Origin of the sequence: Streptomyces sp. Rer75 (genome assembly GCF_013414305.1) — a bacterium.
GTDB classification, from domain to species: domain Bacteria; phylum Actinomycetota; class Actinomycetes; order Streptomycetales; family Streptomycetaceae; genus Streptomyces; species Streptomyces himastatinicus.
On sequence record NZ_CP058693.1, the window covers coordinates 403,700 to 461,370 of the forward strand.

Sequence of the window (57,671 nt, forward strand, 5' to 3'; positions counted from 1 at the left end):
GTCTCCCGGACGTGCCGGACCCAGTACTCCGGCGAGCACAGCTCATCGGCGGTGGCGAGCGTGCCGGTCACGTTGGACACCACCGCCAGCCGCGGCTCGTGGAACTCCAGCTCCCCGGCCACCCGCCGGAACTCGTCCAGCATCGGGTCCATCAACGGCGAGTGGAACGCGTGCGACACCCGCAGCCGCGTAGCCCGCCTGCCCCGCTCCGAGAAGCGGGCCCCGATCGCCAGGACGACGTCCTCCTCCCCGGACACCACCACCGAACCCGGACCGTTCACCGCCGCGACCGACACCCGTTCACTCAGCAGCGGCACCACCTCATCCTCCGCCGCCTCAACCGCCACCATCGCCCCACCGACCGGCAGCGCATCCATCAACCGCGCCCGAGCCGCCACCAGACGGCAGGCATCCCCCAGCGAGAACACCCCCGCCACATACGCCGCCGCGACCTCACCGATCGAATGACCGGCCACATAATCCGGCACCACACCCCACGACTCGACCAGCCGGAACAGCGCCACCTCCACCGCGAACAACGCGGGCTGCGCAAACCCGGTCCGATCCAACACCTCCGGCTCCCCGCCCCACATCACCTCCCGCAGTGAGGGGTCGAATCGTGCCAATACGGCGTCCAGCGCCTCCGCGAACACCGGGAACCGCCCGTACAACTCCCGACCCATACCCAGCCGCTGGCTCCCCTGCCCGGAGAACAGAAACGCCAGCTTCCCGGGGCGTGGCGCGTCCGCGCGGAGGATGTGCGGGCCGTCTTCGCCGTCGGCGAGGGCGGCCAGCGCGGCCAGCAGCTCGCTCCGGTCGGTGGCCAGCAGCGCGGCCCGGTGCTCGAACAGCGAGCGGGTGGTGGCCAGCGAGTACGCCACGTCGGCGAACCCGAGCTCGGGCCGCGCGTCGGCGTGGGCGAGCAGGCGTCGTGCCTGCGCCCGCAGGGCATCCGGCGTCCTGGCGGACAGCAGGACCGGAACGGTCTCACCGTCGGCGAGAGACGGTCGCGCAGGGTCCTCGGCCGGCGGTGCCTGCTCCAGGATCACGTGCGCGTTCGTTCCGCTGGCGCCGAAGGAGGAGATGCCCACCCGGCGCGGGCGGCCGGAGTCCGGCCACTGGGCCGGTTCGGTCAGCAGCCGGACCGCACCGGAGCTCCAGTCCACATGAGACGAAGGCGTGTCCGCGTGGAGGGTCTTCGGCAGCAGGCCGTGCCGCATCGCCTGCACCATCTTGATCACCCCCGCCGCGCCCGAGGCGGCCTGGGTGTGCCCGATGTTGGACTTCAGGGAACCGAGCAGCAGCGGATGCTCCCGGTCCTGCCCGTAGGTCGCCAGCAGCGCCTGCGCCTCGATCGGATCGCCCAGCGAGGTGCCCGTGCCGTGCGCCTCCACCGCGTCGATGTCGGTGGGCGAGAGTCCGGCGCCGGCCAGCGCCCCCTGGATCACCCGCTGCTGCGACGGCCCGTTCGGCGCGGTGAGGCCGTTGGACGCACCGTCCTGGTTGATCGCCGAGCCGCGGAGTACGGCGAGCACGGGGTGACCGCTTCGGCGCGCGTCCGAGAGGCGTTCGATCACCAGCATGCCCACGCCCTCGGCCCAGCCCGTACCGTCGGCGTCCTCGGAGAACGCCTTGCAGCGGCCGTCCGGCGAGAGCGCACCCTGTGCGCTGAACTCCACGAAACCGACTGGGGTCGCCATCACGGTCACGCCGCCGGCCAAAGCCACCGAGCACTCCCCCGAGCGCAGCGCCTGCGCGGCCAGGTGGAGGGCGACCAGCGACGACGAGCAGGCGGTATCCACCGAGACGGTGGGGCCCTGCAGCCCGAAGGTGTACGCCAGCCTGCCGGAGAGGAGGCTCGCGGACTGGGCGGTCTCCCACCGGCCGAGGTGCTCGGGCAGGCGGTAGTCGCCGCTGCCGCCGCCGACAAACGCTCCGGCGTCGGTCCCGCGCAGCGCGGCCGGGTCGATCCCCGCCCGCTCCAGGGCTTCCCAGGCCGATTCGAGTACGAGGCGCTGCTGCGGGTCCATCACCAGGGCCTCATGCGGAGAGATCCCGAAGAAGCCGGGGTCGAAGTCGGCCGCGTCGTGCAGGAAGCCGCCGCTGCGGGTGACGCTTCCGCCGTTGCCTCCCGTGCCGCCGTTCAGAAGGGCGTCGAAGTCCCAGCCTCGGTCCACCGGCATGTCACCGACGGCGTCGGTGCCGGCCATGACGAGTTCCCAGAGGTCTTCCGGCGACCGCACCCCACCGGGGAAGCGGCAGCTCATGCCGACGATCGCGATCGGGTCGTCGGCCGTACGGGCGGACAGCGCCGCCGGGGCCGCCGGGACGGTCCGCTCGCCGAGCAGGGTGGCCAGCAGGTGTTCGGCCAGTTCGTTCGGGGTCGGGAAGTCGAATACGGCGGTGGCGGGCACGCTCAGTCCGGTCGCCCTGGCGAGCTGGCCGCGCAGGTCGACGGCGGTCAGCGAGTCGAACCCGAGGTCCCGGAACGGCAGATCGGCCTCGACGGCACCGGCGTCGGCGTGCCCCAGCACCAGGGCGCTCTTCTCCCGCACCACGGCGAGCAGTTCGCCGAATCGCTCGGTTTCGGGCAGGCCGAGCAGCCTGCCCCGAAGCTCGGGCGCGGCGGAGCCATCGGTGCCCGCGGTCCCTGTGATCCCTGCGGTCTCGCGGTCCCGTAGCGCGGCGTCGAGCGCCGCGCGGGCCTCCGGCAGGTCGGCCAGGAGCGCGCCGGGCCGAGCCGCGGTGAAAGCGGGCGCGAAGCTGTCCCACTCCACGTCGGCCACGGTCAGCGATGCCTCGCCGCCCGCGACCGCACGGCCGAGGGCCGTGAGCGCCACCTCCGTGTCCAGCACGGGCAGCCCGCTCGCCCGGAGGTGGCCGGTCATCGGCCGCTCGGTGACCTCCGCCCACGCGCCCCACGCGACGCACAGCGCGGCCATGCCACGGTCGCGGCGCCGCTGCGCCATGGCTTCCAGAACGGCCCCCGTCGCCGCCTCGGCGCCTCGGCCTCGTACACCCCATACTCCGGCGACCGAGCTGAACAGTACGAACGCGTCCAACTCCTGGTCGGCGAGCAGATCGTCGAGGTTCGTCACCCCGACGAGCGCTTCGGAGAGCGTGGCGCCGACGGGTTCTTCGGCGTGCACGACGGCGGTCAGCTCACCGGACGGGAGGGCGCCGAGTACGGCCTCCAGCTCGTCGCGATCGGCGGTGTCGCAGGTCAGTACGGTGACCGGGGTTCCCCACTCGGCAGCGAGATCCGCATCCGTCAGGCCGGCTGTGTCGCGCCCGATGAGGACGAGATGCCCGGCGCCCTCCCGGGCCAGCCAGCGGGCGACCCGGACGCCCATCGGTCCGGTGCCGACGACGAGCGCGGTGCCGGACGGGGTCCAGCTCCCGACGGGCGCCGCGGCCCGGACGAGGCGCCGCGCGAACACCCCGGAGGGCCGCACCGCGAGCTCGTCCTCGGGGGCGGGCAGCGGAAGAGGCCGACCGGAGACGTAGCCGAGCAGCGCGGCGAACCGCGCATCCGGCGCCTCGACCAAGTCGATCACGCCACCCCACCGTTCGGGCCGCTCCAGCGCGGCCACCCGTCCCGCACCCCACACCGCCGCCTGGCGGGCGTCATCGACACGGTCATCGGGCCCCGTCTTCACGGCGCCCCGCGTAACGCACCACAGCGGCGCGGCGATCCCGGCCTCCGCCAGCGCCTCCAGCAGCTCCAGCGGACCGGGTTCGGACGAAAGCAGCGAGACCACGCCGGTGAAGTCCGTACGGTCGGTGTCGGACACCCGGCGGACCACGCAGACGGCCTCAGCATCCGGCGCGTCACCACCCAGGGCATTGACGGCGGCGGACGCCCAAGGGTCGCCCGCCTCCGCGAGCACGAGCCACCGACCCGGCTGATCGGCCACCACGTCCGGCACCGGCACCGGCACCCAGCTCACCCGATACTGCCAGCCATCCGCGACTGCGACCTCGCGCCTGCGGCGGTTCCACGACGAGAGCGCCGACAGCGCCGGGGCCATCGTCGTCGCCGCGTCGCCGTCGAGGCCGAGCATCGCGGCCAGAGCCTCCGGGTCCTCGCTCTCCACCGCCGACCAGAACTCGGCGTCCACCGGGTCGGCCGACGCGCTCGGCGTCGCCGGTTCGGGCCAGAAATGCCGATGCTGGAAGGCGTACGTCGGCAGGCCGACGCATCCCGCACCCGTCCCGGCGAAGAAGGCGCGCCAGTCGATGGAAGTGCCGTGCACATGCAGCCGGGACAGCGCGGTCACCAGCGCGGTTTCCTCACCGTGGTCGCGGCGCAGCACCGGCACCACCAGCGGGCCTTCGACCAGCTGCCCCGTCGCGGCGGACAGCCCCCCGTCGGGGCCGAGTTCGACGTAGGCGCCCACGCCCGCGTCGCGCAGGGCCCGGACGCCGTCGGCGAAGCGGACCGTCTCCCGGACGTGCCGGACCCAGTACTCCGGCGAGCACAGCTCATCGGCGGTGGCGAGCGTGCCGGTCAGGTTCGACACCACCGCCAGCCGCGGCTCGTGGAACTCCAGCTCCCCGGCCACCCGCCGGAACTCGTCCAGCATCGGGTCCATCAACGGCGAGTGGAACGCGTGCGACACCCGCAGCCGCGCAGCCCGCCTGCCCCGCTCCGAGAAGCGGGCCCCGATCGCCAGGACGACGTCCTCCTCCCCGGACACCACCACCGAACCCGGACCGTTCACCGCCGCGACCGACACCCGTTCACTCAGCAGCGGCACCACCTCATCCTCCGCCGCCTCAACCGCCACCATCGCCCCACCGACCGGCAGCACATCCATCAACCGCGCCCGAGCCGCCACCAGACGGCAGGCATCCCCCAGCGAGAACACCCCCGCCACATACGCCGCCGCGACCTCACCGATCGAATGACCGGCCACATAATCCGGCACCACACCCCACGACTCGACCAGCCGGAACAGCGCCACCTCCACCGCGAACAACGCGGGCTGCGCAAACCCGGTCCGATCCAACACCTCCGGCTCCCCGCCCCACATCACCTCCCGCAGTGAGGGGTCGAATCGTGCCAATACGGCGTCCAGCGCCTCCGCGAACACCGGGAACCGCCCGTACAACTCCCGACCCATACCCAGCCGCTGGCTCCCCTGCCCGGAGAACAGGAAGGCGACCGGTCCACGAGCGCCGCGTGCCACGCCGCGCTCGACCTCCGTCACTCCGTCCTCGGTGGCGAGCAGCACCGTGCGGTGCGCGAAGGCGGAGCGGGCCGTTGCCAGCGAGTAGGCCACGTCGACGGCGGGCAGCTCGGGGTGGTGCTCGGTGAAGGACGTGAGCCGCGTGAGCTGGGCGCGCAGCGCCTCCGCGGTCTTGCCGGAGACGAGCCACGGCACTACCGCGGGTACGGTCCGGGCGGGCTCGGTTTCCGGTCGCCGCGTGTCCGCCGGCGCCTGTTCGATGATGACGTGGGCGTTCGTGCCGCTCATGCCGAACGCCGACACGCCCGCCCGGCGCGGCCCGCCGGTCTCGGGCCAGGCGGCGGGCCGGCTGAGCAGCGCGAGTTCGCCGGAGGCCCAGGCGATGTGCGGGGACGGGGCGTCCGCGTGCAGTGTTTTGGGCAGCGTGCCCCGCTGCATCGCCAGGACCATCTTGATCACACCCGCGACACCGGCCGCGGCCTGGGTGTGACCGAGGTTCGACTTGACCGTGCCCAGCAGCAGCGGGCGCTCGCGGTCCTGGCCGTAGGTCGCCAGCAGCGCCTGCGCCTCGATCGGATCGCCCAGCGTGGTGCCCGTGCCGTGCGCGTCGACGGCGTCGATGTCGGTGTATGCCAGCCCCGCGTCGGCCAGCGCCTGCCGGATGACGCGCTGCTGGGAGGGGCCGTTGGGGGCGGTGAGGCCGTTGGACGCACCGTCCTGGTTGACGGCGGTGCCGCGCACGATGCCGCGGACCTCGTGCCCGTTGCGTATCGCGTCGGAGAGCCGTTCCAGTACGAGCACGCCGACGCCCTCCGACCAGGAGGTGCCGTCCGCGTCACCGGAGAACGCCTTGCAGCGGCCGTCCGGGGCCAGTCCGCCCTGGGCGCTGAACTCCACGAAGGCGTCAGGGCTCGACATCACCGACACGCCACCGGCGAGCGCCAGCGAGCACTCGCCGCCGCGCAGCGCCCGGGTGGCCCAGTGCAGGGCGACCAGCGAGGCCGAGCAGGCGGTGTCGACGGTGACCGCCGGGCCTTCGAGACCGAGCACGTACGACACGCGTCCTGACAGCACGCTCGCGGTGTTGCCGGTGGCCGCGTACCCCTGTACGTCGTCGGAACCGGCCCGCAGCACGGCGGTGTAGTCCTGGCCGTTGGTGCCGACGAAGACGCCCGTCTGGCTGCCGCGCAGCGCGCCGGGGTCGATGGCGGCCCGTTCCAGCGCCTCCCACGAGGTCTCCAGCAGCAACCGCTGCTGCGGGTCCATGGCGAGCGCCTCGCGGGGCGAGATCCCGAAGAAGCCGGCGTCGAACTCGGCCACGCCGCTGAGGAATCCGCCCTCGCGGGTGGTGGACGCCCCCGCCGCCAGCGCGTCCAGGTCCCAGTGCCGGTCGGTCGGGAACGGCGAGATCGCGTCGCGCCCCTCCGAGAGCAGCTGCCAGAAGTCCTCGGGCGAGGTCACTCCGCCGGGGAAGCGGCAGCCGATGCCGACGATCGCGATCGGGTCGTCGGCCGGGGGCCGGGTGGCGGAGTCCGTCGGCCGCGTGGCGGGTGCCGCCCGCTCCGGCAGCGATCCGAGCAGCTCGGCGAGCAGGAACTCCGCCAGTTCCTGCGGGGTCGGGTAGTCGTACACCAGCGAAGCGGGCAGGGTCAGCCCGGTGGCCGTGGCGATCCCGTTGCGCAGTTCCAGCGTGGTCAGCGAATCGAAGCCCAGGTCCCGGAAGGTCCAGTCGGCCTCGACGGTGGTTGCGTCGGCGTGGCCGAGCACCGCGGCCACCTGGGTGCGCAGCAGATCCAGCAAGAACCGGCCGCGCTCGGCGTCGGGCATGCCCGCCAGCCGCTGCCGTAGCTCCGACTCGCCGGGTATACGGGCCTCGGGGCCGCCGTCGGTCACGAGGACCTGCCGCACCTCGGGCAGATCACGTACGAGCGGGGCGGGCCTGGCGGAGGTGTAGGCGGGGACGAAGCGGCCCCAGTCGATGTCGGCGACGGTGAGGGCGGTGTCGTCGTGCTCGACGGCGGCGCGCAGCGCGGAGATGGCCAGGTCCGGTGCGAGGGGCGCGAATCCGCCACGCCGTACCCGCCGTTCGATCTCGCCGCTGTCGTGGTCGGCGTCCATGCCGACGCCCACCGCGCTGCCGCCGCCGACCATGCCTGATCCGGCCCACGGGCCCCACGCGATCGACACGGCGGCGCGGCCCCGGGTCCTGCGGTGTTCCGCGAGGGCGTCCAGGTAAGCGTTCGCGGCGGCGTAGTTGCCCTGCCCGGCCGCGCCGATGACGCCCGCCGTCGAGGAGAACAGCACGAATGCCGACAGCTCGGCGTCCTGGGTCAGTTCGTCCAGGTTCCGCGCGGACACTGCCTTGGCGCGCAGTACGGCCGCGAAGTCGTCCGGCGTCAGGTCGTCCACGACGCGGTCCTCGATCACGCCCGCGGTGTGCATGACCGCGGTGAGCGGGCAGTCCTCGGGAATGTCCGCGAGGACCGCGGCGAGAGCGTCCCGGTCAGCGGCGTCGCAGGCCGTGACGGTGACCCGGACGCCGAGTTCGGTGAGTTCCCGCCGCAGGCCGTCGGCGCCCGGCGCCTCCTGGCCGCGCCGGCTGATCAGCAACAGATGGTCCGCGCCCTCGCGGGCCAGCCAGCGGGCGACGTGTCCGCCGAGGCCGCCGGTGCCGCCGGTGACCAGGACGGTGCCGCTCGGTGTGAACTCGCGTGCGGTCCTGTGGTCCGTCGCCACCGGGCTGTGTGCGAGCCTGCGCGCGAACACGCCGGAGGCGCGTACGGCGACCTGGTCCTCGGCGTCCGTGCCGGTGTCCGCGAGGACGCTCCGGAGTCGGCGCGCCGTGGCCGGGTCGATCCGCTCAGGCAGGTCGATCAACCCGCCCCAGCGTCGGGGGTGTTCGAGTGCGACGACGCGGCCGAGGCCCCACACGGCGGCCTGGGCCGGGCTGTGCACCGGCTCGGAGCGGCCGACGGACACCGCGCCTCGGGTGACGCACCACAGCGGGGCGTCGATCCCGGCGTCGCCGAGCGCCTGGAACGCGGTGGCCGTGCGGGCTGAGACCCCGCCGCCGTCAAACGCGTCGTCGTCATCGAGCGCGAGCAGGGAGAGCACCCCGGCGAACTCGCCCTTGGGCAGCCGCTCCGCGAGCGATTCGCGGTCCGCTCCGGTGACCTCGACGCGTACGGTCGGCGCGCCGAGGCCATCGATCACAGCGGTCAGCCACGTGTCGTCGCCGGACCCGGCCGGGGTGAGTACGAGCCACCGGCCAGGCAGGGCCTGCGACCTCGGCGTGGCGCTCGTCGGCTTCCAGATCGCCTGGTAGCGCAGTGCGTCGACGGTGGACCTGTCACGGCGGCGACGGCGCCACGACGACAGCGCCGGAGCCAGCACGCTCACCGCCTCGGCGTCGAGGTCGAGCGTGGCGGCCAGCGAGTCCGTGTCCTCGCGCTCCACCGCGGACCAGAAGTCGGTGTCCGCTCCGTCCTCGGCGGCGGGCGCCACCGGGAGTGCGGGCTCCGCCCAGAACCGCTGCCGCTGGAAGGCGTAGGTGGGCAGTTCGACGCGCCGTGCGCCCATTCCGGCGAAGAAGCCGGACCAGTCCACGGACACGCCGCCCACGTGCGCGCCCGCCAGCGCGGCGGTGATGGCGGGCACCTCGTCGCGGTCGCGGCGCAGTGCCGGGATCACGGCTGTGCGTGCCTGTGCCTCGTCGTCCAGGCAGTCCTGGGCCATGGCGCTGAGCACCCCGTCCGGGCCGAGCTCGAGGAAGGTGCGTACGCCCCGCTCGGCGAGCGTGGCCATGCCTTCGGCGAAGCGGACGGTGCGGCGGACGTGCCGCACCCAGTAGTCCGGGGAGCCCAGCTCCTCGTCGGTGGCGAGTTCGCCGGTGACGGTGGAGACGAGGGGGATCGCCGCCGGGTGGTAGGACACGCGCGCGGCGACGGCGGCGAAGCCGTCGAGCATGGCGTCCATGCGCGGCGTGTGGAAGGCGTGGCTCACCCGGAGCCGCTTGGTCCGCCTGCCGCGCGCCGCCAGGTCGGCCGCCATCGTCTCGACGGCGTCCTCGTCCCCGGCGATCACCAGCGAGGCCGGGCCGTTGACGGCGGCGATGGACACGCGGTCGGTGAGCAGCGGGGCGACCTCGTCCTCGGTGGACTCGACGGCGACCATGGCCCCTCCGGCGGGCAGGTCCTCCATCAGCCGCCCGCGTGCGGCCACCAGCGTGCAGGCGTCCTCCAGCGAGAACACGCCCGCGACGTGTGCCGCGGCCAGTTCGCCGACGGAGTGCCCGGCGAGGTAGTCGGGCGCGATGCCCCAGGATTCGAGGAGCCGGAACAGGGCCACCTCGATCGCGAACAGTGCGGGCTGGGTGTGGCCGGTCCGGTCGAGCAGCGCGGCCTCGGGTGTGCCGTCGTCCGCGAACATGACCTCGCGCAGCGGGCGGGCCAGCTCGGTGTCGAGGTGCGCCAGTACGGCGTCCAGCGCGTCGGCAAACACCGGGAACCGCTCGTACAGCTCCCGGCCCATGCCGGGACGCTGGCCGCCCTGTCCGGTGAACAGGTAGGCGAGCCGGCCCCGGCCCATGCCGCCTCCGCCGCCGTGCACCACGCTCGCGTCGCTCAGGCCGTCGCGCAGCGCCAGCAGGCCGCGGCGCAGGCCGTTCTGGTCGCGGGCGATGACGGCCGCGCGGCGTTCGAAGCTCGACCGGGTCAGCGCCTGTGAGTACGCCAGGTCCGTGAGGTGTGTTCCGGGCCGGTCCTCGACCAGGGACAGCAGCCGGTCGGCCTGCGCCCGCAGCGCGTCGTCGGTGCGGCCGGACAGCACGACGGGGACGATCTCCGCGCGAGGCCCGGCGGCGGGCTCGGCGGGTTCCTCGACGAGCGGCGCCTGTTCGAGAACGGTGTGCACATTGGTGCCGCTGATGCCGAACGAGGACACGCCGGCCCGGCGCGGCCGCCCGGTCTGCGGCCACTCGGTGGGCTCGGTCAGCAGTTCCACCGCGCCCGCGGACCAGTCCACGTGGGACGACGGGGTGTCGGCGTGCAGGGTCGGGGGGAGGACGCCGTGGCGCAGCGCCATCACCATCTTGATCACGCCGGCCGCGCCGGAGGCGGCCTGGGTGTGTCCGATGTTGGACTTGATCGAGCCCAGCAGCAGCGGCCGTCCGCGGTCCTGTCCGTAGGTCGCCAGCAGCGCCTGCGCCTCGATCGGGTCGCCGAGCGCGGTACCGGTGCCGTGGCCCTCGATCGCGTCGATGTCCGCCGCGGACAGTCCCGAGTTGGCCAGCGCCTGCCGGATCACGCGCTGCTGGGACGGCCCGTTGGGGGCGGTCAGGCCGTTGGAGGCGCCGTCCTGGTTGACCGCACTGCCGCGGACCACCGCGAGGATCGGGTGCCCGTTGCGCCGGGCGTCCGACAGCCGCTCCACGAGCACCATGCCGACGCCCTCGGCGAGCGCCATGCCGTCGGCGGAGTCCGCGTACGCCTTGCAGCGTCCGTCGGGGGCCAGCGCCCGCTGGCGGCTGAAGCCGATGAAGGTGCTCGGCGTGGACATGAGGCTCACGCCGCCGGCGAGCGCGAGCGTGCTCTCGCCGTTGCGCAGCGACTGGCAGGCCAGGTGCAGCGCCGTCAGCGAGGAGGAGCAGGCGGTGTCGAGGGTGACCGCGGGGCCCTCCAGGCCCAGCAGGTAGGAGACCCGGCCGGACAGCACGCTGGACAGCGTGCCGGTGACCGCGTGTCCGTCCGGGCCCTCCGAGCCGTCCGCGCCGTCGCCGCTGGGCGCGCCGCCTGCCTGGTAGTCCTGGTAGCTGGCCCCGATGAACGCGCCTGTGAGGGTGGAACGCACGGTGTCGGGGACGATCCCGGCGCGTTCGAACGCCTCCCACGCGGTCTCCAGCAGGAGTCGCTGCTGCGGGTCCATGGTCATCGCCTCGCGCGGCGAGATGCCGAAGAAGGCGGGGTCGAAATCGGCGGCGTGGTGCAGGAAACCGCCTTGCGCGCTGTACGTACGCCCCGGGGTGTCCGGGTCCGGGTCGTACAGGGCGTCGGTGGGCCAGCCGCGGTCGGCCGGGAATCCGGAGATCGCGTCCGCGCCGCCCATGACCAGTTCCCACAGTTCTTCCGGCGAATTGGCCTCGCCCGGGTAACGGCAGCTCATGCCGATGATGGCGATCGGCTCGTCGGTGGTGGCGGACACGGCCGGGGCCGCGGTCCCCTGCTCGTCGCCGGTGATCCCGGTACGCAGGAACTCGGCCAGCGCCACCGGGGTCGGGTAGTCGAACACCATGGTCGCGGGCAGGCTGAGCCCGGTGATCGCGGCCAGCCGGTTGCGCAGGTCTACCGCGGTCAGGGAGTCGAACCCGACCTCCCGGAAGGCGCGCCGCTCGGCCACCGTCTCGACGGAACCGTGGCCGAGCACGGCCGCGGCCTGGCCTCGTACGGTGTCCAGCAGCAGCCGGTCCCGCTCGACGGGCGGCAGAGCGGCCAGCTTCGCCGCGAACTCGCCGTCGCCCGCCTGCCCGGCCTGCGCTTCGGCGGCCTCGACCAGCCGTCGCACCTCGGGCACCTCGTCGAACAGGGACGTCGGGCGGACCGAGCCGAACACCGGGTAGTAGCGGTCCCAGTCGACATCGGCGATCGCGAGCACGGTCTCGTCGTCGTCCATCGCGCGCCGCATCCCGGTCAGCGCGAGGCCCGCGTCCATGAACTCCAGGCCGCTGCGGCGGATCTGGTCCGGAGCGACCCGGCCGATGCCGAGCTCGTTGGCCCAGATGCCCCAGTGGACGGACGTCGCGGTCAGTCCGCGGGCGCGCCGGTTGGCGGCCAGCGCGCTGAGGTAGGCGTTGCCCGCCACGTATGCGGCATGCTGGCCGCTTCCCCACATGCCGGCGACGGACGAGAACAGCACGAAGGCGTCGAGTTCGGTGTCCGCCAGCAGCTCGTCCAGGTTCCGCGCACCAGCGACCTTGGCGTGCATGACCCTGGCGAACGCCGCCATGTCCGTCTCCGCCAGCGTGTGCAGCTCGATGACGGCGGCGGCGTGAATGACGGTGCGCAGGGTGTGGCCTTCGGCCGTCAGCCGGTCCAGCAGCGCGGCGAGCGCCTCGCGGTCGGTGATGTCACAGGTGGCGACGGTGGCTTCGGTGCCCTGCCCGGCCAATTCGTCCACCAGCTCGGCGGCGCCGGGCGCGGCCATGCCCCGGCGGCTGACCAGGACGATCCGTTCGGCGCCCTGGTTCGCCAGCCAGCGCGCGACATGCGGGCCCAGCGTCCCGGTGCCGCCGGTGACCAGCACCGTCCCGCGCGGCTCCCAGGTCCGGCGCGGCTCGCGGTCACCGGCCGGGGCGCGCACGATGCGCCGGGTCAGCACACCGGAGGTGCGTATGGCGAGCTGGTCCTCGCCGCCCGTGGTCTCTGTTCCAGCCCCGGGCCCGGCTCCGGCCAGTATGGCCGCCAGCCGCTGCCCGCCCCGCTCGTCCAGGGTCTCCGGCAGGTCCACCACTCCGCCGTAGAAGCGCGGGTTTTCCAGCGCGGCGGTCCAGCCCACGCCGAGCGTCTGCGCCTGGACCGGGCGGATGACCTGGTCGGAACGCCCGGTGGAGACCGCGCCCCGGGTCAGGCACCACAGGGGTGCCTCGGCGCCGGTGTCCTCCAGGGCCTGTACGAGGGCGACGGCCAGGGCCGTGCCGGCGGCCAGCTCGGGGTACGCCCGGCACGGCTCCTCGGCGGCGGCCAGCAGGGACACGATCCCGGCGATGTCGCTGGGCTGGTCCACCCCGTCTGCCTCTTCTGTCTCATCTGCGTCCGCCAGTCGGGACGCCAGCACGGCACGGTCCAGGCAGGACTCGTCCAGCGCCACCCGGCGTACGCGTGCGCCGTGGGCCCGTAGCGCGGCCACCACGTCTTCGCCGACACCACCCGCGCCCGTACGGCCTTCGCCTTCGGCGGTGACGACCAGCCAGGTTCCCGAGAGCGTCGCCCGGGGCAGGGCGGGCAGCGGCGTCCAGGTGACCTGGTAGCGCCAGTCGTCCACGGTGGACTGCTCGTGCTTGCGACGGCGCCAGGCGGTCAGTCCCGGCAGGATCGCGGCGAGAGCCTCCTCGTCGACGTGCAGGCTCTCGGTCAGACCCGCGAGGTCCGCGCGCTCGACGGCGGCCCAGAAGGCGGCGTCCGCCGGGTCGGCTGCCTCGGCCCGCTCGGCCTCGACGGGCCGTACCCACAACTGCTGGTGCTGGAAGGGGTACGTGGGCAGGTCGACCCGCTTCGCCGCCGGCGCGAAGGCGGCGGTCCAGTCGACGCGTACGCCCCGTACGTACGCCTCGGCCAGCGAGGTCAGCACGCGCCGCGGCCCGTCCTCGCCCCGCCGCAGGGTACCGACGGCCACGGCCGGCACCGCGGTCTCGTCGATCAGGGCCTGCACCCCCATGGTCAACACCGGGTGGGCACTGACCTCGATGAACGCGCGGTGCTGCTCCTCCAGCAGCTGCGCGACCGCGGGCGCGAAGCGCACGGTCCGGCGGAGGTTGCGGTACCAGTACTCGGCGTCCATGCCGCTCGTGTCGAGCCAGTCACCGGTCACGGTGGACAGCAGCGGGACGAGCGAGGCGCGCGGGGTGATCGGCGCCAGCTCGGTGAGCAGTTCGTCGCGCAGATCCTCGACGTGCGCCGAGTGCGAGGCGTAGTCCACAGCGATCTTCCGCGCCCGTACGCCGTCCTCGGTCAGGCGGGCGAACAGTTCGTCCAGCGCTTCTGGATCGCCGCACACCACCACTGCACCGGGGCCGTTCACGGCCGCGATCGACAACCGCTCGTCCCAAGCCTCCAGCCGGGACCGGGCCTCGTCGGCGGACAGCGCCACGGACATCATGCCGCCGCGCCCCGCGAGGCGCCGGCCGATCGCCTGGCTGCGCAACGCCACCACGCGGGCACCGTCCTCGATGGACAGCGCGCCCGCGACCACGGCCGCCGCGATCTCGCCCTGCGAATGGCCGACGACCGCGTCCGGAATGACGCCGTACGACTCCCACACCGACGCCAGCGACACCATCACCGCGAACGACACCGGCTGCACGACGTCGACGCGCTCCAGCGACGGCGCACCGGGCTCCTGCCGCAGGACGTCCTCCAGCGACCAGTCCACGAACCGGCCCAGGGCCGTCGCACACTCGCGGAGCCGCTCGGCGAACACCGGCGACCGGTCCAGCAGAGCGGCGCCCATCCCAGCCCACTGCGTGCCCTGCCCGGGGAAGACGAACACCGTCTTCCCCTCGACATCGGCCTCGCCGCGGACCACGGGAGCCGACAGGTCCTCATCGGAGAACGCGGCCAGTGCGGCCGACAGTTCGGCGCGGTCCGCGCCGACGGCCACCGCGCGCCGCTCGAACGCCGACCGCGATGTCACCAGGGAGAAGCCGACATCGGCGACGTCCACCGGAGCGGCCTCGACGTGCGATACCAGGTCTGCCGCCCGGTCGCGCAGCGAGGCTCCGTCCCGGGCCGACAGCACCCATGGCACCACGCCCCGAGCCTGCTCGGACGGCGACGAAGCCGGGGTGGGTTCGCGTTCGGGGGCGGGTTCGGCCGGTGCCTGTTCCAGCACCGCGTGCGCGTTCGTACCGCTGATCCCGAAAGACGACACCGCGCACCGGCGCGGCTGCCCGGTCTCCGGCCACGGCACCGGCTCGGCGAGCAACCGGAGCGCCCCCGAGGACCAGTCCACATGCGACGAAGGCGTGTCCACGTGCAGGGTCTGCGGCAGAACGCCGAGCCGCAGCGCCATCACCATCTTGATCACGCTCGCGACACCCGCCGCCGACTGGGTGTGGCCGATGTTCGATTTCACGGACCCCAGCCACACCGGCCGCTCGGGATCCCGGTCACGGCCGTAGGTCGCCAGCAGCGCCTGCACCTCGATCGGGTCGCCGAGCGGCGTGCCGGTGCCGTGTGCTTCCACCGCGTCGATCTCGGCGGGCGAGATCCTCGCGGTGGCCAGTGCCTTGCGGATCACCCGCTGCTGCGACGGGCCGTTGGGCGCGGTCAGTCCGTTCGAGGCGCCGTCCTGGTTGATCGCGCTGCCGCGGATGACGGCGAGCACCGGATGCCCGTTGCGCCGCGCGTCCGACAGCCGCTCGACCAGCAGCAGCCCGACGCCCTCGGCCAGCGCCATGCCGTCCGCACCGTCGGAGAACGCTTTGCAGCGGCCGTCGGCGGCGAGCGCGCGCTGGCGACTGAACGCCACGAACGCGTCCGGCGTCGTCATCACCGTGGCGCCCCCGGCCAGCGCGAGCGAGCTCTCGCCGTCGCGCAGGCTCTGGCAGGCCAGGTGGAGGGCGACCAGCGACGAGGAGCAGGCGGTGTCGACCGTGACGGCCGGGCCTTCGAGACCGAGCGCGTACGCCACGCGGCCCGACAGCACGCTCGGAATGGACCCGGTGACCATGTGCCCCTCGGTGCCGTCGCCCGCGCCACGGCCGTAGTCCTGGTAGCTGGAGCCGATGAACGCGCCGGTCAGGGTGGAGTGCAGCGCGGCCGGGTCGATCCCGGCCCGTTCGACGGCCTCCCACGCGGTCTCCAGCAGCAGGCGCTGCTGCGGGTCCATCACCAGCGCCTCGCGCGGCGAGATGCCGAAGAAGACCGGGTCGAACGCGCCCGCGTCGTGCAGGAACCCGCCCTGTGTGGAGTAGGTCGTGCCGCTGCGGTCCGGATCCGGGTCGTACAGGCCGGTGGTGTCCCAGCCACGGTTGACCGGGAATTCCGAGACCGCGTCCGCCCCGGAGGAGACCAGGTCCCAGAACTGCTCGGGCGAGTTGACGCCACCGGGGAAGCGGCAGCTCATCCCGATGATCGCGATCGGCTCGTCGTCGATGGACGCGGCAGGGACGGCGCCCGCGCCGTACGCATCGGTGGTCTCGGTGCCGTCGGCGGCGTCGATCAGCAGCTCCGCCCGCAGATACCGGGCCAGCGCGACGGGGGTCGGATAGTCGAAGACCATGGTGCTGGGCAGGGTCAAGTCGGTGACCAGGCCGAGCCGCTTGCGCAGTTCCACGGCGGTCAGCGAGTCGAACCCGTGGTCCTGGAAGGCCCTGTCCGGCTTGATGGCGTCCGGGCCGGGGTGCCCGAGCACAGCGGCCGCGTGGGTACGGACCAGGTCGAGCAGCACCGGCAGCCGGCCGCTCTCCGGGGCCTCATGCAAACGCTCGCGTAGTGCCGAGGCCGCCGTTTCGCTCTCGCGCCGCGCTTCCCTGGCCGTCTCCGCGGCCTCACGCGCGCCGGGCAGCGTAGTGAGCGACGCGATGGACCGCAGGCTGAACAGCGCCTCCAGCACCTGCTTATCGCCCAGGTCTGCGACAATCGTGGTCGCGTGCGGCTCGGCCACCAGCTCGGACAGGGCTTCCAACGCGAGCCGTGGTTCCAGCGCCGTAGTCCCCGCGTGCCGCGCCCGCGCGGCCATGCCGTCCCCGCTCCAGGCGCCCCAGGCGATCGAGGTCGCGGGCAGACCTCGCGACCGGCGCTGCAGAGCCAGCGCGTCCAGCACCGCGTTGGCGGCCGCGTAGTTCGCCTGGCCGAGGTTGCCCAGGGCACCGGCCACCGACGAGAACAGCGCGAACACCGACAGACCGCGGTCGGCCGTCAGCTCGTCCAGCAGCATCGCCGGAGCGACCTTGGACTGGAACACTCCCTCGAACCGCTCCGGGGTCAGACCGTCCAGCATCGCGTCGTCCAGCACCCCGGCCGCGTGCACCACACCGGTCAGCGGGAACTCGGCCGGGACGGCGGCCAGTACGCCTTCCAGCTCGGCGCGATCGGCGACATCGCAGGCCACGACCGTGACCCGGGCGCCCAGTGCGGTCAGCTCCGTTTCCAGTTCCGGTGCGCCCGGCGCGCCCGGTCCACGGCGGCTCAACAACAGCAGGTGTTCCGTGCCGCGTTCGGCCAGCCATCGGGCCACGTGCGCGCCCAGCGCGCCGGTACCACCGGTGATCAGCACCGTGCCCGACGGCTCCCAGCACGTCGCGCCCTCACTCTCGACGATGGGGGTGAGGGTGGGGTCGACGGGCGGGGTGGGCGCGGGAGCGGACACCAACCGACGGCCGTAGACGCCCGAGGCGCGAACCGCGACCTGGTCCTCATCACCCGGCCCGGCCAGCACCCCGACCAACCGTCGCACGACCAGGTCGTCGAGCTCCTGTGGCAGATCGATCAGTCCACCCCAACGGTCCGAGTACTCCAACGCGGCGACCCGGCCCAGCCCCCACACCGCGGCCTGCACAGGGTGGCTTACCGGATCGGCGGACCCCACCGACATCGCGCCGCGAGTCACCGCCCACACGGGCGCCCCGATCCCGGCATCCTCCAGCGCCTGCGCCAGAACCGCCGTGTCCACCGCACCGGCGGGCACACCCGGCCAACGAGCCCATTCGTCAGCCGCGAGCAGAGACACCACGCCCGAGGGCTCTGCCACACCCTGTGCAGTCACCTCGGCTATCTGTCGGGTGAGTTGCTCGGCCAATGCCGCACGCTCGGCGTCTTCGACCACCACCCGCACCACGTCCCCGCCCAGCGCAGCAAGCACGAACCGAACCCACTCGTGCTCGGCCTCGTCTGCCGGGACCACAACCAACCAGGTCCCGGACAACGCCGTCGGCAGCGTGCCGCTCAACGCCTGCCATGTCTCCCGGTACCGCAACGAATCCACCGCCGACCGGGTCCGGCTCCGGTTACGCCAGGCCGCCAGCGCGGACACCACGCCGTCCAACGCGTCCGTGTCGATCTCCAGGCGGGCCGCCAGGCCCTCCAGGTCCTCACTCTCAACCGCGGCCCAGAACTCCGCGTCGACCCCGTCCACGGCCATCCCGGCCTGGGTCCCCGCGCTCTGAGCCGCCTCGGGCCAATACCGCTGCCGTTGGAAGGCGTAGGTGGGCAGTTCGACCCGGCGCGCACCGGTGCCGGTGTAGATCGCCCGCCAGTCCACGGCCACGCCGGTCACGTGCAGGCGGGCGAGCGCGGTGAGTGCCGCGGTCTCCTCCGGGCGGTCCTCACGCAGCACCGGCACCACCACGGCCTCATCCGGTGCCGACTCCCGGACCAGGGCCGACAGCACACCGTCCGGGCCCAACTCCAGGAACGTCCGCACCCCGGCGTCGGCCAGCTCCTGAACGCCATCGGTGAACCGTACGGTCTCCCGCACATGCCGCACCCAATACTCCGGCGAACACAACTCCCCGGCCGTGGCAAGGGCACCAGTCAGGTTCGACACCACCGGAATCACCGGCTCACCGAACTCCAGACCCTCCACGACGGCACGGAAATCATCCAGCATCGAATCCATCAGCGGCGAGTGGAACGCGTGACTCACCGCGAGCCTGCTCGTACGCCGCCCGCCAGCCTCGAACCGTGCCGCAACCTCCAGCACCGCATCCTCGGCACCGGAGACCACCACCGACGACGGCCCGTTCACCGCCGCGATCGACACCTGATCGGACAACAACGGCCAGACCTCGTCCTCGGCGGCCTGCACCGCCACCATCGCACCACCGGCCGGCAGCGCCTGCATCAACCGAGCCCGCGCCATCACCAGCGCGCACGCGTCTTCCAACGACAGGACACCCGCCACGTGTGCTGCCGCCACCTCGCCGATCGAATGCCCACCCACAAAGTCCGGAGTCACACCCAGCGACTCCACCAGCCGGAACAACGCCACCTCGACCGCGAACAGGGCGGGCTGGGCCGACCCAGTGCTGTTCAAGGCCCCGGCGTCCTCACCCCACATCACCCTCCGCACTGAATCGTCCAAGTGCGCGAGTACGGCATCCAGCGCCTCCGCGAACACCGGGAACCGGCCATACAGCTCCCGGCCCATACCCAGCCGCTGCGCACCCTGCCCGGAGAACACCACAGCCAACGAACCCTGACCCACCGCACCCCGAGCAGCCTCGACCACACCCTCCTCAGAAGCCAGCAACACCGCCCGATGCTCGAACACCGACCGCCCGACGGCCAGCGAGAAACCGATGTCCAGTGACCCGGCACTGCCCGCGAGAGACCTGGTCTGATCCACCTGCGCGTCCAGCGCGGCCTCGGTCTTCGCCGACACCATCCACGGCACCACACCCGGCACCACCACCGGCTCCGGCTCCGGCTCCCCGACCGGCAGCTCAACCAAAGGCGCGGCCTCAAGAATCACATGCGCATTGGTGCCGCTGATCCCGAACGAAGACACACCCGCCCGGCGCGGACGGCCCGCCTCCGGCCACGCAGTGTTGTCCGCCACCAACCGCACGTCCCCGGCCGTCCAGTCCACGTGTGACGACGGCACCTCGGCGTGCAGCGTGCGCGGCAGCACCCCATGCCGCATCGCCATCACCGTCTTGATCACACCCGCGACACCCGCCGCAGCCTGCGTATGACCAATATTCGACTTCACCGAGCCGAGCAGCAGCGGACGCTCGACATCCCGGTCCTGCCCATAGGTGGCCAGCAGGGCCTGCGCCTCGATCGGATCACCCAAAGTGGTACCCGTCCCGTGTGCCTCCACGGCATCGACATCCACCGGGGAGAGCCCGCCACTGGCCAGCGCCTGCCGGATCACCCGCTGCTGGGAGGGACCATTCGGCGCGGTCAACCCATTCGACGCACCATCCTGATTCACCGCACTACCCCGCACCACAGCCAGCACGGAGTGCCCATTCCGCTGGGCATCGGACAACCGCTCCAACACCAGCATGCCGACACCCTCACCCCAGCCCACACCATCAGCCGAATCCGAGAACGCCTTACAACGACCATCAGCAGACAGCCCACCCTGCCGCGAGAACTCCACAAACGTCGTCGGCGTCGACATCACCGTCACACCACCAGCCAACGCCAACGAACACTCACCCGCACGCAACGCCTGCGCCGCCAGATGCATCGCCACCAACGACGACGAACACGCCGTATCGATCGTGACCGTCGGACCCTCAAGCCCGAGCGTGTACGACACGCGGCCCGACGCCACACTCGGCGCACTCGCGTTACCCCGGAACCCCTCAAACTCCTGACCACCCAGCAACGAGGCGTAGTCGTTGTACATCACCCCGGCAAACACGCCAGTCCGGCTCCCCCGCAACGACACCGGATCAACACCGGCACGCTCAACGGCCTCCCACACCGTCTCCAACAACAACCGCTGCTGCGCATCAGTCGCCAACGCCTCACGCGGACTCATCCCAAAAAACGCCGCATCGAACGCACCCGCATCGTGCAGAAACCCACCCGCACGCGTCGACGACGTCCCCAGATGATCCGGATCCGGATGGTAAAGCCTCCCCAGATCCCAACCCCGATCAACAGGGAACTCACCAACCGCATCCACCCCACCAGACACCAACCGCCACAGATCATCCGGAGACGACACCCCGCCCGGATACCGGCAGGCCATCCCCACGATCACCACCGGATCATCCGCCACCGACGGCAACACACCCACCGGCACCGACACACCCGTATCCGACCCCAGCAACTCATCACACAGATGGTCCGCGAGTGCCTGCGCGGTCGGATAGTCGAACACCAGCGTCGCCGGAAGCCGCAACCCCGTCGCCGCACCCAACCCATTACGCAGCTCCACCGCCATCAACGAATCAAAGCCCAGATCACGGAACGTACGAGCTGCATCCACCCCCGCAGCACCCTCGTACCCGAGCACCAACGCGACCCGATTGCGCACCAGGTCCAGCAGCACCTCCCGCTGCTCTACCTCGCCCAGCCCAGCCAGCCGTTGCATCAGCCCGGTGGACGCAATCCGCCCGGCCGTGCGGCGCGTACGGATCAGACCGCGCAGCAGAGGCGGCACCTCACCACGAGCCCGCAGCGCCGACAGATCCAGCCGCACCGGCAACACCACCGGCTCCTCAGCCCCCACAGCGGCATCGAACAGCGCCACACCCTGCTCGACAGACAACGGCGGCAGACCCGCACTCGCCATCCGCTCCCGATCGGCGGGAGCCAGATCGCCGAGCATGCCGCCAGGATGGTCCCACGGCCCCCACGCCAACGACACACCCGGCAGCCCCTGATCACGCCGGTACCGCACCAACGCGTCCAAGAACGCATTCCCGGCGGCATAACTCCCCTGACCCGCACTGCCCAACGTCCCCGCCGCGGAGGAGAACACCACGAACGCAGACAAGTCCAAGCCCTGCGTCAGCTCATGCAGATGCCACGCCGCATCCACCTTCGGACGCAACACCGCATCAACACGCCCCGGAGTCAACGCACCAATCACACCGTCATCGAGCACACCAGCCGCATGCACCACAGCCGAAATCTCACGCCCGGCCAGCACCTCCGCCAGCGCCTCACGATCAGCCACATCACACGCCACCACCTCGACCCGGGCACCCAATCCGGTGAGTTCGGCGACCAGGTCCTCAGCACTCGGCGATGCCATCCCCCGCCGGGACACCAGCAGCAGATCCCGCACACCACGCTCGGCCACCAGGTGCCGGGCCACCACTGCACCCAGGCCGCCGGTGCCGCCCGTGACCAACACGCTGCCCTGCCCATCCCACACCCGCACCACAGCGTCGGACACACCCAAGCGAGCCAACCGCGGCACCACCAACCGCCCATCCCGCGCCGCCAACTCCGGCTCGGGCTGCGCCAACGCCCGCGCCAACACCGCCCCCGACACAGCACCGTCACCAAGATCCAGCAACGTGATCCGATCCGGATGCTCCGACTGCGCCGACCGCACCAAACCCCACACCGACGCCACCGCCAGATCACCGACAGCACCACGCGCCACCACAACCAGACGAGACCCCGCGAACCGCTCCCCCTCCAACCACCCCTGAACCAACCCCAAAGCCCACACCGCAGAAGCGTGGACGGAATCCACCACCCCGTCATCGCGCCCCTCGGCACCAACCACAGCCAACACCACATCCGGCACCGGGCCCTCAGCCACAGCCAACGCGGCCAGATCCGCACACCCCTCCACGGAGATCCCCGCATCCCGCAACCCATCGCTCAAGCCACCATCCGAGCCGACCACCGCAACCGCCGACGGCCCCGCATCCACCCCCTCAGCCACCGGAGCCCACTCCACCCGGAACAACGAATCCCGGCCAACCGTCCCGCCAACACCGAACTGTTCGGCCGTTACCGGGCGGACCAGGAGGCCGTCCACCGAAGCAACCGGTGCGCCCACCACATCCGCGACCTCGATGGACACCGCCCCCCGCTCGCCATACGACAACCGAGCCCGCACCGTCGTCGCTCCAGAGGCGAAGAACGAGACACCCTCCCAAGAAAACGGCAGCACCCCGTTCTCAGCGTCCTCGCTGCCACCTGCAAACACCGCCGCGTGCAACACCGCGTCCAGCAGAGCGGGATGCACACCAAACCCACCGGGCTCAACCTCTTCTGGCATTGCAACCTCGGCAAACACGGCATCACCGCGCCGCCAAGCAGCCCGCAGCCCCCGAAACACGGACCCGTACTCAAAGCCAGCCTCGGCCCGGTTCTCATAAAAGCCATCCAGATCGACCGGCTCGGCGCCCAACGGCGGCCACACCGCGGCATCGAACCCAATGCCGGGCAGCTCGTCCGCCGCGGCCAGGACGCCCGTGGCGTGCTGGGTCCACGGCAGTTCGTCGGTGCCATCCGGCCGGGAGAAGATCTTCACCGACCGGTGCCCAGAGTCGTCAGGTTCACCGACGAACACCTGGATCTGCACCGCGCCCAGCTCCAGCAACACCAGAGGCGCAGCAAGCGTCAGCTCCTCGACACGGTCACACCCGACCTCGTCACCGGCCCGGATCGCCAACTCCACGAAAGCCGTACCCGGCACCAGAACCCGGCCCATCACCACGTGATCAGCCAGCCACGGATGCGATGCCAACGACAGGCGACCGGCGAACACCACACCGTCCGAGTCGGCCAACGACACCGCCGCACCCAGCAGCGGATGCTCAGCCGAGGCCAGGCCAGCAGCCCGTACGTCCCCCATGCCGGCCAGAGCGGTGGGCCAGAACCGCTGCCGCTGAAACGCGTACGTAGGCAACGCGACTCGCTGGGCGTCCGTGCCCGCGAAGAACGCCCGCCAGTCCACGGCCACACCGGTCACGTGGAGCCGCGCCAGCGCCGCGACGGCAGCCGCCTCCTCCAGGCGGTCCTTACGCAGCACCGGCACCACCACGGCCTCATCCGGTACCGACTCCCGGACCAGCGCCGACAGCACACCGTCCGGCCCCAGCTCCAGGAACGTCCGCACCCCGGCCTCCGACAACGCCTGAACGCCATCGGCGAACCGTACGGTCTCCCGCACATGCCGCACCCAGTACTCCGGCGAGCACAGCTCGTCGGCCGGGGCGAGGCCGCCGGTCAGGTTCGACACCACCGGAATCCTCGGCGTACGGAACTCCAGCCCCTCCGCGACGGCGCGGAATGCGTCGAGCATCGAGGACATGAGTGGTGAGTGGAAGGCATGGCTGACCGCGAGCCTGCTCGTACGCCGTCCGTCGGCCTCGAACCGTGCCGCAACCTCCAGCACCGCATCCTCGGCGCCGGACAGCACCACCGACGACGGCCCGTTCACCGCCGCGATCGACATCCGATCGGACAACAACGGCCAGACCTCGTCCTCGGCGGCCTGCACCGCCACCATCGCACCACCGGCCGGCAACGCCTGCATCAAACGGGCCCGTGCGGACACCAATGCGCACGCGTCCTCAAGCGACAGGACGCCCGCGACGTGCGCGGCGGCCACCTCGCCGATCGAATGCCCGCCCACGAAGTCCGCAGCCACACCCAGCGACTCCACCAGCCGGAACAGCGCCACCTCGACGGCGAACAGGGCAGGCTGAGCCGACCCGGTGCTGTTCAGAGCCTCCGCATCCCCGCCCCACATCACCCCACGCACCGAGTCATCCAGGTGCGCGAGCACGGCATTCAGCGCCTCAGCGAACACCGGGAACCGGCCATACAACTCCCGACCCATCCCCAGCCGCTGCGCACCCTGCCCGGAGAACACCACAGCCAGCGAACCCTGACCCACCGCACCCCGAGCAGCCTCAACCACACCTTCCTCAGAGGCCAGCAACACCGCCCGATGCTCGAACACCGACCGTCCGGCGGCCAGCGAGAAACCGATGTCCAGTGACCCGGCACTGCCCGCGAGAGACCTGATCTGATCCACCTGCGCATCCAGCGCGGCCTCGGTCTTCGCCGACACCACCAACGGCACGACCTCGACCCGAGCTGCCTCAACCCCGCCCTCGGCCTCGGTCTCGATCCGCTCGGGAAGCCCCGCAGGCTCTGAAGGCTGCTCCAGGATCAGATGCGCATTGGTGCCGCTGATCCCGAACGAAGACACACCCGCCCGGCGCGGACGACCTACCTCCGGCCACGCAGTGTTATCCCGCAACAACGTGACGTCCCCGGTCGTCCAGTCGACATGTGACGACGGAGCATCCACGTGCAGGGTGCGCGGCAGCACCCCGTGCCGCATCGCCATCACCGTCTTGATCACACCCGCGACACCCGCCGCAGCCTGCGTATGACCAATATTCGACTTCACCGACCCCAACAACAACGGACGCTCGACATCCCGGCCCTGCCCATACGTGGCCAGCAGGGCCTGCGCCTCGATCGGATCACCCAGCGTCGTCCCCGTCCCATGCGCCTCCACGGCATCGACATCCACCGGAGAGAGCCCGCCACTGGCCAGCGCCTGCCGGATCACCCGCTGCTGGGAGGGACCATTCGGCGCGGTCAACCCATTCGACGCACCATCCTGATTCACCGCACTACCCCGCACCACCGCCAGCACGGAGTGCCCGTTCCGCTCAGCATCGGACAACCGCTCCAACACCAGCATGCCGACACCCTCACCCCAGCCCACACCATCAGCCGAATCCGAGAACGCCTTGCACCGGCCATCAGGGGACAGCCCACCCTGCCGCGAGAACTCCACAAACGTCGTCGGCGTCGACATCACCGTCACACCACCAGCCAACGCCAACGAACACTCACCCGCACGCAACGCCTGCGCCGCCAGATGCATCGCCACCAACGACGACGAACACGCCGTATCGATCGTGACCGTCGGACCCTCAAGCCCGAGCGTGTACGACACGCGGCCCGACGCCACACTCGGCGCACTCGCGTTACCCCGGAACCCCTCAAACTCCTGACCACCCAGCAACGAGGCGTAGTCGTTGTACATCACCCCGGCAAACACGCCAGTCCGGCTCCCCCGCAACGACACCGGATCAACACCGGCACGCTCAACGGCCTCCCACACCGTCTCCAACAACAACCGCTGCTGCGCATCAGTCGCCAACGCCTCACGCGGACTCATCCCAAAAAACCCCGCATCGAACGCACCCGCATCGTGCAGAAACCCACCCGCACGCGTCGACGACGTCCCCAGATGATCCGGATCCGGATGGTAAAGCCTCCCCAGATCCCAACCCCGATCAACAGGGAACTCACCAACCGCATCCACCCCACCAGACACCAACCGCCACAGATCATCCGGAGACGACACCCCACCCGGATACCGGCAAGCCATCCCCACAATCACCACCGGATCATCCGCCACCGACGGCAACACACCCACCGGCACCGACACACCCGTATCCGACCCCAACAACTCATCCAGGAGATGGACAGCCAACGACTGGACGGTCGGGTAGTCGAACACCAGCGTCGCCGGAAGCCGCAACCCCGTCGCCGCACTCAACCCATTACGCAGCTCCACCGCCATCAACGAATCAAAGCCCAGATCACGGAACGCACGGGCGGGATCCACCACCGTGGCACTCTCATGCCCGAGCACCAACGCCACCTGGCCCCGCACCAGATCCAGCAGCACCTCCCCCTGCTCGACCTCGCCCAGGCCACTGAGCCGCTGCGCCAGCCCGGTAGCGGCGGCACGGCGTAGGGGCGTACGGATCAAGCCACGCAACAGCGGCGGCACCTCACCACGCGCCTTCAGCGTCGGCAGATCCAGCCGCACCGGCAACACCACCGGCTCCCCAACACCCACAGCAGCATCGAACAACGCCACACCCTGCTCGACAGACAACAGCGGGAAGCCCGAACGGTGCATCCGCTCCCGATCGGCGGAACTCAGCTCACCGAGCATGCCGTCGGCCTGCTCCCACGGGCCCCAGGCCAGCGACACACCCGGCAGCCCCTGATCACACCGGTACCGCACCAGCGCATCCAAGAACGCATTCCCCGCGGCGTAACTCCCCTGACCCGCACCACCGAACGTGCCCGCCACGGAGGAGAACACCACGAACGCGGACAAGTCCAGGCCCTGGGTCAGCTCATGCAGATGCCACGCCGCATCCACCTTCGGACGCAACACCGCATCGACACGCTCCGGGGTGAGAACCCCGATCAGACCGTCGTCCAGGACCCCGGCGGTATGCACCACCGCGGACACCTCATGCACGGCCAGCACTTCGGCCAGCGCCTCGCGATCAGCCACATCACACGCCACTACCTCAACCCGCGCGCCCGACTCCACCAACTCCGCGACCAACTCCTCGGCACCCAGCGAAGCCATCCCCCGCCGGGACATCAGCAGCAGATCCCGCACACCACGCTCGGCCACCAGATGCCGCGCCACCACCGCACCCAAACCACCCGTACCACCCGTGATCAACACCCTGCCCGACCCATCCCACACCCGCACCACAGAGTCGGACACACCCACCGGCGCCAACCGCGGCACCACCAACCGCCCCTCACGAACCGCCAACTCCGGCTCGGGCTGAGCCAACGCCCGCGACAACACCGCTCCCGACACGGCACTGTCACCAAGGTCCAGCAGCGTGATCCGACCCGGATGCTCCGACTGCGCCGACCGCACCAAACCCCACACCGACGCCACCGCCAGGTCATCGGCGTTCCGCGCGGTGACCGCGCCCTGGGTCACCATCACCAACCGGGACCGGGTGAAACGCTCCTCCACCAGCCAGTCCTGCACCAGTTCCAGAGCGGAAGCAGCACTCGCGTGGACAGCGTCCACCACGTCGTTCTGGGACCGCGCACCGGGCAGCGCAGCCAACACAACGTCCGGCACCGACTCATCCGCTGCGGACAGCGCCGCGAGATCCGCGCATACCCGGACCTCGGTGCCCGCGTCCCGAAGCGCGGCAGCCAAAGCGTCGTCCGCGCCGACCACCGCAACCGCGGCGGCTCCGGTCTCAACCGACCCGGTCGGCAGGGGAGTCCAGTCGATGCGGAACAGCGAGTCACTACCCGCGCCGGAAGCCGCGTCGTCCAGCTGTCCTGGGACTATCGGGCGGGTAGCGAGAGAATCGATGGAAGCGACGAGGCCGCCATCGGTGTCCGCGATCGCGACCGAGACCGCCCCCTGGCCGGTGCGCGACAGGCGCGCCCGCACCGTCGTGGCCCCGGAGGCGTAGAGCGACACGCCGTCCCAGGAGAACGGCAGCGCCGTACTCTCTACGTCCGGATTGTCGTTGCCGGATCCCGCCGCCCCCGCCGCCTGCAATACCGTGTCCAGCAGAGCTGGATGCAAGCCGAACTCGCCGGCTTCAACCTCCTCCGGCAGCCCAACCTCGGCAAACACCACATCACCGCGCCGCCACACCCTCCGGAGACCTCGGAACACCGGCCCGTAGTCGAAACCCATCTCCGCAAGCCGCTCGTAGCGTTCGCTGAGATCGACCGATTCGGTGCCAGGCGGCGGCCATACGGCCGCGTCGAAGTCGACGTCCACCCGGTCGATGCCACTCGCGGCCAGCACACCCGACGCGTGCTGCGTCCAGGTCGCGTCCACCGCGTGCTCGGGCCGCCCGTGGACGGTGAGAGCGCGTTGGCCATCACTATCGGCGGCCCCCACCCGCACCTGGATCTGCGCAGCGCCGCGCTCCGGCAGAACCAATGGGGCGGACAGGGTCAGCTCCTCGACTCGGTCACACCCGACCTCGTCACCGGCCCGGATCGCCAACTCCACGAACGCAGTTCCCGGCACCAGAACGCGACCCATCACCACGTGATCGGCCAGCCACGGATGCGATCCCGCCGACAGGCGACCGGAGAACACGACACCGTCCGAGTCGGCCAACGACACCGCCGCGCCGAGCAGCGGATGCTCAGCCGAGGCGAGGCCGGCGGCCCGCACATCGCCCGGAGCAGCCGCAGCCGCAGGCCAATACCGCTGCCGCTGGAAAGCGTAGGTAGGCAGCTCGACCCGGCGCGCACCGGTGCCGGTGAAGAACGCCCGCCAGTCCACGCCCACACCAGCGACATTCAGACGAGCCAGACCGGTCACCAAAGCCAGTTCTTCGCCACGATCCTTACGAAGGGCAGGAACGACCACGGCTACGTCGGGTGCCGACTCCCGGACCAAGGCCGACAGCACACCGTCCGGCCCCAGCTCCAGGAACGTCCGCACCCCGGCGTCGGCCAGCTCCTGAACGCCATCGGTGAACCGTACGGTCTCCCGCACATGCCGCACCCAGTACTCCGGCGAGCACAGCTCGTCGGCCGTGGCGACGGCACCGGTCAGATTCGACACCACCGGAATCGCCGGCTCACGGAACTCCAGACCAGCCACCGCGACACGGAAATCATCCAGCATCGCATGCATCAGCGGCGAGTGGAACGCGTGACTCACCGCGAGCCTATTCGTCCGCCTGCCCTCGAACCGTGCCGCAACCTCCAGCACCGCATCCTCATCGCCGGAGACCACCACCGACGACGGCCCGTTGACCGCCGCGATCGACACCCGACCGGACAGCTGGGGCAGGACTTCGTCCTCCGTTGCCTGCACCGCCACCATCGCACCACCGGCCGGCAGCGCCTGCATCAACCGAGCACGCGCAGACACCAAAGCACACGCGTCCTCCAACGACAGGACACCCGCCACATGCGCGGCGGCCACCTCGCCGATCGAATGGCCCCCCACGAAGTCCGGCCGCACCCCAAAGGACTCGGCCAGCCGGAACAGCGCCACCTCGACGGCGAACAGGGCAGGCTGAGCCGACCCGGTGCTGTTCAGAGCCTCCGCATCCTCGCCCCACATCACCCCACGCACCGAGTCATCCAGGTGCGCGAGTACGGCATCCAGCGCCTCCGCGAACACCGGGAACCGGCCATACAACTCCCGACCCATACCCAGCCGCTGCGCACCCTGCCCGGAGAACACCACAGCCAACGAACCCTGACCCACCGCACCCCGAGCAGCCTCAACCACACCCTCCTCAGAGGCCAGCAACACCGCCCGATGCTCGAACACCGACCGCCCGGCGGCCAGCGAGAAACCCACATCCAGCGGAGAACGGACCGCCCCGTCATCCGCAAAGGACCTCAACTGGTCGACCTGCGCGTCCAGCGCGGCCTCGGTCTTCGCCGACACCACCCACGGCACCACACCCGGCACCACCACCGGCTCCGGCTCCCCCACCGGCAGCTCAACCAAAGGCGCGGCCTCAAGAATCACATGCGCATTGGTGCCGCTGATCCCGAACGAAGACACACCCGCCCGACGCGGACGACCCGCCTCCGGCCACGCAGTGTTATCCCGCAACAACGCGACGTCCCCGGCCGTCCAGTCGACATGTGACGACGGAGCATCCACGTGCAGGGTGCGCGGCAGCACCCCGTGCCGCATCGCCATCACCGTCTTGATCACACCCGCGACACCCGCCGCAGCCTGCGTATGACCAATATTCGACTTCACCGAACCCAACAACAACGGATGCTCGACATCCCGGCCCTGCCCATACGTGGCCAGCAGCGCCTGCGCCTCGATCGGATCACCCAAAGTGGTACCGGTCCCGTGCGCCTCCACGGCATCGACATCCACCGGGGAGAGCCCGCCACTGGCCAGCGCCTGCCGGATCACCCGCTGCTGCGAGGGACCATTCGGCGCGGTCAACCCATTCGACGCACCATCCTGATTCACCGCACTACCCCGCACCACCGCCAGCACGGAGTGCCCATTCCGCTCAGCATCGGACAACCGCTCCAACACCAGCATGCCGACACCCTCACCCCAGCCCACACCATCAGCCGAATCCGAGAACGCCTTACAACGACCATCAGCAGACAGCCCACCCTGCCGCGAGAACTCCACAAACGTCGTCGGCGTCGACATCACCGTCACACCACCAGCCAACGCCAACGAACACTCACCCGCACGCAACGCCTGCGCCGCCAGATGCATCGCCACCAACGACGACGAACACGCCGTATCAACCGTCACCGTCGGCCCCTCAAGCCCCAGGCTGTACGACACGCGGCCCGACGCCACACTCGGCGCACTACCACTCCCCCGCAGCCCATCGAACTCCCGCCCCGACAACAACGTCCCGTAATCGCCATACATCACACCGGCGAACACCCCGGTCCGACTCCCCCGCAACGACACCGGATCCACACCGGCACGCTCAACGGCCTCCCACACCGTCTCCAACAACAACCGCTGCTGCGCATCAGTCGCCAACGCCTCACGCGGACTCATCCCAAAAAACGCCGCATCAAACGCGCCCGCATCGTGCAGAAACCCACCCGCACGCGTCGACAGCTCCAGGTCCCAACCCCGCTCCGCAGGAACCTCACCGACCGCATCCACCCCACCAGACACCAACCGCCACAGATCATCCGGAGACGACACCCCACCCGGATACCGGCAGGCCATCCCCACAATCACCACCGGATCATCCGCCACCGACGGCAACACACCCACCGGCACCGACACACCCGTATCCGACCCCAACAACTCATCACACAGATGACTCACCAGGGCCTGCGCGGTCGGGTAGTCGAACACCAGCGTCGCCGGAAGCCGCAACCCCGTCGCCGCACTCAACCCGTTACGCAGCTCCACCGCCATCAACGAATCAAAGCCCAGATCACGGAACGACCGTCCAGGATCGATCGCCGCAGCACCCTGATACCCCAGCACCAGCGCCACCTGACTACGCACCAGGTCCAGCAGCACCTCCCGCTGCTCGACCTCGCCCAGCCCGCTGAGCCGCTGCGCCAGCCCGGAAGCCGCGGCCCGTGCGGCGGCACGGCGGAGGGGCGTACGGATCAAGCCACGCAGCAGAGGCGGCACCTCACCACGAGCCCGCAGCGCAGACAGATCCAACCGCACCGGCAACACCACCGGCTCCTCAGCCCCCACAACGGCATCGAACAGCGCCACACCCTGCTCGACGGACAACGGCGGCAGACCTGCACGCGACATCCGCTCCCGATCGGAGGCGCTCAGATCACCGAGCATGCCGTCGGTCTGCTCCCACGGGCCCCAGGCCAGCGACACACCCGGCAGCCCCCGGTCCCGCCGGTACCGCACCAACGCGTCCAAGAACGCGTTCCCCGCGGCATAACTCCCCTGACCCGCACCACCGAACGTCCCCGCCGCGGAGGAGAACACCACGAACGCAGACAAGCCCATGTCCCGTGTCAGCTCGTGCAGATGCCACGCCGCATCCACCTTCGGACGCAACACCGCACCAACACGCTCCGCAGTCAGCGCACCAATCACACCGTCATCGAGCACACCGGCCGCATGCACCACAGCCGAAATCTCACGCCCGACCAGCACCTCCGCCAGCGCCTCACGATCAGCCACATCACACGCCACCACCTCGACCCGGGCACCCAATCCGGCGAGTTCGGCAACGAGGTCGTCGGCGCCCGGCGCGGACAGTCCACGCCGGGACAGCAGGAGCAGATCCCGTACGCCGTGCTCGGCCACCAGGTGCCGGGCCACCACCGCACCCAGACCGCCGGTACCGCCCGTGATCAGAACCGTGCCGCGCGGCTCCCAAGACGCCGCACGCAGCTCTGGAACGGGCATCCGCATCAGCCGGGGGGCCAGGACCCGCCCATCCCGCGCCGCCAACTCCGGCTCGGGCTGCGCCAACGCCCGCGCCAACACCGCCCCCGACACAGCACCGTCACCAAGATCCAGCAACGTGATCCGATCCGGATGCTCCGACTGCGCCGACCGCACCAAACCCCACACCGACGCCACCGCCAGATCACTGACAGCACCACGCGCCACCACGACCAGACGAGACCCCGCGAACCGCTCCCCCTCCAACCACCCCTGAACCAAGCCCAGGGCCTGCACCGCGGAAGCGTGGACGGAATCCACCATCCCCTCACCGCGGCCCTCCGCCCCAACGACAGCCAACACCACATCCGGCACCGGGCCCTCAGCCACAGCCAACGCGGCCAGATCCGCGCACCCCACTACCGAGATCCCCGCATCCCGCAACCCGCCACTCAGACCGTCGTCCGGGCCGACCACCGCAACCACCGGCAGCTCCGCATCCACCCCCTCGGCCACCGGAGCCCACTCCACCCGGAACAACGAATCCCGGCCAACCGTCCGGCCATCACCGTCCGCCAGCTCATCAGCAGCAAGAGGACGCGTGACCAAAGACGCGACGGACGCCACAGGACGACCTGCCACATCCGCGACCTCGATGGACACCGCCCCCCGCCCGCCATACGACAACCGAGCACGCACCGTCGTCGCCCCAGAGGCGAACAACGACACACCCTCCCAAACGAACGGCACACCACCATCCGTTTCTCCATCAGCCAACACCGCGGCGTGCAGCAGTGCGTCCAGCAGCGCGGGATGCACCCCGAACCCACTGACAGCGGCGCCTTCGTCCAAAGCCGCCTCGACAAAGAGCTCCGCGCCCAGCCGCCACACCGCCCGCAACCCCTGGAACACCGGGCCGTACTCGAACCCGGACTCGGCCCGGTTCTCATAAAAACCGTCCAGATCGACCGGCTCGGCTCCCACCGGCGGCCACACCGCGGTATCGAACCCAACGCCGACCAGTTCCTCCGTCGCGGCCAGGACGCCCACCGCGTGCTGGGTCCACGCCAGCTCGTCCGAGCCATCCGTCCGTGAGAAGACCTTCACCGACCGGCGACCGGAGTCGTCAGGGGCACCGACGAACACCTGGATCTGCACCGCACCCCGCTCCGGCAACACCAGAGGTGCGGCAAGTGTCAGCTCCTCGACACGGTCACACCCGACCTCATCGCCGGCCCGGATCGCCAACTCCACGAAAGCCGTACCCGGCACCAGAACCCGGCCCATCACCACGTGATCGGCCAGCCACGGATGCGATCCCGCCGACAGGCGACCGGCGAACACCACCCCGTCCGAGTCGGCCAACGACACCGCCGCACCCAGCAGCGGATGCTCAGCCGAGGCCAGGCCGGCAGCCCGTACGTCCCCCATGCCGGCCAGAGCGGTGGGCCAGAACCGCTGCCGCTGAAACGCGTACGTAGGCAACGCGACTCGCCGGGCGCCCGTGCCCGCGAAGAACGCCCGCCAGTCCACGGCCACACCGGTCACGTGGAGCCGCGCCAGCGCCGCGACGGCAGCCGCCTCCTCCAGGCGGTCCTTACGCAGCACCGGCACCACCACGGCCTCATCCGGTACCGACTCCCGGACCAGCGCCGACAGCACACCGTCCGGCCCCAGCTCCAGGAACGTCCGCACCCCGGCCTCCGACAACGCCTGAACGCCATCGGCGAACCGTACGGTCTCCCGCACATGCCGCACCCAGTACTCCGGCGAACACAGTTCGCCGTCCGCAGCCACCGCACCCGTGAGATTCGATACCACAGGAACAGTCGGGTCGTGAAACTCCAGACCGGCCACCACAGCACGGAAGTCCTCCAGCATCGGCTCCATCAGCGCCGAATGGAACGCGTGCGAGACCCGCAGCCGGCTCGACTTCCGCCCTTGCTCCGCCAGCCTTGCGACCGTGACGGCGACGGCGTCTTCGGCCCCGGCGAGCACCACCGACGACGGCCCGTTCACCGCCGCGATCGATACTCGGTCGGCCAACAGCGGCACGACTTCATCCTCGGTGGCCTGCACCGCCACCATCGCCCCGCCGGAGGGCAGCTCCTGCATCAGTCGAGCCCGCGCCGCCACCAATCGGCACGCGTCCTCAAGCGACAGCACGCCCGCGACGTGGGCGGCCGCAACCTCTCCGATCGAGTGCCCGCCCACGAAGTCCGGTGTCACGCCCCACGACTCAACGAGCCGGAACAGCGCCACCTCGACGGCGAACAGCGCGGGCTGCGCAGCCCCGGTCCGGTTGAGCGCCTCGGCGTCGTCGCCCCACATCGCCTCTTGTACGGGGCAATCGAGGTGGGTACCCAGTGTCGCGAGTGCCGCGTCCAGAGCCTCGGCGAACACCGGGAAGCGGGCGTACAGCTCCCGTCCCATGCCGATACGCTGCGCGCCCTGGCCACTGAACAGGAACGCCGACTTGCCGGCGCCCCGCTCCGCTCCCCAGTCGGCGCCGTGGACGAGTCCCGGCGCCGACTGGTCCGTGGCCAGGGCGGTCAGCCCGGCGATGATCTCGTCGCGGTCGGATGCGACGAATGCCGCTCGGTGCGCGAAAGCCGACCGGGAGGTGGCCAGGGAGAAGGCGGTGTCGAGGACGCCGAGTCCGGCGTCGGCCTCGGTTGAGGCATCGACATCCGTAGCGGCGTCGGCGCCCAAGGCGGACAGCAGCCGTGCGGCCTGTGCCCGCAGGGCCTCGCGCGTACGTCCGGACAGCACCACCGGCACCGCGTTCGGCAGGACGGTCGGCGCCACCGCCCGTGCCGCCTCCGTTTCCGTCTGCGAGTCCGGTGCCTGTTCGATGATCACGTGCGCATTGGTGCCGCTGATCCCGAATGACGAGACGGCCGCCCGCCGCGGTTCTCCCGTCCCCGGCCATGCGACGTTCTCGGTGGCCAGGCGCACCGCGCCCTGGAGCCAGTCCACATGGGTGGACGGAGTGTCCACGTGCAGGGTGCGCGGCACGGTGCCGTACCGCATCGCCATGACCATCTTGATCACACCGGCGGCACCTGCGGCCGCCTGGGTGTGGCTGAGGTTCGACTTGATGGAGCCCAGCAGCAGCGGACGGTTCTCGTCGCGGTTTTGGCCGTACGTCGCCAGCAGTGCCTGCGCCTCGACCGGATCGCCCAGGGTCGTGGCCGTACCGTGTGCTTCGACGGCGTCGATCTGGTCGGCCGACAAGCGGGCGTTGATCAGTGCCTGCTGGATCACCCGCTGCTGGGACGGGCCATTCGGTGCGGTCAGGCCGTTGGAAGCGCCATCCTGGTTGACCGCGCTGCCGCGAACCACCGCCAGGATGGGGTGTCCGTTGCGCTCGGCGTCGGACAGTCGTTCCAGCACCAGTACGCCGACGCCCTCGGCCCAACCGGTGCCGTCGGCGGATTCGGCGAACGACCGGCACAGCCCGTCGGGGGACAGTCCACCCTGGCGGCTGAACTCGACGAAGGTCGACGGGCTGGACATGACGGTCACACCACCGGCCAGGGCCAGCGAGCACTCCCCCGCCCGCAGTGCCTGGTCGGCCAGGTGCAAGGCGACGAGGGATGACGAACAGGCCGTGTCCACGGTCAGCGCCGGGCCGGTCAGGCCGAAGGTGTAGGCGATCCGGCCGGACAGCACGCTGCCCGTGTTTCCGGTGAGCTGGAAGCCGTGTGCGCCTTCGGCCGCGCCTACCTGGTAGTCCTGGGCCATGGCTCCCATGAACACACCGGTCTCGCTGCCCCGGAGGGCTGTCGGGTCCACGCCGGCCTGCTCGATGGCCTCCCAGGCCGACTCCAGCAGCACGCGCTGCTGCGGGTCCATGGCGACCGCCTCGCGGGGCGAGATGCCGAAGAAGTCCGCGTCGAAATCGGTCGCATCGTAGAGGAAGCCGCCGGATGTGGTGGACGAGGAGGCGAGCGCTTCGGTGTCCCAGCCACGGTCGGCGGGAAAGGCCCCGATGCCGTGTTTGCCGTCGGCGACCAGGCGCCACAGGTCCTCCGGATTCGACACCCCGCCCGGGTAACGGCAGGACATGCCGATGATCGCGATCGGCTCTTGGGCCGACGCCTCCAGCTCGTGCACCCGCTGCCGGGTCTGCCGCAGGTCGGCGGTAGCCCGCTTGAGGTAGTCCCTGAGCCTCTGTTCGTTGTCCATCTCAACTCATCTCGACAGCGGCTGGCCGCAGCCGGAATCGCGACGGCAGCGGACAAGAGGTGGTCGGTGTGCGGATCCTTCCGCTCGGCGCCAGCCCTCAGGGCTTCCGCACGGCGGCAGGTGGGGCGATAGGACGACCGGGGCGCGGACGTCCGTACGGGGGCTCCCGAGGGTTCACCGGCGGGCCCGGCCCCGGCTGGACCGTGTCGCGGAACCCGGCCGCCTCGATGCGGGCGGCTTGTCCGACCCTCTTGCTCCAGCTGACATGCGAGGAGTCTCGTGCGGGGGTGACGGGAAAAACCTTAGTAACTGCCGGGACCAGCACCGGCGTCGCGGCCGGGGAAGGGAACGGGAGCGGCCAGCGGCCGTGCGCCGCCGCGGAGTTCGGTGTCGGCTCGGGTCTTGGTTGCGGGCGGGGCAACGCTGCCTCAGACGGCCATGCCGTTCTCGTTCTCCCGGCCGATGGGAGGAGCCATCTCCATGAGCTGAGTGCGGCCCGCGACACCGAGCTTGCGGTACACCTTCGTAAGGTGTTTCTCCACCGCGCGCAGGCTGATCCGAAGCTCGGTGGCGATGTTCTGGTTACTCTTCCCGGCCGCCACCAGCAAGGCGATCCGGCGCTCGCTCGGGGTGAGCGCGGCGTCGGCCGCAGCCGTCGGCCGGCTGCCCGGCCGATCGCCCGTGCGGTCGGTCTCGGAGGGCTGCGGCAGCTGCTCGTTCCGGGGGAGGTGCTCGACGGTGGTGGCATGGCAGGGGGCGAACAACTCGACTCCGAGCAGCAGGTGTGCCTTGACCATTGCCATCCGGTCGGGGGAGGCATTGAGGCCCTCCACCGCGCGCAGCGCCAGCTCGATGCCCTTCTCGCCTTTGGTGACGTCGGCCCAGACACGCAACGAACGGCCGACCACGCTGGGGGCGCCCCACGCCACCGCCTGTTCGTACTCGCGGGCGATGAGGTCGTGCGCGAGGTCCGGGCGGCCGATCCGGTACTGCAGCTGCGCGGCCCACGAGCGCCAGGGCAGCACGGCGGGATTCGTCCAGCCCATGAGTTCGTGTTCGCGCCCGGCTTCGAGTATGTGGTCCAGCGCGACGGCGGTGTCACCGGCAAGCACCGCGAGCATCCCGTCGACCACGTGGCCGAGCCAGGGGGCGAGCAGTGCGTTGTCCTGGGCGCGATACCGGGCGAGTGCGTCGCCCGCCGTCGCGGGCGGGTCTCCGCCCGCGATGACCAGTGCCAGTGCCTCGCAGCAGCGTCCCGTGACCGGGGCGAACTCGGCGTCGGCGTGTTCCAGCGTGCGTGCGGCCATGAGTGTCGCTTCCGTATGCCGACCACGTCGCGCCAGGGCGAATGCCCGTTCCGCGTCGGCGAGCAGCGTGTCCGGCTTCCGCCCGCCATTGGCCTGGAGCGTCGCCACGGCCGTCGAGGCGAGCCAGCTGTCGACTTGGTCGAACAGGTCGGCTGCGAGCATGGCCCGTACCGCCAACGGCACCGCCGTGCGCAGATCGTCCGCGGTCGGCGGCTCGGCGAGCACCACGCGGCGGGCCAGCGCGGCCACCGTGCCGGAGTCCTTTCCGGCGAGCATTCCGGCGTAGGAGAGCACGGCGGCCCGGTCCCGGGCGGGGGCGCTGCGTACGTCCCGGGGGATACCTTCGAGCCGGAAGGCGCGGACCGTCTCCGTGAACCACCGGACGTGTCTGAGGTGCGTGACGCGCAGGCGCGCGTCGAGTGCGAGCGCGGTCTCGCGAGCCGAGCCCTCCAGCAGCGCGGGGTCACCCAGCCCGGCGGCTGCATCGGCTAGTTGGGTGGTGAGCCCGGAGGGCGGCATCTCGCAGGCCAGCACGGGGATCCTGACGAGCTCGCGGGCTCGCCGGGCCGGTGTCGCCAGCCCCGGCAGCGCCTGCATCAGGCGCCGCAACGAACTGACGGGGGTAGAGGCCAGCTCGGCTCTGGCCAGGTCCACGAGCAATTCGGCGCGCCCGCCGCTCTGATGGGCTGGGCCGAGCAGCGCCCGCAGCAGGTACTTCCGTGCGAGACCGGGGTTTTTATCCGCCAGTGCCGTGCGCGCGGCCTCCCGCAGCACCTCGATCTGCCAGCCGCCGGGCGGGTCACCCGCGGCCAGCACATGCCCGGCCACCTCTTCGGGCGGCCTGCCCGCCGCGTGCAGGGCCTGCGCGGCCCTGGCGTGCCAGGGCATGGTGGCCGTGTCGAGGGAGTGCGCGACGGCCTCGCCGATGGCGTCGTGAGCGAAGCGGGGTACCGGACCGGAGTCGAGCAGCCCCACCGACTTCAGCGCGCCGAGGGCGGCCGTGCCGTCCTCGGCGGTGAGTTCCGCCATGGTGAACAGCAGCCCGCCGTCGGTCCGCGGACCGACGACCGCGAGCGCTGTGGCGATCTCGCGTTCCGCCTGCGGCAGTTCGGCCAGGGCGCGCACGGCGTGTGTGCCGATCTCGGCGGGGCGCAGCGCCCGTACATCGTCCGGCCGGGGCGGCCACCGGGTTCGGCAGAGCCCCCGCAGCAGGGCGGCGAGGAACAGCGGCCTGCCGCCGGAAACCTCGGCGCAGGCCCGAATGAGCTCGCGCTCCGGCTCACCGAGGAATTCTCCGGCCATGGCGGAGATTCCGTCCGGTGAGAGTGGCCGGAGGGCCACGCGTTCCGTGGCGGCGGCGAGGAATTCCTTCAGTAGCGGCGAATGCGCCGCCGAATCGGCCGAATGCGGCGTCACGGCCACGATCACGACCGGCGCGTCGGCGAGTTTCTCACCGATCAGCGCGAGCCAGCGCAGGGAGTTGGCGTCGACCCAGCGCAGGTCGTCGATGAGTAACAGCACCGGCATGGCGTCGGCCAGGCCGAGCAGTACGTCGCGCAGGCGGAGCGCCTCGCTCTCCTCCGTGGCGCCGGCCGGTGGGGCGGTGCCCGGATGCAAGCCGTGGAGCATGCGCCGGGCGACTCCGAACGGGACGTCGCTTTCGGAGCGGGCGCCCTCGGCGCGCAGGACGAGCGCCTCGGACCGAGGCGTCCGCCTGGCGAGTTCGCCCAGCAGTGCCGAGCGTCCGGACCCGAACGGGCCCGCTACGGTAACGAGCGCACCCCGCCCGTCGCGGGCGCCATCGAGGGACCGCCAGATGACCGCGAGTTCCCGCGTACGTTCAAGCAACACAGTCCCGTCCTGTTCGGTCAACACAGTCCTGTCCTGTTCGGTTCTCTGGTGCACCGGCCCGGCACCGCGGGCGGAGGAACTAGGAGGAGACGTATTCCGGGCGCACGCGCGGCGGCCACTGCCCCACGGCGAAGACGCCCATGGAGTAGCCCTTCGAGATCAGCGCGGGCCGGTTGGTGACCTTGAGCTTCCGCAACAGGGAGGCGACGTGGTATTCGACACCGCCACGGCTGAGGAACAGCTTCGCCGCCAGTTGCACCGTCGACTCCCCCGCGGCCACGCCCTCGAGGATCCGGGCATGCACCGGGCTGAACAGCTTCCGGCGGCCGGTGACCATCTGCGGGCCGGTCTCGGATTCCTGCGGTTTCACCAACACCATGATCGTGCCGACCCTGCCCGCACTCCCGCGCACTGCGATACCGGTCATCTCGCCCAGGAAAACCGACTCCCCGGCGCCCATCGCGACGATCTGGTCGGCGAAGCGCGGATTCTGACCATCAGCCAGACGAATAAATTCGTTCTTCATTTTGCCCTGCACGCTGGGGTGCAGGAAATCGCAAATATTGCGCCCGTGCACATGGCCAGAACCATATCCGAACTGTTGAGCGAACAACCGATTCGCCTCTAGGACCCGAAATTCCAGGTCGAGGTTCGCTATACACATCCCGGACTGCTCAAACAGGGACAAGTAAATTTCGCGGTACTGCTCCGAACACCGATCCTGCGTTTCAGTGGAGATAATCTCTTTCGATACGAGGCCAGAGTTACTCACGAGATTTCGGCCATTTCTCTCAGGTCACATTGGTCGATTATCCGGAAGCGACTTAAATTCCCGTCGCCGACCCCCGTCGAGCGCATCCCGGATTAGTTATCGTCCATACACAAAAGAAAAAAGTCAAGGGTTTTGAGTTGGTTGGAAGTTAATCCGCTTAAGACTGCGGCCCCCGCACCGCACGGTTCGGTACGGCACGGTTCGGTGTGACGGCACCAGCCCTGAGCTGCGAAAACATGACCTTGATCACCCAGGGTCGCCAAGGTTCACTCGTCAGCAACCGGACGAACGCAACGCACGCTTCCACATGGTCGGGCACGTTCCAACATGCGATCGGGCATCCACGAGGCCATCGCACCACCGACATCCGTTATTCACCTACGCGCACGCCCGGAAACAACCGGAGGATTGCGCAAGGAGTCAACTCGCACAGAAAATAACACGCGTAAACGGACAAAACGAGGGTCACCCTCAAGCGAGCAGGACCGGATTCAGAGCCACGTGCCAGAGCAATTTTTCCGCCCCCCTGCACTCATTCGCCGTGGCTATGAACCCCGAGTGCCGCGACGAGCGCAGAGCGTCCCTCGATACCCAGCTTGCGGTAGGAGTTGGTGAGATGCTTCTCCACCGCGCGTCTGCTGATCTCCAGCTCGGCAGCGATCTCCTGGTTGCTGCGGCCACGCGCGGCGAGTTCGGCCACCGTGGCCTCACCACGGGTCAGGACGGACCTGGCGACCGGAGCCGAGGTGGGCGTGACGCCGCTGACCAACCCTCCGGTATGCTCCCCCACCCTGAACGTCTGCGACTGCTCGGCCAGCCGGCGCCCCCGGATGAGCAACTGGTCGCCCTCCGCCGGTGCGGCACTCTGCAAGCGCTTCCCGAGCGTGACCAGGGCCCGAGAGAGTTCGAGCGGGCTTCCCTCGTCGTGCAGCACGTCCACCGCCTGCCGCAGCAGCGCGATCCCCTTCGGCCCATCGGTCACGGCGCCCCATGTGTGCAGCGCGCGGCCGAGCGCGGTCGGCGCGCCCCAGGCCAGCGCACGCCGGTGGTTCTCCTCGGCCAGCTCGATCGCCTCTCCGGGCCGACCCAGCCGGTGGTGCAGCAGCGCAGCCGGGACCTGCCACATCGACACCGCCGACCCGACCCATCCGGCCCGGTCGAGCACGCGGCCGCAGTCGAGGAACTGCGCCAGCGCCGCGGGCAGGTCCCCGCGCGCCGCCGCCAGCCTGCCCCTCAGACACCGCCGCATCAAGAACATCCGCAGGTCCGTATCCGATCCGGCGATCTCCAGTACCCGCTCGGCCAGCGTGTTGTCTTGCAGTTCGAGCGCGAGCATGCCGACCGCGATGGCCGGCACCAGCATCGTTTCCGGCTTGTTCCGATCCGCCAGCTCCAGCCCGCGCAGCGCACATTCCCGCGCCACGACGATGTCCCCGCGACCGAGCAGGACGAGGCCGCGCTGCGCCTCGATCAGGGCGGTGAGCGCCGGCTTGGTCTGCCGCTGGGCGTGGGCCAGCGCGGCATCGAGCCAGGACGAGGCGACATCCCCGGCATCGGCGACGAGCAGCATCCACGGCAGGATCTGCAGGGCCGCGCTCATCGGCGCGGAGTGGGTCGGTTCGTGGTCGAGGACCTGCTGGGCCATCCGTACGATCTTCCGGGTGCCGACCTGCCCGTTCAGGGTCACGGCCCGCATCAGTACGACGCACAGTTCACGTTCGGCACCGCTGCCCAGTGCGGCGTCACCACCGAGTTCCGCCAGCCGGTCCCCGGCCGACGCCAGCGCTTCGGGATCCTGGATCGCCGCATAGCGCGAGCGCGCCTCCAGTCGAAGGGCGAGCTCCCTGTCGTAACCGCGCAGCGTGCCGGGATCATCGAACCGGGCAGACACCTCACGGACGAGGTCGGCGAGCCGCTGGTCGCAGCCCGCCATGTGCAGCGGGGTCCGGGACACCACCTCGGCGCGCCTGCGGTGATCCGGCATCAGGCGCGCGGCCTGTTCGATGTGCCGGACCGCCGTGGCCGGATCGGTGTCCCATTCGACGGCGGCCAGCTCGACCAGCAGATCGGCCCGCTCCCGACCCTCCATGGGCAGATCCATCAGCGCCCGGCGCAGGTAGCGGACGGCCGCGTCCGGCGCGCCCCGCCTGCGCGCGGCCACCGCCGCGGCTCTGAGCTGGTCGGCCTCCCAGCGGTCGCGCACCGTGTCAACGTGCAGCAGCTGCACGGCGATCTCCTCCGGCCCGGCTCCGTACTCGTCCAGCAAAGCCACCGCGGCCCGGTGCAGGCGCGAACTCTCCTCCGCTCCCAGCGATTCCGTGACAGCCCGGGTCAGCACGGGGTCGTGCACCACGAGCCGGCCGGATCCGCTGAGCAGCCGGGCTTTCCACAGCACCGACCGTGCGGCGGCGCACTCGTCCCGGCTCAGCCCGCTCAGCCGTACGACCAGGTCTTCGGTGGCCTGGTGCGCCAGCACCACCAGCGCCTTCGCGAAGGTGTGGACGACACGGTCGCGCCGCAGCAGGCGCAGCAGCCTCTCCCGCCGGAACGACCTGCCGAGTTCGCGTACGCGCTCCACTTCCGCGGCCCTGCCGCGCAGCCGCTGCGCCTGAGCGCGGTCGAGCAGCACACGGAGCTCCTTCGGACTGCCGCTGGTGAGGTCGTGGCAAGCGGCGGCGAACTCGCCGTCGGATCCAGGGCCGAACCGGTCCACCATCAGCCGAGTTGTCGCCTCCTCCGAAAGGGCTTCCGCGCGCAATCGGTAGGTCGCCGCGTCCGCGATCTCCCGGACGAGCGGGTCACGCGAGCTCTCCCCGTCCTGCAGCACCACGACGATGAGCACCCGCATGCCGTCCAGTCGCGTGGCCAGGAAGGCCAGCGCGCGCAGCGATGCCTCGTCCACCCAGTGCAGGTCGTCGATCACGACAACCACCGTGCGGCCGGCGCTGAGACCGGCGAGTGCGGTGTGCAGGCCGTGCAGCACGGAGGCGAGCACATCGGTGCCGAGCTCGTCGCCCGGGTTCCTGCCGACCGCACCGGAAGCCACGCCGAGCATCGCCCGGGACGCGGCGGGGATCAGGTCATCCCGCGCCGCGAGCAGGGGCAGCACCAGTTGGCGTACGACCCCGAGCGGGAATTGACGCTCGCTCTGCGCACCGCCGGAGCGGAGCACGCGCGCGCCGGCGTCCTCGCCGAGTCGCACCAGCTCGCGCAGTAGCGCCGTCGTGCCGGCCCCGGCCTCGCCTTCGATCAGCAGCAGTGCGCCCCCACCGGACTCCACCTCGAGTACGGCCTTGCGCATGACCGTCAGTTCGGGTCCGCGTTCCAGCAGCATAGCCTCAGCCATTCCGGCCCGTGGGGGCCAGGTGGGCCATCAGTTCGGCTCTGCCCTTGGCCCCGAGCTTGCGATAGATCTTGGTCAGCCGCAGTTCCACGGTCCGCGTGGCGACCTGGAGTTCGTCGGCGATCTCGCGGTTGGCAAGCCCCGCGACGACGAGCCGCGCGACATCACGCTCGGGCTCGGACAGCCCGGCGAGTGAGGATGCCGGTATGTTCCCCTGCGCCCGAACCGGGGGACGTGGGAGTTCGACGCCGAGCTCGGCCAGCGCCTCCACCGTCTGGCCGCACATCCGGTCGACGGCGTCGCCGGTGCCCCAGCGGTCCAGTACGGCATGCTCCTCCGCGCGCAGCCGGGCCGCGGTCTGCGGAGCGCCGAGCATCTGGTGGGCCACCGCGGCTGTGCAGCGCCAGGGCAAAACCATGGGATTCTTCCAACGCCGCGCGCGCAGCAGTCGGCCGCACTCTTCCAAGAGCACCAGAGCGCCTTCGGGGTCGCCGGTGACCAGGCCGAGCTCCGCCTTGGCGTAGAGCAGGAAAGCCCAGCCGACGCCCTGGTCGGCGGTGTGAGTGAGCGGGCGGGCCGCCAGTCGCGCCCGGTCCAGCCTCCCGCAGCGGATCTGGGTCATGATCTCGCTCGCTACCAGCCTCGCTGCCAGCGCCGGATGCCAGGATTCCAGCGGTAGTTCCCGCGTTGCGGTGGCCAGGTCTCGAAGCCCCTCGTCGGGGCGGTGGAGCCGCAGCGCGGCGCCCGCCCGGTAGAGCAGCGCACGCGCGACGGTCGCCCGGGCGTCCCGTCTGCGTGCGTCGGCCACCACGGTGTCCAGACCGTTCATGCCCATGGCGATGTCGTCGGCGCACAGCAGCGCGCAGGAGGCCGCGATCCGGCACATCGACGGTACTTCGCTCGGCGCGTCGAGCGCGGCCCGGGCCAGCTTCCGCGCCCGGTCGCGTTCCTCTGCCGACCTGGCCAGCTGCCAGGCGAGCGCCCCGGCCTGGGCCGGGTCGGCCGGGCGACGGGCCGGGGCGGGCAGCGGGGCGGCCGGGATCTCCGGGTCCGTGCCCGCCTCCTCCCCCGCGAGCCAGCCCAGCGCCCTCAGCGGGGACAGTTCGTCCTGGGGTATCGAACCGGCCGACGTTTCGTGCAGTTCGGAGATCACCCGCCGTGCCGTCTCGACGTCACCGCGGCTGAGCAGCAGGTCGGCTGCCCGGACCACGGAGGGCCACGAGTCGCCGTCCGCGTGGCGTACGAGGACCTGCCGTAGCCTTCCATCGCTGGCCTGTGGCGAGAGCACGACCTCGATCGAGGCAAGCCGCGTGAGCAGATGCGCCCGGTCGGCGTCGTTCATCGGCTCGCGCAGCGCGTGGCGCAGCGCCGCGGCCGCAGCCTCCGTTCTGCGCCGCCGCATGCGGTACGCGGACGCTTCGGACAGCGTCTTCCCGGCCCAGGGCAGGCCGGAAGCCGGCGCGTGGCCCAGGAGATCGGCGACGGTGTCGACCCCGGCCCCGACTTTCCGGGCCAATTCCGCCGCTCGCAGGTAGAGGTGTTCGCGCTCGGAGGCGGTCATTGCCGCAAGTATCTCGGCGCTGAGACGAGCACAGGGCACCCGGGGTGCGTCGGGGTCGATCACCAGCCCCGCGACGAGGAGGGTGTCGAGCGCGCCGTCCAGTCTGGCGGCACGCAGTCCGGCCAGGGAACCGGCGATCTCGAATTCGAAGTTGCTGCCGACGGCGGCCAGTACGCGCAGCAGGGCGAGCGCGTCGGCGGGCATGCTGAGCATGGCGCGGTTGGCCCGTACGGACCACGCGGTCCAGGATGCCTCGATCAGCTGTGGAATCCGATCGGCGTCCAGCGGCAGGTTCCGGGCAGTGAAGTGGTCTGCGATGCTGCGCAGCATGGCCGGGCGGCCCATCGTCATATCGGCCGCAACGGCGGCCACCCTCGCGCCGATCTCACGCCCGGTCAGTGTTTCCAGCAGCTTCCGGGAGTTGGCCGTGGACAAGGAGGCCAGCGGGATCTCCCGCATCCCGGCGAGACCCGCGTCATCCAGGAGACACTCCTCGCCGAGAAGACGGGAGAGCGGACCGTAGGAGGAGCCGATCAGCAGGACCGGGGCGTGGTGCGCGCGGCGGGCCATCGCCGCGAACCAGCGCAGCGACCATGTGTCGGCCCATTGCAAGTCGTCCACGGCGAGCAGCAGCGGACGGTCAGCGGCGAGCGCCAGGAACTCGTCGCACAGCAGCGGCACCGAGGCGGCGAGGCGGCCGTTGCGCCTACAGACGGTGGCCAGTTCGACCATCCGTGACGGCGGGCGGAGCCCGGCGAACAGCTGGGTCACCGCGGCGTAGGGGACCCGCGACTCGACCGGCGAGCAGCGCGCGAAGCCGACGGCCGACCCGAGAGCGCGTGCCCGGTCCACCGCCCGGTGCAGCACCGCGCTGCGTCCCACCCCGAGCGGACCGGTCACGCCCGCCATGCCCGACCCGCCGGCCTCGAGCGTCCCGATCAGCTCCTCCAGCACGGTCAGGGCACTCTGGCGGCCTACGAATTCGTCCGCGGCGAGGGCAGGCGCGGGCCTCATCGTGACACACGCCCGGGATGTGTCACCGCAGCATGGACAGGAGCAGGGAGTGCTGCAACGATGAACCGCGCGTGATAGTTCCGCATGTACGCCTCTCGCGTCACTCGCACCAGCGATCCTTAGATGAAGTGAATACACCGGAGATTACAGCTGCGCTTGTGACTGTGCAGCATCGCGCTGGTAACGCTGAGCTTCCTTTGAGGTCATGACAATCTCTACGCGCATTGATGGGGGCTCATCCCGCGCCAGGGTCCCCGAATTGGGGCTCTTTTATCTCCAACCGTTATCAGAATGGCCCTTATGTCTTCCGCAAGACGCGGGCGAGCTCCTTCCTGCCCCGGATGCCGAGCTTGCGGTACACGCTCGTGAGGTGGAACTCAACGGTCCGTTGAGTGAGGAACAGCGACTCGGCAATCTCCCGGTTGGTCGCCCCCGCGATGGCCTGCTCGGCGACTCGGCGCTCGCTGCCGCTCAGCGTGTCAACGGGCGAGGCGGTGCTGCGGCGCAACCTGCCGCCCGCCTCGCTCAGCGCGGGCAGCGACTGGTTGAGCTGTAGCTGGTCCCGGCACAGCACGGCCTGGTCGATCGACCGGCGCAGCCGCTCGCGCGCGCCCTCGGCGTCACCCCTGCGGTACAGCCTGCGGCCCAGCAGATACTCGGCCCTGGCCTGCTCCAACCTGCCGGGCGAGTCCGCGAGTGTGTGCACGGCGTGGGTGAGCAGGTCGATGCCGGCGTCGCCCGCGGTCAACACCCCACGGGCCATCCGGAACATGCCCAGGGCCCGCGTGGTGCCCCAGCGGTGCACCGATTCCTCCACCCGTTCGATGAGGTCCAGTCCTTCGTGGGGGCGGCCGAGTTCGGCGAGCACGTCCGCCGCGTCGAACCACCACGGCGCCAGCACGGGGTTGCCGATGCCCCCTTCGGCCAGGCTGTCGGCGCACCGGTAGAAGTGGGTGAGGGCGCCTTCCAGGTCACCCAGTGCCGCCCGGCTCCGCGCCCGCGCCATCACGTACCAGTGGTATTCCAGAGTGAATCGGTCCAGCCGCGGCCGGGTGATGAGATCGAGTACCTCCTGCGCCCGCGCGGGCTCCCCCCGGCGGATCAGCGCCGAGGCGAGCGCGGTCTGTGGCATCACTACGTTCGGGGCCCAGGACTCCTGGAGCACGACGTCGAAAGACAGTTGCGCGTCGGAAAGCGCCTCACCCACGTTGCCCGCCCACCGGTAGACCTCGGCACGGGTACTCGCGCCGAGGGTGTGCGTCCACGCCTCACCGGTGCGCTGCGCGTGCTCGATCAGGGCGGTGAGCGCGACCAGCGCGGGATCGATCTCGTCGGCGAGGTAGAGCGGGAGGCTGGCGCTCAGCACCGCCCATCCGCCCGGTGCGACATCGCCGATGCGCAGGACCTTCTCCGCTTGGGCTGCGACCTCGGTGGCGGGCCTGCCCTGGAAGGTGCCGAGCGAGGACAGCATGCCCAGCAACTGTCGCTCCTCTGCGGTGTCCCCCTGCGGTGGTACGTAGTCGCGAAATCGCCGCCCCACTCTGTGCACGGTGGACTTCTCATCGAGGCCGGAAATCAGATACGCGAACTCGACGAGCGTGCGCAGCGCGCGGTCCGCCGGGGTGGCTTCCGCACCGGCCTCGGCTTCGATCGCGTCGATCACCTCATCCACCAACTCGAAGGCCCGCAGGGAGTTCTGCGCTCCCAACGAGGTCAGGGCGTACTGCACCACGAGCGGGGCTCGGGTGCGCGGATCGCGTACCAGGCCCAGCGCGTGCTCCAGGTGCTCCAGCGCCTTTGCGGGCTCGCTCTGCCCGAGCACCCTGGCCAACGCGGCCAGCAAGCTCACGTCGTCCGGGTCGTGCTTCAGCGCCTGCGAGAGGTAATGCGCGGCCGCGACGGGCGCTCCCCGGTGCTCCGCGCTCTCCGCGGCCGTCAGCAGCACTCCGACCATCCAGGGTGCCGGGTCGCCGGGCAGCAGCATCAGCTGGACCGCGACCTCCTCGGCCGGGCGGCCGGAGTCGTTGAGCAGCCTGGCGGCCCGCTCGCGCAGTGCCACCCGCTCGTTCGCCGACGTGGTGTCCAGCACCGCGCTCCGGATCAGGTCGTGCGCGTAGTCGAGGCCGTCGCCGAGCAGATCGTTGGCGCGCAGGATCTCCACCGCCGCTCGCGCCGGGCCCGGCTGCGTCCCGGCCAATGCCGCGATCATCTCGACGGTCTCACCGCCCAGCACCGCGATCGCCGTGGCGACCGCGTACGCGTCCCTGGGGAGCCGGTCGAGCAGGGAGCGCGCGACGACATTCCATCCGAGCTCGTCGAGCAGAGCCGTCTGCTCGGCACCGGGCGAGATCTCGTCACCGCGCAGGCGGCTGACCACCCGCCGTACCAGGAACGGATTACCGCCGGTGATCTCAGCGCATTTGGCGGAGAACGCCGAGTCGAGTTCACGGTCGAAGGCCCAGTGCAGCATTTCGCCGACGGCCTCGGTGGTCAGCGGCGGCAAGTCGACGATCAGGCAGCTGAGGGTGTCGCTGATCTCGTCGAGCACCTCGGGCCGGGACTGCTCGTGGCCGGTGCGCTGGGTCATCAGCACCATGAGCGGCAGGTCATCCGCGCGGCGCAGCAGGAAGCCCAGCCAGCGCAGGGAGGCCTCGTCGCACCACTGGACGTCGTCGATCGCCAGCACCACCAAGCCGTCGGCGCTGAGTCCGGCGGTGAGCCAGTGCAGGCCGTGCATGACCGAGTACGTGTCGGTGGGACCGGTCTCGTCCGTGCGGTCGGGAAGCAGGGCGGGCAGCGCGAGCCGGGCGCTCCCGCTGAGCAGTGGCGAGCTTTCGGCTCCGTCCTCGGTGAGGCGCAACGGCTCGAACAGGCCACGAACCGTCTCGTAGGCGGTCGAACCACTCTCCGGGCATTTGACGGTCAACACTGTCCGGGCGATGGGAGTGAGCTCATCGAGCGCGACGGAGAGGAGCTTGGTCTTGCCGATGCCCGCCGGGCCGCGCAACAGGACTGCCTGGCCCTCGCCGAGCGACGCACCGCGTGCACGCTCGACCAGGAGAGACCGTTCCCAGTCGCGGCCGGCCAGTTCCGTAGCCGGTTCGGACTGCGGACCACTGCGCGCGACCACCGTAACTCCTCTTGCTCCGGCGACGGCGGTTGGGCGTCCTCAAGCGGCCGAAAACACATGGCCGCCGCTTGGTTGATCAGTACGACGCGATCGTACCGCTTCGCAGGGCAGCGTTTCACACGGCCAGCACGCGCGGCCCCGCCCGCTCGATATCCCTCGTCACATGGGAGTCCGCCCGGTCGTCGGTGATCAGCGTGTCGATGTCGGCAAGGTTGCCGAATTGGGCGAAACGAGTGTGGCCGATCTTGGTGTGATCGGCCAGCACGACGGTGTGCCGGGCCGCCGAGATCGCCGCGCGCTTGACCATCGCCTCGGAGGGGTCGGTGGTGGTCAGGCCGCGTTCGAGCGAGATCCCGCCGGCGGCCAGGAAGGCGACGTGGATATGGATCTCGCTCAGCAGGCGCAACGCCCAGCTGTCGACCGCGGCGAACGGACGGGACTTGATCCGGCCGCCGACCAGCATCACGGTGATATTGCCCTTGCCGGTGAGAGTGAGGGCGACGTCGATCGCGTTGGTGACCACAGTGAGCTCCCGGTCGACCGGTATGAGGTCCGCGAGCTCGCCCATCGTTCCACCCGCGTCAAGTAAAATGGCGCCCGTCTCGGGGACGTATTCCATCGCGGCCCTGGCGATACGCCGCCGCTCGGTGAGCGTCACCGGATGGCGGGCGGGCAGATCCGCCTCGGCCGACCCGGTCGTCACCGGGATCGCTCCACCGTGCACCCGGCGCAGCAGACCCCGCCGCTCGAGTAGCGTCAGATCCCGGCGCACCGTCTCCGTGGTGATGTCGAATCGCGACGCCAAGCCTGCCACGTCGACCCTGCCGATTCTCCTTACCACTTCCAGGATCGTCTGCTGGCGCTCCTCTGCGTACATCCCCGTTTCTTCCCCCCTCGGCCTACCCGACGCGGGAGGCTACTCAGCCGTAGGGAGGCGCACAACGGTTCGGCCGGAGTTTCGGGGCGTCTGCGAGTGAACAGCACCTGATCCCCCCTCCGTTCAGCGGCCCAAGGCCCCGCGTCGCCCCGGTAGCCATTGCCGACCGCGCCCGGGATCAAAGGTTGCTATATAAGCGACGGAAGCTGACACTAACACGCGGTGAGTCGCCGAAACGAGGTGACATAGTTGCGCTGACCTGCGCGAATATCCCGGCGACCATGTGCCGTTCAACAACCCATAGCGGCTTGTCAGGCCGCGTATCTGTACTCGTTGATCAGGCCGCCGAGGACTCGGGTCCGACGTAGCGGTCAACCATCACGCCTGTCTACCGAGCGCTCCCCGGGCCGCGACCCAATAATCACTCGCCGTGGCGTGCTCGGCCAGGGGCTGTACGGGGGCAGCCGCCGCACGGGGACGCGTACGGGCGGGGCCCGCGCGTCGTCCTTCCGGTCACGACTCCAGAAGGACCGTGCCGATGTGGTGGCCGTCCAGCAGTTCGCCCAGGGCACGCGGCGCCCGTTCGATCCCCCGCAGCCGGGTGTGCGGAAAGGTGAGAACACCGGCGCGCAGGCCCCGGCTGAACTGCTCCTCCCAGCGCGGCGCCGCGTCGCGGTGGTCGGCGGTGGTGAGCCCGCGGAGGGTGATGCCCCGGGAGAACAGCGCCAGGGTGTCGACCGGCACCTCGGCCGTCGTGCCGCCGCAGGCCTGGGCGGACAGCGCGCCGATGACGATGCATCGCGCGCCTCGGCGGGCCAGTGCCAACGCGGCCCGGAGCTGCTCGCCGCCGACCGTGTCGACGAGCACGTCGATACCCTCAGGGGCCGCCGCGCGCAGCTGCTCCGCGATCGGCGCCTCGCCCCTGACGACGGCCGCGTCGAAACCCAGAGTCCCCACGAGGTAGTCGGCCTTGCGCCGCGACCCCGTCGACCCGATGACCCGTCCCGCTCCCCGCACGCGGGCGAACTGTCCGGCGATGGAGCCCGCCCCGCCCGCCGCGCCGGTGACGAACACCGTGTCGCCCGGCCCTACTTCGGCGGCGCGTACCACTGCCAGCCAGCCCGCGAATCCCTGCGAGAGGCAGGCGGCCGGGTCGGGCCACAGGGCCGGGTCGACGCGCCGTGCGTCGTCCGCCTCCATCACCGCGTATTCCCGCCAGCCGAGCTGGTGCCTGACGAGATCGCCGGGGCCGAGGCGGGTGCCCGGGGCCGTGACCACCTCGCCGAGCGCCGGCGCCCACAGCGCCCGGCCCGGTTCGTACCGGGACATCGGGAGGACGGCGTCGGCGTCCTCCATGAGCGTGCGGGTCACCGCGCCGACCCGCGTCAGCCGATTGCGTACGAGGACCTGGCCATGGCGGGGCACCGGGACCGGGGCCTCGGCGACCTCGAACCGGTCCGGGCGCAGTCTGCCCTCGGGACGCGCGGTCAGGCGCACCTCGCGGTGGGTGGACGGGACGGGGACGGGCACGGACTCGGGTTCGGTCATGGGGTGGTCCTCATCCTCGGACGGCGGGTGTTACGCGGTCAGGGCGCGGGGTGTCACACGGTCAGGCCCGGGTCCGCCACGCTCAGCGCGGCCACGAACAGGCCGACGTAGAACCAGGCGAGAAAGCCCATCGCCGGTCCCCGCGGCCACGTCGCGCCCCGCGCGTCGGCCAGCGCGAACCGCTCGCCGCCCGCCCAGATACAGCCGAGCGCCGACAGCGGCAGCCACGCGGCGGCCGCCGCCGGACCGTGCACCTGCCACGGACGTACGACGAGCAGCGCCAGCACCGCCGCCGCCAGGGCACAGCCCACGGTCAGCCCGACGGAGCCCCGGGTGCCAATGGCATTGGAGTAGAGGGTGGCGCCGGGCGTGACCTGGTGGCTGGTCTTGCGGGCGAACTCGAAGTGCAGGAAGACACAGGCGCAGAGCAGAACCGGCACGGCGGCGTTCCAGTGCGGGCCGGCGCCCGTCGCGTCCCGGTACGACAGCCACACGTGCACGCTGAGCAGCGCCTGCACGGGATAGCTCACCGCCAGATTGCGGAAGATGCCCTCCCGGACCGCCCTCGACCAGCGTTCGAGTCCGACCAGGAAACAGATGTACGCGAGATCCAGCAGCAGCCAGCCGGTGAGCAGGGGCGACCGCCACACGGTGAGTGTGATGCCCGCGGCCGCGATGACCGCCATGGCGAGTCGCAGTTCGCGTACCGTGATCGAGCCGCGCGGCAGTGGCCTGCCCGGATTGTGCTCCCGGTCGTACGCCAGGTCCTTCTGCTCGTCCACGACCCGGATGAAGAGCAGGGCCAGCCACACCGTGCCGATCTCGGCGAGCGTGGGCACCCCCAGCCGCCAGCGGGCGTCGCCCGGCTCCACCAGGGCCAGCGCACCCTCCAGGGCGAGCACCCACAGCACCGCGTACGTCACATAGACGCGGGCGGGGGCACGCTCGGCGAAGAACGCGTACAGCCGCCGCACCGTGCCGCTCATTCCGCCACCTCGTCCAGGATCGTCACGGTACCGGTCGCGCCGTCCATCTCCACGCGTGCCCCGTCCGGAATCCTTCTCGTCGCGCCGGGCAGCGCGACGACAGTGGGGATGCCGAACTTCCGGCCGCTGATGGCGGTGTGAGACAGCAGCGTGCCGCGCTCGACGACGATGCCGCGCGCGGAGAGCATGAGGAACAGCCACCCGGGGTCGGTCTCCCGGGCCACCAGGATCAGGTCGTCGGTGGGATCGACACGCTGGTGCGGGTCGATGACCACACGGGCGGTGCCACGCACGACACCGCCGCTGGAGCCCAGTCCGCGCAGCCGCGAGCCCGGCTGCGCGTCCCGCTCCGGAGTGGGCAGCCCGTCGCGTACCGGGCCCATCGTGGCGAAGTCCATGGGGAGTTCGACATCGAGGCTGGCACGGCTCAGGTACTCGGCTCGGCGCAGCCGCGCCAGCCCCCGCAGATCGTCGGTGACCGCGCCCCCGTCGAAGTGGCCGAGGATCTCCTCCTCGGTGAGGTGGACCACGTCCTCCGCTGCGTCCAGGACACCGCGCGCCGCGAGTTCCGTACCCAGCCGGCGGTAGATCTGGCGGCCGAATCCGAACAGCTCGCTGCGGCTGTAGCGGGTGTCCTCCCGGATGTTGATGAACCGGCGCTGCTGGGCGAGCAGGGCACGCAGCACCCCGCGCCGCACGGGGTGGCGCGCCAGCAGCGTCCGCAGCCGCTCCTCGGCGGCCCGCCGGGTCGCGGTCTCCCGGCCGCGCAGGCGCTCGCGGGTCAGGCCGCTGCGCGCGTACTCGCCGGCCAGCCGCAGCAGTTGGGAAGGCTGTTCGCGCGGCACCGGGACCTCCAGCTTGAGCTCCTGCAGGCCCCGGTCGCCGTGGGCCGCCCCGTGTGCCCGCATCCGGTCCGCGATGTCCGTGCCGAACGCGCCGTCCTCGATCCGCCGCAGCAGCTCCTCGGCGGGCTTGTCGGGGTCCTCATCGGCGAGGGCGTCCAGCAGCCCGGGGGTGTCCCTGATCCGTTCGGCGAGATCCAGGAGGGACATCAGAATGGTGACGCTGCGGTTTTCCTCGCCACCGCACAGCAGATCGCTGTGCAGACCCGCGTCGGCGCCGGGCAGCCAGCGGGAGAAGAGCCGCATGACGGCGGTCTCGGCGGTCTGCAACAGCACGTCGTTGACGAGGGTGAGGCCCCAGCGTCCCCCGGCCTCCCGCCACAGTGACCGCATCAGCTGCGCCAGTTGGAGCGGGTCGGCGGTCCTGGCGGCCTCGCGGTGGCGCGCGATGGTCTGCCCCCACCAGCGGTCGAAGCTCCGGGCGGCGGGGACGTGCACGGCCCGCAGCCAGGCCAGGCGCAGCAGGGCCGCGGCGGTTTCGGGCAGCCGGCCGGGAGCGGTGGCGAGGCGGTCGGGGCGTACATCCGTCACGGAGGGTGACATGCCCATCATCCGCTCGAAACTGGCGCGCCACAGCGGGAACGTGGGGGACAGCCGGTGCAGCGTGTACCACGCGCTGAGGGAGTAGTAGACCCGGCCGTTCAGCAGGCCGAGCATGGACCTCAGGTCGTTCTCATGGCGTGCCAGCACGGCGGGGGGGACCCCGAGCCGCCGGTAGAAGTCGCGGAAGTCCTCACGGTAGAAGCGCTGGGCGAAGGAGTAGGTGAGGGCGGTGGTCACGCCGGGATAGCTCTCGGTGATGTTCGCGTTGCTCCACAGCCGCTGCCCGCCCAGGTCGAGGACGACCGGCCGGGCCTGGAGGATGTGCAGGGCGCCGTCCTCGGTGAGGGTGCCCTCGATGTCCTGGGGGCAGCCGAAAAGCCGCTCGACGTGGTCGCCGACGTCCGTGATGTGCCGGATCTGTCCGTCGGTGAGCGCCGGTTCGTCCCGCTCGTGGCCGTGCACCGGGAGCAGACGGGGCCCGCTGCCCGGCCGCGTGGGATCCTCCTCCATGCGCTCGGGCTTGTGCGCGACGACGGAGCGGACCGCGCCCGTGCGCCGGTCGATGAAGTGATGGTCCACCGGCACCTTCTCCTGGACGACCCCCTCCCCGATGCCGAGCCCGGCCGCCAGCACCCGGTCCCGGGCCCCGGTCAGCGGGTCGCAGGTGAACAGGACGAAGGAGCGGCGGCCGAACACCATGCGCTGGACGCCCACGCCTACGGCGAAGTCCTCCGTGGCGGCGGTGGAGCGCGCCGCCCGGTACAACAGTGCCCGGGTTCCGAACCCGGAGGCCCAGCACTCGCGCACCCGCTCCAGCACCTGATCGCGGGTGACGTACAGAAAGCTTTCGCCGATGCCCGCGAAGGCGTCCTCGGCCGAGTCCTCGGCGGCCCGCCCACCCGGCCCCACCATCGAGGACCGCACCGACACCACGGCGTGCGGGCCGAACACCTCGTCGTACGCCCGGTGGACGGCGCGCGCCACCGGCAGCGGCACCGGCACGTCGAGGACCAGGCGGCGCAGGGCGTCGGACTGCTCGGCCAGCCGGTCGGGGTCGGCGTGGTCCAGCCGCCGCAGGATCGCCAGGAGCCGCGGGCGTACGGGCGCCAGGGTGCGGGTGAACAGACTCGCGGGCAGGCAGAAGAAGTGGGGCACGGGCAGTCCGGCCGAGGCCATCCGGGCCTGGCGGGCGAACTTCGGGCCCACCTCCGCCTCGTCCAGCAGCGCTCTCCCGCGCAGTACCGGACCCCGGCGCCCGGCGGTGCGGACGACCCGCAGTACGTTCTCGATGGTCATGTCGATGTCACCACACCCAGGGGATGAGACGGCGTCGGGACGCCGCGAAGTCGGAGTAGCCGGGCAGGGCGAACAGCATCCGTTCCTCAACCAGGACGCGCACCACGATGGCCGGCAGCAGCAGGACCACCAGCGCGGCGGCGCTCGCGGGGTTGAGGAAGTAGCCGACGAAGGCGATGTGCGCGGCCGCCATGCCGACGTACGCGGGATGCCGCACCAGGCGGTACGGGCCGGTGTCCACGATCCGGTGGTCGCCGAGAGCCCGCACCCGGTGCGAGTAGAACCGCCCGAGGGCGCGGACCGCCGCCAGGCGCAGGGCGACGGCGCAGACGAAGGCCACCGGCAGGACGGGCATCCACGGCCGGTATCCGGACCAGTCCGTCGGCACCAGGCACGCGGTCGCCACGGTGGCGGCCCGCGCCGCGCCGTACGCGTAGACCGTGCCGCGGTCGGTCGTCGCCTCGGTCGCTCGCGAACTGCGCACCGTCGTCCAGCTCTCCAGCAGCAGCCACAGCAGATACGACGCCGCGAGGGCGCATCCGACCCGGTGCGCCGGAGCGGACCAGCCGGCCGCCTCACGGACGGTGGCCACCGCCGTGGCCATGACGGACACGGTGAGCACGAACAGCGGAAATCTCCGCAGAAGCCATGTCATGGTCGACCTCCTGGCCGGGTCACGGGACGCGGTGCTCGGACGATTCCGGCGACCGGGCGGCCTGATGGCGCTCGGCCAGCCGCTGGACGGCGGCGTCGCTCTGGGTCTCCTCGATCCGCTCGGCCGCGCCCTCCTCGTAGACCGACAGGTCCATGGAACCGGACGCGGTCGTGACGCCCGACTGCAGGACGTCGCACTGCCCGCGGAAGCGCAGCACGTCCGGCCGCTTCCATACGGCCTCGTCGAGGTGATAGTCGATCTCGGCGTCCAGCGGGAGCAGGAAGCGGGAGAACGACACCTGAAGGGAGTTGAGGAGGAACCGCTGGACGGGCTGACGCGGCTTCAGCAGATACCGTTCGGCGACGGCCAGCGACATCTGCCGGACGGCCTCCGTCACCACCATTCCCGTGACATGGGTGCCGGTGGTGTGGTCGAGCACCATCTCGTTCGTGTTCGACAGGCGCAGCACGGCCCGGTAGCGGGTGTCGCCGACCCGCCGCAGACCGGCGATCAGGACGTTCTCCTGACGGTGCTTGTGGACTTCAGCGTGGCCGGCGAGCTCCGGCGGGACCGCGTCCCACAGCGCGGTCCCGGGCAGCCGACAACGCTTCAGCTCCGCCCGGATGAGGTCCATCTCGTGCCGTTCGATGCCCTGTCCCGGGACGAGCATCGGCAGCGGATCCCTCAGCCGCCCCGCTCTCAAGTCCGCTATGAGCCTGGACAACGACGTGAGGCCCGCCCGTGGCGGCCCCCCGGCCAAGCGGTCTCCGACGATGAACACGATCTCGTCGTTCATCCTGGTTCCCTTCCGTGGTGTGCCGGTTCGGCATTGTTCAGCGGGCGGCCTGCGCCGCGTCGGCCGGCCGCTCGGCGGCGACGATCCGCAACCGTCCTTCCTCACCCCGTGCGAGGGCCGCCAGAAGTTCCGCCGCCGCCTTCCCGCGGGGACCCGCGAAGGAGTCGTCCAGCTCGCGCAGCGCCGCGACGACCGCGCCGAGCTCCTCGGCCAGTTCGGCCAGTACCCGCTCGACGGGGCCCGCGTTCGAGCCGATGATGTCGGCCCACAGCCCGGCGTCTCCCGCCGCGATGCGCGTCGCGTCCCGCAGCCCCTTGCCCACCAGCCGCAGCTGTGCCGTCTCAGCGCCGAGCAGCCGGCCGGCCAGCAGGCTCGCCACCATGTGGGGGGCATGCGAGGTCAGGGCGACCGCCCGGTCGTGCTCGGCGTGTCCCATGATCACCGGCTGGCCGCCGCACAGCTCGATCAGCTCGGTGGCGTGGTGCAGGGCCTCGGCGCGGGAGAACGCGGAGGGGGTGAGCACCCACGTACGGCCTTGGAAGAGGTCCGCGCGGGCGGCCATCGGACCCGACAACTCCCGCCCCGCCATGGGGTGTCCGCCGACGTAGCGCGTCAGGTCGCAGCCGGCCGACGCGGCGTCCATCAGGGGGCGCATCTTGACGCTGGCCACGTCGGTGAAGAAACGCGCCAGCATGCGGTGCTGATACTCCTTGAGCACCGACGCCGTATGCGCGGGCGGCACCGCGACGACCGCCAGGTCGACCGGGGCGCGCGGGGTCGCGGCGAGGCCGGCGCCCAGGGCCGCGGCGGTCCTGGCCGCTTCCGGATCCCGGTCCAGGAGGTAGGTGGTGACCCCCTGGCCGGTGAGGGCGAGCGCCACCGAGGTGCCG

Annotated in this window: 13 protein-coding genes (2 of these 13 running past the window's edge); all 13 read right to left on the reverse strand. The window is 71.0% G+C overall.

Translation table 11 applies throughout. The annotated features are described in order from the left end of the window. On the reverse strand, positions 1-36,200 hold the 5' portion of the coding sequence (locus HYQ63_RS01210) for a type I polyketide synthase (RefSeq protein WP_179932076.1). The gene continues 2,566 nt to the left of window position 1, outside the view; only the first 36,200 of its 38,766 coding nucleotides appear in the window; it begins with the start codon at positions 36,198-36,200; its stop codon lies off the left edge, out of view. Between the two features lie 428 nt (positions 36,201-36,628). Further along, the gene (locus HYQ63_RS01215) at positions 36,629-39,355 is read right to left on the reverse strand and encodes a LuxR C-terminal-related transcriptional regulator (protein WP_179932077.1); all 2,727 of its coding nucleotides are present in this window, start codon (positions 39,353-39,355) and stop codon (positions 36,629-36,631) included. Between the two features lie 82 nt (positions 39,356-39,437). Continuing rightward, the gene (locus HYQ63_RS01220; RefSeq protein WP_179932078.1) at positions 39,438-40,130 is read right to left on the reverse strand and encodes a LuxR C-terminal-related transcriptional regulator; all 693 of its coding nucleotides are present in this window, start codon (positions 40,128-40,130) and stop codon (positions 39,438-39,440) included. A 532-nt stretch (positions 40,131-40,662) separates the two neighbouring features. Further along, entirely contained in the window at positions 40,663-43,476 is a 2,814-nt protein-coding gene (locus tag HYQ63_RS01225) for an AAA family ATPase (protein WP_179932079.1), read from the reverse strand. Then, complete coding sequence (locus tag HYQ63_RS01230; RefSeq protein WP_179932080.1) at positions 43,469-46,048, reverse strand: LuxR family transcriptional regulator; 2,580 nt, start codon at positions 46,046-46,048, stop codon at positions 43,469-43,471. Before HYQ63_RS01230 ends, HYQ63_RS01225 begins: the two co-directional genes overlap by 8 nt. Positions 46,049-46,346: 298 nt before the next feature. Beyond that, positions 46,347-49,178 carry an AAA family ATPase gene (locus HYQ63_RS01235; RefSeq protein WP_179932081.1) on the reverse strand — a complete coding sequence of 944 codons (2,832 nt, stop codon included), beginning with the start codon at positions 49,176-49,178 and terminating at the stop codon, positions 46,347-46,349. Between the two features lie 115 nt (positions 49,179-49,293). Then, positions 49,294-50,055, reverse strand: a complete 762-nt coding sequence (locus HYQ63_RS01240) for a DeoR/GlpR family DNA-binding transcription regulator (RefSeq protein WP_179932082.1) — start codon at positions 50,053-50,055, stop codon at positions 49,294-49,296. 513 nt (positions 50,056-50,568) lie between these two features. Continuing rightward, entirely contained in the window at positions 50,569-51,603 is a 1,035-nt protein-coding gene (locus tag HYQ63_RS01245; protein ID WP_179932083.1) for an NADP-dependent oxidoreductase, read from the reverse strand. A gap of 53 nt (positions 51,604-51,656) precedes the next feature. Beyond that, positions 51,657-52,589: a UbiA family prenyltransferase gene (locus HYQ63_RS01250; RefSeq protein WP_179932084.1), complete on the reverse strand. Its 933-nt coding sequence runs from the start codon at positions 52,587-52,589 to the stop codon at positions 51,657-51,659. Beyond that, a complete protein-coding gene (locus tag HYQ63_RS01255) occupies positions 52,586-55,330 on the reverse strand; it encodes a PEP/pyruvate-binding domain-containing protein (protein WP_179932085.1) in 2,745 nt (914 codons plus the stop codon). The genes HYQ63_RS01250 and HYQ63_RS01255 overlap by 4 nt, the downstream gene beginning before the upstream one ends. A 7-nt stretch (positions 55,331-55,337) precedes the next feature. Next, positions 55,338-55,985: an isoprenylcysteine carboxylmethyltransferase family protein gene (locus tag HYQ63_RS01260; RefSeq protein ID WP_179932086.1), complete on the reverse strand. Its 648-nt coding sequence runs from the start codon at positions 55,983-55,985 to the stop codon at positions 55,338-55,340. A 19-nt stretch (positions 55,986-56,004) separates the two neighbouring features. Beyond that, the gene (locus HYQ63_RS01265) at positions 56,005-56,781 is read right to left on the reverse strand and encodes an AfsA-related hotdog domain-containing protein (RefSeq protein WP_179932087.1); all 777 of its coding nucleotides are present in this window, start codon (positions 56,779-56,781) and stop codon (positions 56,005-56,007) included. A gap of 37 nt (positions 56,782-56,818) precedes the next feature. Further along, positions 56,819-57,671, reverse strand: the 3' portion of a protein-coding gene (locus HYQ63_RS01270; protein ID WP_179932088.1) for a prephenate dehydrogenase. 35 nt of this gene lie beyond the right edge of the window; only the last 853 of its 888 coding nucleotides appear in the window; its start codon lies beyond the right edge, outside the window — the gene reads right to left on this strand; the stop codon is at positions 56,819-56,821.

Coding starts and splice junctions, on each gene's coding strand:
- HYQ63_RS01260 (WP_179932086.1), bottom strand. CDS start 55,985: ATGACATGGCTTCTGCGGAGATTTCCGCTGTTCGTGCTCACCGTGTCC.
- HYQ63_RS01240 (WP_179932082.1), bottom strand. CDS start 50,055: ATGTACGCAGAGGAGCGCCAGCAGACGATCCTGGAAGTGGTAAGGAGA.
- HYQ63_RS01245 (WP_179932083.1), bottom strand. CDS start 51,603: ATGACCGAACCCGAGTCCGTGCCCGTCCCCGTCCCGTCCACCCACCGC.
- HYQ63_RS01230 (WP_179932080.1), bottom strand. CDS start 46,048: ATGAGGCCCGCGCCTGCCCTCGCCGCGGACGAATTCGTAGGCCGCCAG.
- HYQ63_RS01255 (WP_179932085.1), bottom strand. CDS start 55,330: ATGACCATCGAGAACGTACTGCGGGTCGTCCGCACCGCCGGGCGCCGG.
- HYQ63_RS01250 (WP_179932084.1), bottom strand. CDS start 52,589: ATGAGCGGCACGGTGCGGCGGCTGTACGCGTTCTTCGCCGAGCGTGCC.
- HYQ63_RS01265 (WP_179932087.1), bottom strand. CDS start 56,781: ATGAACGACGAGATCGTGTTCATCGTCGGAGACCGCTTGGCCGGGGGG.
- HYQ63_RS01225 (WP_179932079.1), bottom strand. CDS start 43,476: ATGGCTGAGGCTATGCTGCTGGAACGCGGACCCGAACTGACGGTCATG.